Annotated in this window: 44 protein-coding genes, 2 pseudogenes and 1 other annotated feature (2 of these 47 cut by a window edge); of the genes and pseudogenes, 21 read left to right on the top strand and 25 right to left on the bottom strand. The window is 54.9% G+C overall.

The window, feature by feature from the left end:
* A protein-coding gene (locus WH277_RS26715; RefSeq protein WP_133841887.1) for a YciC family protein crosses the window boundary here: on the bottom strand, positions 1-438 show its 5' portion. Its footprint begins 300 nt before the window's first position; the window shows 438 of its 738 coding nt (coding positions 1-438); it begins with the start codon at positions 436-438; its stop codon lies beyond the left edge, outside the window.
* A 370-nt stretch (positions 439-808) separates the two neighbouring features.
* Here WH277_RS26715 and ompW point away from each other — a divergent pair, with 370 nt between their 5' ends.
* Positions 809-1,444: an outer membrane protein OmpW gene (gene ompW, locus WH277_RS26710; RefSeq protein ID WP_133841888.1), complete on the top strand. Its 636-nt coding sequence runs from the start codon at positions 809-811 to the stop codon at positions 1,442-1,444.
* 62 nt (positions 1,445-1,506) lie between these two features.
* Here ompW and WH277_RS26705 read toward each other — a convergent pair whose 3' ends face one another.
* From WH277_RS26705 to WH277_RS26680, 6 genes and pseudogenes are all read right to left on the bottom strand, one after another.
* Positions 1,507-1,821 carry a BON domain-containing protein gene (locus WH277_RS26705; protein WP_339507380.1) on the bottom strand — a complete coding sequence of 105 codons (315 nt, stop codon included), beginning with the start codon at positions 1,819-1,821 and terminating at the stop codon, positions 1,507-1,509.
* 151 nt (positions 1,822-1,972) lie between these two features.
* On the bottom strand, positions 1,973-2,779 hold the full coding sequence (gene trpA, locus WH277_RS26700) for a tryptophan synthase subunit alpha (protein WP_159336553.1): 807 nt from the start codon (positions 2,777-2,779) through the stop codon (positions 1,973-1,975).
* Positions 2,779-3,969 (bottom strand): tryptophan synthase subunit beta, encoded by a 1,191-nt coding sequence (trpB, locus tag WH277_RS26695; protein WP_133841891.1) that lies wholly within the window; start codon positions 3,967-3,969, stop codon positions 2,779-2,781. Before trpB ends, trpA begins: the two co-directional genes overlap by 1 nt.
* Before the next feature lie 14 nt (positions 3,970-3,983).
* Positions 3,984-5,345, bottom strand: coding sequence for a bifunctional indole-3-glycerol-phosphate synthase TrpC/phosphoribosylanthranilate isomerase TrpF (gene trpCF, locus WH277_RS26690; RefSeq protein WP_133841892.1), 1,362 nt, complete (start codon positions 5,343-5,345; stop codon positions 3,984-3,986).
* Between the two features lie 2 nt (positions 5,346-5,347).
* Positions 5,348-6,939: pseudogene (gene trpD, locus WH277_RS26685) on the bottom strand (bifunctional anthranilate synthase glutamate amidotransferase component TrpG/anthranilate phosphoribosyltransferase TrpD).
* Positions 6,939-8,501 (bottom strand): anthranilate synthase component 1, encoded by a 1,563-nt coding sequence (locus WH277_RS26680; RefSeq protein ID WP_133841895.1) that lies wholly within the window; start codon positions 8,499-8,501, stop codon positions 6,939-6,941. Before WH277_RS26680 ends, trpD begins: the two are co-directional and overlap by 1 nt.
* Before the next feature lie 23 nt (positions 8,502-8,524).
* Positions 8,525-8,623, bottom strand: a sequence feature (Trp leader region).
* A 156-nt stretch (positions 8,624-8,779) separates the two neighbouring features.
* On the opposite strand from WH277_RS26680, the gene rnm reads away from it, so the two are divergent.
* Together rnm and WH277_RS26670 are read left to right on the top strand one after the other, a co-directional pair.
* Positions 8,780-9,691, top strand: coding sequence for an RNase RNM (gene rnm / locus WH277_RS26675; RefSeq protein ID WP_159336555.1), 912 nt, complete (start codon positions 8,780-8,782; stop codon positions 9,689-9,691).
* A complete protein-coding gene (locus WH277_RS26670) occupies positions 9,691-10,311 on the top strand; it encodes an L-threonylcarbamoyladenylate synthase (protein ID WP_133841897.1) in 621 nt (206 codons plus the stop codon). The genes rnm and WH277_RS26670 overlap by 1 nt, the downstream gene beginning before the upstream one ends.
* Before the next feature lie 56 nt (positions 10,312-10,367).
* On the opposite strand, the gene WH277_RS26665 is transcribed toward WH277_RS26670, so the two are convergent.
* Positions 10,368-10,994 (bottom strand): trypsin-like peptidase domain-containing protein, encoded by a 627-nt coding sequence (locus WH277_RS26665; protein ID WP_133841898.1) that lies wholly within the window; start codon positions 10,992-10,994, stop codon positions 10,368-10,370.
* 922 nt (positions 10,995-11,916) lie between these two features.
* Here WH277_RS26665 and WH277_RS26660 point away from each other — a divergent pair.
* From WH277_RS26660 to rluB, 4 genes and pseudogenes are all read left to right on the top strand, one after another.
* Positions 11,917-12,234 carry a metalloregulator ArsR/SmtB family transcription factor gene (locus WH277_RS26660; RefSeq protein WP_339507443.1) on the top strand — a complete coding sequence of 106 codons (318 nt, stop codon included), beginning with the start codon at positions 11,917-11,919 and terminating at the stop codon, positions 12,232-12,234.
* Positions 12,235-12,288: 54 nt separating this feature from the next.
* On the top strand, positions 12,289-13,578 hold the full coding sequence (locus WH277_RS26655; RefSeq protein WP_339507379.1) for an arsenic transporter: 1,290 nt from the start codon (positions 12,289-12,291) through the stop codon (positions 13,576-13,578).
* Positions 13,579-13,591: 13 nt separating this feature from the next.
* A complete protein-coding gene (arsC, locus tag WH277_RS26650; protein WP_339507442.1) occupies positions 13,592-13,981 on the top strand; it encodes an arsenate reductase (glutaredoxin) in 390 nt (129 codons plus the stop codon).
* Positions 13,982-14,220: 239 nt separating this feature from the next.
* Positions 14,221-15,114: pseudogene (gene rluB, locus WH277_RS26645) on the top strand (23S rRNA pseudouridine(2605) synthase RluB).
* Positions 15,115-15,176: 62 nt separating this feature from the next.
* Here rluB and cobO read toward each other — a convergent pair.
* Both cobO and WH277_RS26635 read right to left on the bottom strand, forming a co-directional pair.
* The gene (cobO, locus tag WH277_RS26640) at positions 15,177-15,770 is read right to left on the bottom strand and encodes a cob(I)yrinic acid a,c-diamide adenosyltransferase (RefSeq protein WP_133841902.1); all 594 of its coding nucleotides are present in this window, start codon (positions 15,768-15,770) and stop codon (positions 15,177-15,179) included.
* Positions 15,770-16,531, bottom strand: a complete 762-nt coding sequence (locus WH277_RS26635) for a YciK family oxidoreductase (protein WP_339507378.1) — start codon at positions 16,529-16,531, stop codon at positions 15,770-15,772. The genes cobO and WH277_RS26635 overlap by 1 nt, the downstream gene beginning before the upstream one ends.
* Positions 16,532-16,751: 220 nt before the next feature.
* Here WH277_RS26635 and sohB point away from each other — a divergent pair, with 220 nt between their 5' ends.
* Positions 16,752-17,801: a protease SohB gene (gene sohB / locus WH277_RS26630; RefSeq protein WP_133841904.1), complete on the top strand. Its 1,050-nt coding sequence runs from the start codon at positions 16,752-16,754 to the stop codon at positions 17,799-17,801.
* Positions 17,802-17,836: 35 nt separating this feature from the next.
* On the opposite strand, the gene WH277_RS26625 is transcribed toward sohB, so the two are convergent.
* From WH277_RS26625 to WH277_RS26605, 5 genes are all read right to left on the bottom strand, one after another.
* Positions 17,837-19,855, bottom strand: coding sequence for an SWIM zinc finger family protein (locus WH277_RS26625; RefSeq protein ID WP_339507441.1), 2,019 nt, complete (start codon positions 19,853-19,855; stop codon positions 17,837-17,839).
* A 5-nt stretch (positions 19,856-19,860) separates the two neighbouring features.
* Positions 19,861-20,997, bottom strand: coding sequence for a vWA domain-containing protein (locus tag WH277_RS26620; RefSeq protein WP_339507377.1), 1,137 nt, complete (start codon positions 20,995-20,997; stop codon positions 19,861-19,863).
* A gap of 9 nt (positions 20,998-21,006) precedes the next feature.
* Positions 21,007-23,313, bottom strand: a complete 2,307-nt coding sequence (locus WH277_RS26615) for a DUF5682 family protein (RefSeq protein WP_339507440.1) — start codon at positions 23,311-23,313, stop codon at positions 21,007-21,009.
* Between the two features lie 32 nt (positions 23,314-23,345).
* Positions 23,346-24,374 (bottom strand): ATP-binding protein, encoded by a 1,029-nt coding sequence (locus WH277_RS26610; protein WP_339507438.1) that lies wholly within the window; start codon positions 24,372-24,374, stop codon positions 23,346-23,348.
* 80 nt (positions 24,375-24,454) lie between these two features.
* Positions 24,455-28,273: a WGR and DUF4132 domain-containing protein gene (locus tag WH277_RS26605; RefSeq protein WP_339507376.1), complete on the bottom strand. Its 3,819-nt coding sequence runs from the start codon at positions 28,271-28,273 to the stop codon at positions 24,455-24,457.
* Between the two features lie 612 nt (positions 28,274-28,885).
* On the opposite strand from WH277_RS26605, the gene topA reads away from it, so the two are divergent.
* The 5 genes from topA to acnA all read left to right on the top strand — a co-directional run bounded on the left by topA (position 28,886) and on the right by acnA (position 36,768).
* Positions 28,886-31,483, top strand: a complete 2,598-nt coding sequence (gene topA / locus WH277_RS26600; RefSeq protein ID WP_339507375.1) for a type I DNA topoisomerase — start codon at positions 28,886-28,888, stop codon at positions 31,481-31,483.
* A 253-nt stretch (positions 31,484-31,736) separates the two neighbouring features.
* The gene (gene cysB, locus WH277_RS26595) at positions 31,737-32,711 is read left to right on the top strand and encodes an HTH-type transcriptional regulator CysB (RefSeq protein ID WP_062743153.1); all 975 of its coding nucleotides are present in this window, start codon (positions 31,737-31,739) and stop codon (positions 32,709-32,711) included.
* Positions 32,712-33,212: 501 nt separating this feature from the next.
* Positions 33,213-33,371 (top strand): YmiA family putative membrane protein, encoded by a 159-nt coding sequence (locus WH277_RS26590; RefSeq protein WP_133841910.1) that lies wholly within the window; start codon positions 33,213-33,215, stop codon positions 33,369-33,371.
* A 2-nt stretch (positions 33,372-33,373) separates the two neighbouring features.
* A complete protein-coding gene (locus tag WH277_RS26585; RefSeq protein WP_133841911.1) occupies positions 33,374-33,541 on the top strand; it encodes an AraC family transcriptional regulator in 168 nt (55 codons plus the stop codon).
* A 545-nt stretch (positions 33,542-34,086) separates the two neighbouring features.
* Positions 34,087-36,768, top strand: coding sequence for an aconitate hydratase AcnA (gene acnA, locus WH277_RS26580; protein WP_339507374.1), 2,682 nt, complete (start codon positions 34,087-34,089; stop codon positions 36,766-36,768).
* A 63-nt stretch (positions 36,769-36,831) separates the two neighbouring features.
* Here the strand turns inward: acnA and ribA are convergent, their stop codons facing one another.
* Entirely contained in the window at positions 36,832-37,422 is a 591-nt protein-coding gene (gene ribA / locus WH277_RS26575) for a GTP cyclohydrolase II (protein ID WP_159336561.1), read from the bottom strand.
* Between the two features lie 228 nt (positions 37,423-37,650).
* Here ribA and pgpB point away from each other — a divergent pair, with 228 nt between their 5' ends.
* The 3 genes from pgpB to lapB all read left to right on the top strand — a co-directional run bounded on the left by pgpB (position 37,651) and on the right by lapB (position 40,079).
* Positions 37,651-38,418 carry a phosphatidylglycerophosphatase B gene (gene pgpB, locus WH277_RS26570; protein ID WP_133841914.1) on the top strand — a complete coding sequence of 256 codons (768 nt, stop codon included), beginning with the start codon at positions 37,651-37,653 and terminating at the stop codon, positions 38,416-38,418.
* Between the two features lie 176 nt (positions 38,419-38,594).
* Positions 38,595-38,903 carry a LapA family protein gene (locus tag WH277_RS26565; RefSeq protein WP_133841915.1) on the top strand — a complete coding sequence of 103 codons (309 nt, stop codon included), beginning with the start codon at positions 38,595-38,597 and terminating at the stop codon, positions 38,901-38,903.
* Positions 38,904-38,909: 6 nt separating this feature from the next.
* Positions 38,910-40,079, top strand: coding sequence for a lipopolysaccharide assembly protein LapB (lapB, locus tag WH277_RS26560; RefSeq protein WP_133841916.1), 1,170 nt, complete (start codon positions 38,910-38,912; stop codon positions 40,077-40,079).
* Positions 40,080-40,248: 169 nt separating this feature from the next.
* On the opposite strand, the gene WH277_RS26555 is transcribed toward lapB, so the two are convergent.
* On the bottom strand, positions 40,249-41,241 hold the full coding sequence (locus tag WH277_RS26555) for a 2-hydroxyacid dehydrogenase (protein ID WP_133841917.1): 993 nt from the start codon (positions 41,239-41,241) through the stop codon (positions 40,249-40,251).
* A gap of 190 nt (positions 41,242-41,431) precedes the next feature.
* On the opposite strand from WH277_RS26555, the gene WH277_RS26550 reads away from it, so the two are divergent.
* From WH277_RS26550 to WH277_RS26540, 3 genes are read left to right on the top strand one after another with little or no spacing between them, the layout of a single operon-like run.
* On the top strand, positions 41,432-44,062 hold the full coding sequence (locus tag WH277_RS26550) for a YdbH family protein (RefSeq protein ID WP_339507373.1): 2,631 nt from the start codon (positions 41,432-41,434) through the stop codon (positions 44,060-44,062).
* Positions 44,046-44,237, top strand: coding sequence for a YnbE family lipoprotein (locus tag WH277_RS26545; RefSeq protein ID WP_133841919.1), 192 nt, complete (start codon positions 44,046-44,048; stop codon positions 44,235-44,237). The genes WH277_RS26550 and WH277_RS26545 overlap by 17 nt, the downstream gene beginning before the upstream one ends.
* An 11-nt stretch (positions 44,238-44,248) precedes the next feature.
* Complete coding sequence (locus WH277_RS26540; protein WP_133841920.1) at positions 44,249-44,572, top strand: YdbL family protein; 324 nt, start codon at positions 44,249-44,251, stop codon at positions 44,570-44,572.
* Between the two features lie 67 nt (positions 44,573-44,639).
* Here WH277_RS26540 and WH277_RS26535 read toward each other — a convergent pair whose 3' ends face one another.
* Complete coding sequence (locus tag WH277_RS26535; RefSeq protein WP_133841921.1) at positions 44,640-45,245, bottom strand: FMN-dependent NADH-azoreductase; 606 nt, start codon at positions 45,243-45,245, stop codon at positions 44,640-44,642.
* Between the two features lie 237 nt (positions 45,246-45,482).
* On the opposite strand from WH277_RS26535, the gene hrpA reads away from it, so the two are divergent.
* On the top strand, positions 45,483-49,382 hold the full coding sequence (gene hrpA / locus WH277_RS26530; protein WP_339507372.1) for an ATP-dependent RNA helicase HrpA: 3,900 nt from the start codon (positions 45,483-45,485) through the stop codon (positions 49,380-49,382).
* A gap of 55 nt (positions 49,383-49,437) precedes the next feature.
* Here hrpA and WH277_RS26525 read toward each other — a convergent pair whose 3' ends face one another.
* From WH277_RS26525 to rstA, 6 genes are all read right to left on the bottom strand, one after another.
* Positions 49,438-50,328 (bottom strand): N-acetylmuramoyl-L-alanine amidase, encoded by an 891-nt coding sequence (locus WH277_RS26525; RefSeq protein WP_133841923.1) that lies wholly within the window; start codon positions 50,326-50,328, stop codon positions 49,438-49,440.
* A 121-nt stretch (positions 50,329-50,449) separates the two neighbouring features.
* Positions 50,450-51,256, bottom strand: coding sequence for a trypsin-like serine peptidase (locus tag WH277_RS26520; RefSeq protein ID WP_133841924.1), 807 nt, complete (start codon positions 51,254-51,256; stop codon positions 50,450-50,452).
* A 289-nt stretch (positions 51,257-51,545) separates the two neighbouring features.
* Positions 51,546-52,067: an acid resistance repetitive basic protein Asr gene (gene asr, locus WH277_RS26515; protein ID WP_133841925.1), complete on the bottom strand. Its 522-nt coding sequence runs from the start codon at positions 52,065-52,067 to the stop codon at positions 51,546-51,548.
* A 365-nt stretch (positions 52,068-52,432) separates the two neighbouring features.
* Positions 52,433-53,917: a carboxypeptidase M32 gene (locus WH277_RS26510; protein WP_167863806.1), complete on the bottom strand. Its 1,485-nt coding sequence runs from the start codon at positions 53,915-53,917 to the stop codon at positions 52,433-52,435.
* Positions 53,918-53,936: 19 nt separating this feature from the next.
* Positions 53,937-55,226, bottom strand: a complete 1,290-nt coding sequence (gene rstB / locus WH277_RS26505; protein WP_133841927.1) for a two-component system sensor histidine kinase RstB — start codon at positions 55,224-55,226, stop codon at positions 53,937-53,939.
* A complete protein-coding gene (gene rstA, locus WH277_RS26500) occupies positions 55,223-55,951 on the bottom strand; it encodes a two-component system response regulator RstA (protein WP_133841928.1) in 729 nt (242 codons plus the stop codon). The genes rstB and rstA overlap by 4 nt, the downstream gene beginning before the upstream one ends.
* 177 nt (positions 55,952-56,128) lie before the next feature.
* Here rstA and WH277_RS26495 point away from each other — a divergent pair, with 177 nt between their 5' ends.
* On the top strand, positions 56,129-56,560 hold the full coding sequence (locus WH277_RS26495; protein ID WP_133841929.1) for a hypothetical protein: 432 nt from the start codon (positions 56,129-56,131) through the stop codon (positions 56,558-56,560).
* 3 nt (positions 56,561-56,563) lie between these two features.
* On the opposite strand, the gene WH277_RS26490 is transcribed toward WH277_RS26495, so the two are convergent.
* Positions 56,564-57,671, bottom strand: the 3' portion of a protein-coding gene (locus WH277_RS26490; protein ID WP_159336569.1) for an amino acid permease. It continues 284 nt past the right edge of the window; only the last 1,108 of its 1,392 coding nucleotides appear in the window; the start codon falls outside the window, past its right edge; it ends in the stop codon at positions 56,564-56,566.

Genomic DNA, 57,671 nt, shown 5'->3' with positions numbered 1-57,671 from the left:
CAGCACCATAAAGCCAAGCTGGATCACTAACGTCATCAGGAACGTCAGCAGCAGCAGGCGCGGTAATAGCGGAGCTGAAGCACCAATGGCCCGCAGTGCACTGACACGCTGACCGGATGATACCATCGGGATCAGGCACAGCATGCCGCCCAGCAGCAGCACATTCCCTACCAGTGAAGCAAAAGTCCCCGCAGCGGAGGCTTTTAGCAGCACCTTTTGTTGTTCCGGCGACATGTTTTGAATCATTTCCATCAGGCTGCCGGCCGAACCTGCAGCACCGTCACCCAGGATCTGCATTTGATCGGCATCAGGCGTAAAAGCCTTGCCGAGCATCATGGTGATAAATGAGGTCAGTAGCGCCATCAGTGTAATGGTAACCAACTGATGACGGAAAAAATTCCCCGTGTCACGGTATAGCGAACCCGCCGTGATAGACATGTACTCTCCTTGAAAGGCCGGTGTTATAGACCCGGCGATTGTACATGCTCTCATGGGGTGCTGGCACTCAGATTGACATAACTTTCGATTTAAGAAGGTATTACCGCAGCTTTCACGCGCTGCTGCGTGACATTTCCCTGCGTCTGAGCTGACGTTGTGTCATTTCTCATTTTCCCTCTCTGGATCACTAAGATTAATCCCGGGGTTAATTGGGCAAAATTGATCTAAATCAACCCTATGTTTTTTATCAAGTTTATACGGATTGATTCACATGACCTTTTGCGTAAATAAGCGTAAATATGTTCGTGATTTCGCACTAAGGCCTCGTAGCAGGCCACATGCTGACAACAATTCGACAAAAGGAATGGTTATGAAACTGAAAGCACTGGCACTGGCTCTTGTTACCCTACTGCCTGCTGTTGCCTCCGCCCACGAAGCCGGGGACTTCTTTATGCGCGCCGGTTCAGCGACTGTGCGCCCGACCGGTGGCTCAGATAATGTGATGGGGCTGGGGGAGTTCGATATTGATAACAATACCCAGCTTGGTCTGACTTTTACCTATATGGCGACGGACAACATTGGTATTGAGTTGCTGGGTGCCACACCGTTCAAACATCACGTTGGACTCCAGGCCACCGGAACACTGGCAACGGTTCATCAACTGCCGCCAACGTTAATGGCACAGTGGTACTTCATGGGCAATACCAGCAAATGGCAGCCTTATGCCGGTATCGGTGTTAACTACACCATGTTCTATGACACGGACTTTAACGACACCGGGCGAGCGGCAGGGCTGAGTAACCTGAAAGTGAAAAACTCCTGGGGCGTGGCGGGGCAGTTAGGCCTGGATTATCAATTAACGCCTGACTGGATGCTGAATGCGTCACTGTGGTACATGGATATTAATACTAAAGTCAGTTTCGACTCTCAGACGGCAGGTCATCAGAGTATTGATACACACATTAATCCGTTCGTGTTCTTCTTCGGGGCGGGTTACCGTTTCTAAGCCTGTCTGGGCCAGAAACAAGAAAGGCGCGAAGTTCGCGCCTTTTTCTTTTATACAGTTCGTTACTTAATCTGCATATTGTTTACCACCGATTTCACACCCGCCACACCACGTGTGACCTGTACGGCGCGGTTTGCCGCCTGCGGTGAACTGACAAAACCACTTAACTGCACGCGGCCTTTAAAGGTCTCAACGTTGATTTCCGTGGACTTCAGTGATTTATCATTCAGCAACCTGGCTTTCACCTTAGTCGTTACTACCGTATCGTCAATATACCCGCCAGTACCTTCTTTGGTTGCCGTAGGCGCGCAGGCGCTGACGGACAGTGCCACAACAGCGGCAATAACCATACCCGATAAGACTTTAAACAATTTCATTGCATCTCTCCCTGTCATCATCAAAAGGCAGTCATCCGCGTGATTGCGGTTCACAATAATAGTTGTTCACAGAAGGAAAGAAAGCAAATCAGGATTGTGACAAACAGAAAGAAAATAATGCCTTATCACAGGAATAAGGCATTAACAGAGATTAGCTGCGGGTGGCGGCCTTCAGTGAGCTGGCGAAGGCAGTCAGCTCTTTCAGCATCACGTCGGGGTGGGAGGCGTTCCGCTCAATGATTTTGACAATTGCCGAGCCTGAAATCGCCCCGGCGGCACCGGACGCGATCGCTTCTTTAACCTGTGAAGGTTCAGAAATGCCAAAGCCCTGTAAGGCAGGCGCGGCGTGGTATTCGCGCAGCTTATCGACCAGATGTTTCAACGGCAGATTGGCACGGGTTTCGGAGCCGGTGACGCCAGCACGTGACAGCAGGTAGGTATAACCGCGCCCGTGTGAGGCGATTTCACGCAACAGGTCGTCGCTGGCGTTCGGCGGACAGATAAAGATCGGGGCGACGTTATGACGCATGGCCGCCTGACGGAAGGGGGCGGACTCCTCCACCGGCACATCCGCAATCAGCACCGAATCAACACCCGCCTGCTGGCAGCGTGCATAGAAATTATCGATGCCGTTTGAGAACACCAGGTTCGCGTACATCAGCAGGCCAATCGGCAGTTCCGGGTATTTCTGGCGAATGGCGGCCAGCATCTCGAAGCATTGTGATGGCGTCACGCCGGCGGCGAAGGCGCGCAGATTGGCATTCTGAATGGTCGGGCCATCCGCCAGCGGATCGGAGAAGGGGATGCCAAGTTCAAGGGCATCCGCGCCTCCGGCCACCAGCGCATCAATAATCTGCAATGACAGCTCAGGATTCGGGTCACCGAGGGTAACGAAAGGCACGAAAGCGCCTTCTTTACGTTCTGCCAGGCGTTTAAAACAGAGGTCGTAACGTTCCATCAGATTTCTCCCTTAGCGGTAAAGATGTCATGCACGGTGAAGATGTCTTTGTCACCACGGCCGGAAAGATTCACCACCAGCAGTTGCTCTTTCTCAGGGTTTTCACGCATCATTTTCAGGGCATGGGCCAGCGCGTGTGACGATTCCAGCGCAGGGATAATCCCTTCGCTGCGGCACAGTGTTTTAAAGGCATCCAGCGCTTCGTCATCCGTAATAGAAACGTAATCAGCGCGGCCAATGCTGTTGAGATAGGCGTGCTGAGGGCCGACGGACGGGAAGTCGAGACCGGCAGAAATAGAGTAAGACTCTTCAATCTGGCCATCGTGGGTTTGCATCATGGGGGCTTTCATCCCGAAATAGATGCCCACGCGGCCATGCTTCAGTGGCGCGCCGTGCTCGCCGCTTTCAATCCCGTGCCCCGCCGGTTCAACGCCAATCAGGCCAACGCTGGTGTCATCAATAAAATCAGCAAACATACCGATGGCGTTAGAGCCGCCACCCACACAGGCAATCAACGCATCCGGCAGGCGACCCTCTTTTTCCAGAATCTGCGCTTTGGTCTCTTCACCAATCATGCGCTGGAACTCACGCACGATGGTCGGGAACGGATGCGGGCCCGCTGCGGTACCCAGCATATAGTGAGCGGTTTCATAGCTGCCCGACCAGTCGCGCAGCGCTTCGTTACAGGCATCTTTCAGCGTTGAGGAACCGCTGTGAACCGGGATCACTTCCGCACCCATCAGCTTCATACGGAATACGTTAGGAGACTGGCGTTCGATATCTTTCGCGCCCATATAGATGCGGCATTTCAGGCCAAGCAGTGCGCTGGCAAGTGCAGACGCCACGCCATGCTGACCGGCACCCGTCTCAGCGATAATCTCCTTTTTCCCCATGCGTTTCGCCAGCAGTGCCTGGCCCAACACCTGGTTAGTTTTGTGCGCGCCGCCGTGCAGCAGGTCTTCACGCTTCAGATACAGGCGGGTTTTGGTGCCTGCCGTCAGGTTTTTGCACAGCGTAAGTGCGGTAGGGCGGCCAGCATAGTTTTTCAGCAGGTCAGTAAATTCCGCCTGGAACGCCGGGTCGCTCTGAGCGCTGATAAAGGCATCTTCCAGTTGGAGCAGTGCAGGCATCAGGATCTGCGGCACATACATGCCGCCAAACTCACCAAAATACGGATTTAATCGGGTCATGTCGTTTCTCTTTATCAGTAGGCTTTCAGTGTCTGAAACACGGAAGCAATTTTACCGGCATCTTTCACTCCAGGGGCACTTTCCACGCCGGAGTTAAAGTCGAGGCCCGCACAGCCAAGCTGTGCCGCCTGTACGCAATTTTCTGCACCCAGACCACCGGCCAGCAGCACATTGTCCAGCGACTGGTTGGCAAGCAGTGACCAGTCAAACGCCTGACCGCTGCCCCCGTTTCCGTGGTCGAAGACGTAGCGGTCAACGCCAGCCCAGTCACGGTCAGGCAGGCTGTCGCTGATGCTGAACGCTTTCCAGATTTTTACCGTTTCCGGTAGCTGGCTGCGTAACTGGCTGACGTAGTCGCGGTCTTCGTCGCCGTGCAACTGTACGGCGGAGAGATTCAGCTGCTGCGCACAGGTGACAACGTCACTGATGACATTATTACGGAACACGCCGACATACTTCAGTGCAGCGGCAGGGATAATCTGCTGAGCCTGTTCGATACTGAGCTGGCGAGGGGAACCCTCGGCGAAGATCAGGCCGCCATACAGTGCACCTGCCTCCAGCGCGTTGCGGGCATCTTCGGCACGCGTCAGGCCGCAGACTTTGTTATCGCCGATAATCACCCGACGCACGGCGGCAGCCAGGTCATCTTCTGACATCAGCGCCGAGCCAATCAGGAAGCCGTTAGCAAAGTGGCTCAGTTCGCGCACTTGCGCATAATTGTTGATGCCGGACTCGCTGATCACCGTGACGCCATGCGCCACTTTCGGTGCCAGGCGGCGGGTGCGGTCCAGATCGATGGAGAGATCGCGCAGGTCACGGTTATTAATGCCGACCACTTTGGCACCCAGCGCGGTGGCGCGTTCCAGCTCTTCATCGCTGATCACTTCCGTCAGGACGCCCATGTTCAGGCTGTGCGCCACGGCAGCCAGCTGGCGATACTGATCGTCGTTCAGCACGGAGAGCATCAGCAGGATGGCATCGGCCTGGTAATGGCGCGCCAGGTAGATCTGATACGGGTCAATAATAAAGTCTTTGCACAGTACCGGCTGGGTGACAATACTGCTGACGATCGGCAGAAAATCGAAGCTTCCCTGGAAGTATTTCTCATCCGTCAGCACCGAAATGGCAGAGGCATAATGCTTATACACGCCGGCAATCACCGCCGGGTCAAAGTCTTCACGGATCACGCCCTTTGAGGGCGAAGCCTTCTTACATTCCAGAATAAAGACGGTGCGCGCACCTTTCAGCGCATCGTAAAAGCTGCGCGTGGAGGGTGTGATGTCGTTCTGAAAGGTGGCCAGCGGCTGCTGCTGCTGACGTTCTGCCAGCCAGATTGCTTTATCCTGAACGATTTTAGTGAGTACGGTTTCCTGCATGATTATCCTCTTGCTGCCAGTGCGACCACGTGCTCGTAGGCTTTGCCGCTGCGAATGGTTTTCAGCGCCTGTTGGGCATTGTGTCGTAAGTCTTCATGACCAAAAATTTTCAGCAACAGGGCGACGTTTGCCGCGACGGCTTCTTCGTGCGCCAGCTCGCCATTACCCTGGAGTAAACGGGTTAAAATGTCACGGTTTTCTTCCGGTGAACCCCCGGCCAGCGCCTCTTGCGGATGGTAGCTCAGGCCAAAATCTTCAGCCGTTAACTGATAGCTGGTGATCTCGCCGTCACGCAGTTCGGCCACATGAGTGGCGCTGTGCAGAGCCACTTCATCCATCCCCCCGCCATGCACGACTGCCGCACGCTGGTAACCCAGCACTTTCAACGTCTGAGCAATCGGCAGCACCAGCTCCGGGCTGTAAACACCGATCACTGCCAGCGGCGGACGTGCCGGGTTAATCAACGGGCCGAGCACGTTAAAGATGGTACGCGTCTTCAGTTCTTTACGCACCGGCATCGCATGGCGAAAACCGCTGTGATACTGAGGGGCAAACAGGAAACACACGTTTAAATCATCCAGTGCCTGGCGTGCCTGCACTGCGGGTAAATCCAGGCTGATACCGAAAGCGGCCAGCAAATCTGACGAACCCGATTTACTGGAAACACTGCGGTTACCGTGCTTCGCCACCTTCAATCCGCACGCGGCGGCAACAAATGCGCTGGCGGTGGAAATATTAATGCTGTTACTGCCGTCACCGCCGGTCCCGACAATATCCGCAAACGGATAGTCCGGGCGCGGGAAAGGTTTAGCGTCTTCTAACAAGGCGGTGGCTGCCCCGGCAATCTCCTGAGGACGTTCACCACGGATTTTCATGGCGATCAGCGCTCCCGCCAGCTGGGTTGGCTCCAGCTGCCCGGTAATAATCGCCGAAAACAGCTGGTGGCTTTCTGCCTGCGTCAGGATCTCGGCCTGGTATAATTTTTCCAGAATAGTGTTCATTGCTGTCTCCTTGATCACGCCAGCGCCCAGGCAAGAGTTTGTTCCAGCAGGCGTGCGCCCTGGCTGGTAAGAATAGATTCCGGATGGAACTGGAAGCCACAGACACGGTTGGCGTCATCACGGACGGCCATCACCATGCCGTTATAGGTGGCGTTAACCGTTAATCCATCGGGAATATTGCTGCCGACCAGCGAGTGGTAGCGTGCTACTGGTAACGGGTTGTTCAGCCCGGCAAACATGCCCTGATCGTCATGATCAATCGCAGAGGCTTTGCCGTGCAGGATTTCGCCCGCCTGGCCCACGTGGCCGCCATAGGCTTCAACAATCGCCTGATGGCCGAGGCAGATACCGATAATCGGCAACTGGCCGCGTAAGGCCTGTAACAGCGCTGGCATACAGCCCGCTTCTGACGGTGCGCCCGGACCGGGAGAAAGCATCAGGACCGGGTTTTCCATCTGCTGCAAACGGGCAATCAGCTGGTCCGCCGGGACGTTGTTACGGTAAATCACCACGTTATGGCCAAAGGCACGTAACTGGTCGACGAGGTTGTAGGTAAATGAGTCGAAGTTATCGAGCAGCAGAATATCGGCCATCAGAACATCTCCTTGCTGTGGTGCGCTGTCGCGATGGCACGCAGAACCGCGCGCGCCTTATTACGGCTTTCATCCGCTTCCGCCTGCGGATTGGAATCCAGAACCACCCCGGCACCGGCCTGAACCGTTGCCACGCCGTCTTCGACGTAGGCAGAGCGAATCACAATGCAGGTATCCAGATCGCCGCTGGCGGTGAAGTAACCAACGGCGCCACCGTAGCTGCCGCGACGTGTGCCTTCGGCTTTGGCAATCAGCTGCATAGCGCGGACTTTCGGTGCGCCGCTCAGCGTGCCCATGTTCATGCAGGCACGGTAAGCGTGCAGCACGTCAATATCCGCACGCAGCTGGCCGACCACGCGGGAGACCAGATGCATGACAAAGGTGTAACGGTCAACTTTGGTCAGGTCTGCCACATAACGCGTTCCCGGCTCACAGATACGCGCCAGATCGTTACGGGCGAGGTCAACCAGCATCAGATGCTCGGCCATCTCTTTATGGTCAGTGCGCATTTCCAGCTCGATGCGGCTGTCGAGGTCGCGATCCAGTGAGCCATCCGCATGGCGGCCGCGTGGGCGGGTGCCGGCAATCGGGTAGATTTCAATCTGGTTGCTGGTGGCGTCATACTTGAGTGAGCTTTCCGGCGAAGCGCCAAACAGGCTGAACTCGCGATCCTGCATAAAGAACATATACGGGCTTGGGTTACTGTTCTTCAGCGTGTCATAGGCGGCCAGCGGGGACGGGCAGGGCAGTGAGAAGCGACGGGATGGCACCACCTGGAAGATTTCGCCGATGCGGATCGCATCCTGCATCTGGCGCACCACCTGGCAGTAATCCTCATCGCTCTGGCTGACGCTGAGCGTCATGCTTTCGACGGTCTTCACCGGCAGTGCGCTGGCAGGCTGCAGCATCTGACCGTGCAACTGCTCAATGCGGCTTTGCAGGCGCATAAATTCTGAAGGTGAATGGGTGAAAAGGCTGGCCTGCAGTCGCGCGCTTTGCGTCTGATGGTCAATCACCAGCAGCGTTTCTGCCAGATAGAAGCAGTAATCCGGGCAGCGCTGTTCATTCTTTAATTCCGGCAGTGACTCAAAACCTGCCACCAGATCATAAGCAAAAAGGCCGCCGAGCAACACGGCTTCACGCTCTTCTGCCGGGGCATTAACCAGCTGTGGGATCAGGCGTAATGCATCAAAGACCGACAGCGCACGAAGATTGGCGTCCTCATCGAGGAAAGCGTGATTAATCGGGAACACCAGTTCGCGGCCATCCGGGCGCACGCTGTTCTCAACCGATTCGGGCAGCGCGGCATCCAGCAGCGGCAGGAGTGCGCGACCATTCTCAGACAGTGCCTGCACCTGTACCCGGTTATCGAGGGCGCTAATGCGCAGGGCGCTATCCACAATCAGCAGGCTTTTCAGGTTGCGCTTGCTGTCAACGTCCGCAGATTCCAGCAGCAGAGTCTCGGAACGGGCGGCACACAGCTGATGAAAAACAGCGGCCGGATCTTCGCGGTAAGGTGCGTTGCCGGTAATCAACTTCACTGTAGGTTTGGCATTTTGCATGTGATGTTCTCTGTTTTTTGCTCAAAAAAAAGCCCGCATCAGGCGGGCTTGAGTATCTGCACTACGTATTGACCGTGCATGACAACCTCGCCCTTTCAGGGAGAAGTACGCCACCAACCAGTCATCAGAGAGAATGAATACGTCATGATACAGATACCTTGCTTGTGAACTTGCGTACTAGTTAACTGGTTCGCGGGAGAAAAGTCAATACTCTTTTTCCCTTAGGGCAAAATGTCGGTATCATGCTGCGATATTTTTCTGTCTTTCCCGGAGTCGTTTTGACCGCAGTTGCCGCCTCACTCAGCGCTTTCCCTATCTACGATCTTCACAGCCACACGCGGGCTTCCGACGGGTTACTGACCCCGGAGCAACTGGTTCTGCGTGCGGTGGAACAGCGCGTGGGCGTGCTGGCCATCACCGACCACGATACAACGGAGGGCATTAAACCCGCGCGTGAAGCGATTGCACGTCATGCGTTGCCGTTGCAGTTGATCAATGGCGTGGAGATCTCAACGCTGTGGGAGAACCATGAAATCCATATCGTTGGCCTGGGTATTGATATTGACCACCCACAGATGGTGGCCTTCCTGGCTGAACAGGGGCAGCGCCGTCTGGCGCGTGCAGAACTGATCGCTGAACGGCTGGAAAAAGCGCATATCCCCGGTGCATTAGCGGGTGCGCTGGCGCTGGCAGAAGGCGGTGCCGTGACGCGCGGGCATTTTGCCCGCTTTCTGATTAACGCCGGGAAAGCGGACACCATGCAGCAGGTATTCAAAAATTATCTGGCACGTGGCAAAACCGGTTATGCCCCGCCACAGTGGTGTACAATTAAACAAGCTATTGATGCCATTCATCATTCAGGTGGCCGTGCCGTGGTAGCCCATCCCGGCCGCTACGGTCTGTCGGCAAAATGGCTGAAACGTCTGCTGGCTCACTTCAGTGAGCAGGGCGGCGAGGCGATGGAAGTGGCTCAGTGTCAGCAGGCGCCCAATGAGCGTCAGCAGCTGGCACGCTATGCGCAGGACTACCAGTTAGCGGCCTCGCAGGGTTCTGACTTCCATCAGGCCTGTCCCTGGATTGAACTGGGAAAAAAATTGTGGCTGCCGGGCGGTGTCGAAGCGGTATGGCACCGTTTTCCTGAAATTGTCAATCAGGTTTGTGGCAGTGAAGCGCAAACAAGAGGTGTGTAATGAGTCAATTTTTCTATATTCATCCGGATAATCCCCAGCCGCGTCTGATCAAGCAGGCGGTTGAAATGCTCAACAAGGGCAGTGTGATTGTCTATCCGACGGATTCTGGCTATGCACTGGGCTGTAAGCTGGAAGATAAAAGTGCGATGGAGCGTATCTGTCGCATTCGTCAGCTGGATGGGAACCATAACTTTACCCTGATGTGTCGTGACCTCTCAGAGCTGTCGACCTATGCGCACGTAGACAACACCGCATTTCGCCTGATCAAGAACAACACGCCGGGGAACTACACGTTTATTCTGAAGGCAACCAAAGAGGTGCCACGCCGTCTGATGAGCGAGAAACGTAAGACGATCGGTCTGCGTGTCCCCTCAAACCCGATTGCGCTGGAACTGCTGGAAGCACTGAATGAGCCGATGATGTCGACGTCGCTGATGCTGCCGGGAAATGACTTTACCGAGTCCGATCCGGAAGCGATCCAGGATGAAATTGGCAAGCTGGTGGACTTGATTATTCATGGCGGGTATCTCGGGCAGCAGCCAACCACCGTCATTGATTTAACGGAAAATACCCCGGAAGTGATCCGCGAGGGTGTGGGCGATATTCAACCCTTTCTCTAAGCGTTAAATAACAGGCCGCTGAGAATGGGCCTGTTATTTATTATCATTCATTGTTATTACGATGTTGATTTGCTCAGCCACTCTTTAAAATCCTTATAGGGGATATACAGTGAAACATCCTTAAGCGGAACTGGAGATTTACGCGGTCTTTTTATTTCGCTAGTAAAGCCAACAATGACGCCACCAATGGTGTCATCGCTATTATAAACCGCACCACCCGACATGCCTTTTACCACGCCAGCATTGGATGCCATCGCTACGCAAGGTCGTTTATTCCATTCATTGCGGATTCCCGTCAGAGCCAGATTGACGCCTGCTGATTCAACGGGCATGGCGGAAATAAAGCTGTAACCGTACATTTTCACTGACTCGCCAATGGCACCGTCGCGAAATTTCGGCAGCGTTTTGATGTCGTTCTTGTGGTAGATGATCGCCAGGTCGCAGTAAGGGTGATAGGCCTTCACTTTCTGTACGGAAAGCTTTGCCACATGCGCTGCAGTCAGGCTGTACTCCGGGGTGATAGGGATACTGGTGCCCAGCGCGCCGATGCCGAGAATGGTCGGAATGCCGGTAAAGTTCATATCTACGCGTTTCATAGCTTCGCTGCTGTAGTCATATTTGCCTACAGAGCAGCCGGTCAGCATTAGCAATGCCAACGCCGGCAGGGTGTTTTTAATTTTCATAATAATCACATTTTGTCGGACACGTCAGTAAAATCCCTGGTGAGGAGTAATGACGTGTAATGCCGATGCCGAGTGTGACTCAGCGTATTTTTTCAGGAGCATTCACTCCCGTTTACTGCTAACAACGAAAAGAAAAACGAAGTTTTTATGTTCACGTTAAACGTGTATTTATAATATCTATTTAACTATCTATTTATATGGCGCTCTTCTGCCTGAGTGAATTCTACACAAACTTATAAGTTCAGCAAATTAATATCTGAGCCTTAATTTTAATATGCCGGATAATCCAGAATTAACCCAACCTGCTGTGTAAATTAACTGAATATTTGGTATTTATTCTCCTGTATCCTCGGCTTATAGTGATTATGGCAGCATAATATAATGTAAAATAGTTTCAGTCTGGTATTTGAAACTAAAAAAATCAAAAAAACTGGAGTGGCGGGCTGGTGTTCACGCGTAGATACGGGATTTTCGGGCTGGCGCCAGGCCTGGTGCGGGCTGAAAGGTTCAACAAATAAGGGGAGTGTAAGGCAGTAACCTGCTGTTATTTCGGTTAATTCATTTTTTAACGAATGAATGAAAAATACGCTAAATGATAAGTATTTATACTTTCATTCAGGTGGGTAACTGTTAAGTCTTTTAAATGTAATGAAAATGGCGCGGTCACGCACTGCGTCCTTTGGGTTTGATGACCAATGGCACGGGGAGCAATCAAATCTTTGCCTGATTGACGGCGTTGAACGACGGCGACCCGCCGCAAACTGCGTCACTGCCAGCATTTTTCCCTGAGAAGAACAGATCAACGTGTTCAGCATCAAGGGCTGGAAATGCTGGCATAGGAAATTTTCCAGTGATTGAAATCCACTTTTACTTTTAACATATATGAATTATCATATTTGTCTTGTTTTCACTGGAACGTTTGATTATGCATCCTGTTCAACTTTTCAAATTGCTTGCCGACGAAACGCGGACAACCATTATTTTGCTGTTACGGGAAGCGGGAGAGTTGTGTGTGTGCGACCTTTGCGCAGTGACAAACCAGTCGCAGCCGAAAATTTCCAGGCATATTGCCCTGTTACGTGATGCAGGATTAGTGCTGGATCGCCGTGAGGGCAAATGGGTTCATTATCGTCTTTCACCTCATATGCCGGCATGGGCTGCCTCGATTATTGATACCGCATGGAGCAGTCAGCGTGAGGAAGTACGTGAATCACTCAAAAACGCTAATGTGTGCAGCTGATCGCAAAAATGCATTCACAAAAACGTATGTATTTTTTCGAGGTGGGAGATTTCAATGTTACTCGCAGGCGCAATATTTATCCTGACCATCGTGTTGGTTATCTGGCAGCCTCGCGGGCTTAGCATTGGCTGGACAGCGTCAATAGGTGCAGTGCTTGCGTTGGTGACCGGAGTCATTCAGTTGAATGACATTCCGGCTGTCTGGCATATCGTCTGGAACGCAACGGCTGCATTTATCGCAGTAATCATCATCAGCTTGCTGTTGGACGAATCAGGATTTTTTGAATGGTGTGCGTTGCATGTTGCCAAATGGGGTAACGGGCGAGGGCGGTTGCTTTTTACGTATATTGTGCTGTTAGGTGCTGCGGTGGCCGCGCTATTTGCTAATGATGGTGCTGCGCTCATTCTGACACCCATTGTTATCGCTATGCTGCTGGCATTAGGTTTTAGCAAAGGAACAACACTGGCTTTCGTTATGGCCGCCGGGTTTATCGCTGACACAGCCAGTGTGCCGCTGATAGTCTCCAATCTCGTTAATATCGTTTCTGCAGATTTTTTCCAACTGGGGTTTAGTGACTATGCGTCAGTCATGGCGCCGGTTGATCTCGCCGCTATCATTGCCACGCTGATTGTCCTTCATCTTTTCTTCCGTAAAGACATTCCCGCTACCTACGATCTTTCACTGTTGAAATCTCCTGCGAATGCCATCAAAGACCCAGCGACATTCAAAATGGGCTGGCTGGTGTTGGTTCTGCTGTTGGTTGGCTTCTTCCTGCTTGAGCCGCTCGGCATTCCCGTGAGTGCTATAGCTGCGTCTGGTGCGCTCATTCTGTTTGTTGTGGCTAAACGCGGCCATGCCATTAACACCGGGAAAGTGCTACGCGGTGCACCGTGGCAGATTGTTATTTTCTCACTGGGGATGTACTTGGTTGTCTACGGTCTGAAAAATGCGGGCCTCACCCAGTATCTCACCTCACTGTTAAATACCTTCGCAAACGGGGGGTTGTGGAGTGCCACCTTTGGTACTGGGCTGGTCACGGCGATGCTTTCATCAGTGATGAACAATATGCCGACTGTTTTGATCGGTGCGCTCTCAATCGACGCAAGCGCGGCGGAAGGTGTCATCAAAGAAGCTATGATTTACGCCAACATTATTGGCTGCGATCTGGGGCCGAAAATTACACCGATTGGAAGTCTGGCGACGTTACTTTGGCTGCATGTACTCGACCAGAAAAACATCAAGATTAGCTGGGGTTACTACTTCCGGGTTGGCGTGGTGATGACACTGCCCGTGCTGCTTGTCACCCTGAGTGCGCTGGCTTTGCGCCTGGCGCTGACCCAATGAGATGAGAATGAACATGACAGATATTACCCTCTACCATAATCCGGCCTGTGGAACATCACGTAACACGCTGGCGCTGATTCGTAATAGCGGTGTTGAACCAACAATTATTCTCTATCTGGAGACACCGCCCGATCGCGATAAGCTCGTACAGTTGATCACTGCAATGCAGATTAGCCCCCGTGCATTGCTTCGTCAGAACGTGGAACCTTACGAGCAACTGGGATTAGCCGAAGAGCGCTTCAGCGATGATGAATTGATTGCATCCATGCTGACATATCCGATCCTGATTAATCGCCCGATTGTTGTCACACCGATTGGCACGCGGTTATGCAGGCCGTCAGAAATCGTTCTTGAAATATTGCCAGACCCGCAGCAGGGCGAATTCAGCAAGGAAGGGGGTTAAAAACTGATCGACAAACAAGGAAAGCGGCTGGTGTAGTCCAACAATGCTCACTCTTTCAATGGGTCGCACGGGTTATGGGGACGAGGTGTAGGGCTTTTTTTGGGCCTGCGCGGTGTAAGAAGGTTACACCGCAGTAAAAAGGCTGTATAATGACACGCGATACACACTTTAAGTTATTGAAAACAAAAGAAATTCTGTTTTCACCATGACGCCTGGGAAGGCGACACAGAGGTAGCTCCATGAGCGAGAAATTACAAAAAGTTTTAGCACGCGCCGGGCACGGTTCCCGTCGTGAAATCGAAACCCTGATCTCTGCCGGACGCGTCAGCGTTGATGGCAAGCTGGCCACACTGGGTGACCGTGTTGAGCCAAGTGCCTCAATGAAGATCCGTGTTGACGGCCATATTGTTCCTGTCAGTGAATCCATTGCCGAAGTCTGCCGGGTTCTGGCGTATTACAAGCCGGAAGGCGAGCTTTGTACCCGTAATGACCCGGAAGGCCGTCCAACGGTATTTGACCGTCTGCCGAAGCTGCGCGGTGCACGCTGGGTGGCCGTTGGCCGTCTGGATGTGAACACCTGTGGTCTGCTGTTGTTCACTACCGATGGTGAACTGGCAAACCGCCTGATGCACCCGAGCCGTGAAGTTGAGCGCGAATATGCCGTCCGCGTATTTGGTGCCGTCGATGACGAGAAGATCAAACAGCTGAGCCGTGGCGTGCAGTTAGAAGACGGCCCGGCAGCCTTTAAAACCCTGAAGTTTACGGGGGGGGAAGGGATCAACCAGTGGTATAACGTCACGCTGACCGAAGGGCGCAACCGTGAAGTCCGCCGTCTGTGGGAAGCCGTCGGTGTGCAGGTGAGCCGTCTGATCCGTATCCGCTATGGCGATATCGACCTGCCGAAAGGTCTGCCGCGTGGCGGCTGGACAGAGCTGGAACTCCAGCCGACCAACTACCTGCGTGAGCTGGTGGGTCTGGCGCCGGAAACGGTCACCAAAGTCGCCGTGTAAAAAGATCGCCGCCGTACTAAAGCGAACCAGATCCGCCGTGCGGTCAAGCGTCATACCACCACGACCACGAAAGCCAGCAAGCCGGGCAGCAATCGCCGCTCGTCTAAGCGTCAGCAAGGCTAACGTTGCGTGATGCAGTGTGTGATGTCAAAAGGGACCTTCGGGTCCCTTTTGCGTTATAGCGCTTACCAGTCTATGCCCTGCTGTGCCTGGATCCCGGCATCAAAGGCATGCTTAACCGGGCGCATTTCACTGACGGTATCCGCCTGCTCCAGAATCTCCCGATGACAGCCGCGGCCAGTGATAATCACACTCTGATGAACAGGGCGTTGTTGCAATGCCTCAAGCACCTCTTCCAGCGGCAGATAGTCAAAACTCACCATATAGGTCAGTTCATCCAGCACCACCAGGTCCAGCGTGGGATCCTGCAACATGCGTTTGCCATGCTGCCACACGCTCAGGCAGGCGGCGGTGTCCGTTTCACGGTTTTGCGTGTCCCAGGTAAATCCGGTGGACATCACCTGAAACTCTACGCCATGAGGCTCCAGCAGGTTACGCTCACCGTTGGGCCATTCGCCTTTGATAAACTGGATGACGCCGACACGCTTCTGATGCCCGACGGCACGCGTGGCGGTGCCAAACGCCGCCGTGGTTTTTCCTTTACCGTTACCAGTAAATACCATCAGAATACCGCGAACATCGGTCGCCGCCGCAATGCGCGCGTCCACCTGCTCTTTCAGTCGCTGCTGGCGCTGTTGATGACGATCTTCTGCGGCCATTATTCTGCTGCTCCTGGTTTACGTCCAGGCTGCGCATCAAAGCTGATCCCGGTTTTACGTTTACTGTCATCACCCATCAGCCAGAGATAAAGCGGCATAATGTCGGCAGGGGTTTTCAGCTTATTGGCATCTTCCTGTGGGAAGGCACTGGCGCGCATTTTGGTGCGGGTGCCTCCGGGATTTATGCAGTTCACCCGTAGCTGGCGTGCATCGTACTCTTCGGCAAGCACCTGCATCATGCCTTCGGTGGCAAACTTCGACACCGAATAGGCACCCCAGCCTGCACGCCCCTGGCGGCCAACGCTGGAAGAGGTGAACACCAGCGAAGCAGCATCGGACTTCAGCAGCAGCGGCAGCAGGGCCTGGGTCAGGAAAAACGTGCCGTCGATATTGACGCGCATTACCTGCTGCCAGGTCGCCGGGTCCTGCTGATCCATCGGTACGACGTCACCTAACAACCCGGCGTTATGCAGCACGCCGTCCAGGCGCGGCACCTCTGCTGCTACCGACTGTGCCAGCTGATGGCAGCTTTCCGGCGTCGCAGTTTCCAGATCGAGAGTAAACCACAACGCCGGGGCTTTGCTGTGCTGATTCACTTCATCACAGACCCGTTGCAGTTTTTCGGCATTGCGGCCCAGTAGCACCAACTGCGCGCCGTAGCGGGCATAGGAGAGGGCGGCCTCGCGCCCGATGCCATCGCTGGCGCCGGTCACAAGAATAATTCGGTGATTAAGCAGATCGCTTTTCGGTTGATAATGCACGTAAAGATCCTCTGGCGATGGGGATGATATCCGCGGGCTGATGGTCCTGGCTGACGTAAGCCTTTGCACGGATTGAATAAAGTGATTTATGCCTGAAAACGGTGATGAGTTCAATCGCGCTGCCCGGATTTACGGTGAAGTCACGTCAGCAGGCGACTCCTGAGCGCGACTCCGCTACAATAAGTCAATCTCTAACATAATGTAAATCAAGGCGGTTTGAGTGGACTTACTCTCTTATTATGGACTTTTTCTGGCAAAAACCGTCACCGTTGTGGTGGCGATTGTGGCCATCGCCGTGGTGATCGCTAATCTTGCCATGCGGAAACGCGCCCAGAGCGGCCAGCTAAAACTGACCCACCTGGATGAACGCTACACGGAAATGCAGGATACGATGCGGCTGGCGAAGATGAAGCCGTTACAGCAAAAACTGTGGCACAAAGAGCAGAAGAAAAAAGAGAAGCTGGAGGCAAAAACCGCCAAACAGCAGGCGAAGCTGGGGCGTCCACCGGCAGCGACGAAACCCACGCTGTATGTGATCGATTTCAAAGGCAGCATGGATGCCGGTGAAGTCTCCTCGCTGCGTGAGGAGGTGTCGGCGGTCATGGCAGTGGCGACGGCCGGGGATGAAGTCCTGCTGCGTCTGGAAAGTCCTGGCGGCGTGGTGCATGGTTACGGCCTGGCAGCCTCTCAGCTTCAGCGCCTGCGTGAGAAGAAAATCCCGCTGACGGTGGCCGTTGATAAAGTGGCGGCGAGCGGCGGTTATATGATGGCCTGTGTGGCGGATCGTATCGTTGCCGCTCCGTTCTCGATCATCGGATCCATTGGCGTGGTGGCGCAAATCCCTAACTTTAACCGTCTGCTGAAGCGCAATGAGATTGACGTTGAGCTGCACACGGCCGGGGAATACAAACGTACGCTGACGCTGTTTGGTGAGAATACCGAGCAGGGACGCGAGAAATTCCGTGAGGACCTGAATGAAACGCACCTGCTGTTTAAGCAGTTTGTACACCAGATGCGTCCTTCGCTGGATATTGACAGTGTCGCGACCGGGGAGCACTGGTACGGGACGCAGGCGCTGGATAAAGGCCTGGTTGATGCCATCAGCACCAGTGATGATCTGATTATCGCTCAGATGGAGAAACACCAGGTGATTGGGGTGCGTTATGCGCGCCGCAAAGGGGTGATGAGCCGCTTTACCGATAGCGCGACGGGTAGTGTTGAACGTCTGCTGCTGCGTCTCTGGCAGCGTGGTGATAAACCGCTGCTGTAATCCTCATCACGCCCGCGTCTGCGGGCGTGATACTTTTAACGGGCGTTCGCGTCCTGCAGCGTCAGTAGACACTGTTGTTCCAGTTCATCCCGCAGCAACACAATCGCGTTCAGCGTATTCACCAGCCGCTCATGATCCGTACCCGCCAGTAATGCAGGCAGATGACGCAGCAGACGTGCCAGCCGTTCAAAGCCGCATCCATCCAGCGCCTGCGCCAGCGTTTCCGCTTCACGACAGGCACGCTGTTCCTGGTGGCACAACCCGTTGTGTAGCCACTGGATCAGCATCTGCTGGCACTGCTGTAGCAGGGCCAGAGGCAGCGGTAATGCCGGAGGGGATGCGCTGACAGGCAGCGCCTGAGATGGCGGGTTCCCGGCATTCAGCACCCAGGCACGCTGGCGCGTCATGATCACCAGCGGTTCCAGCACCAGAACACCGTCCACCACCGATACCCGACCGGAGACCTTGCAGGGCGGATCATCCTGCTGTTGCAGCAGGGCCGTCAGACAGTCAATGGCGCGTGGGGCCGAAGGCGATGCACTCAGTGATAACCGCAGAACATTTTCTTCACCTGCACCGCTGATAACATCAGCTTCCAGCGTTTGTCGCCCGGCATCCCAGCGGATATCCAGACATTCACCCAGCGGCAGGATAAACAGGCTATCACTGTGGCTAAGTGGTCGGGTGAAAGCGGGCGGGCGTTGTTGCAGATGGTGCCGCAGGGCTTCGACACCCGGCTGGCAAAGGGGAAACTCGGGCATCTCCCATGCCGAGGGCGTCAGGGGCGCGACGCTAGTCAGACGATCGCGCGCCGCCAGGTGTAATTCCCCGCGCGCATCGCGCTGTGCCGCCTGCGAGATGATTTGCCCACCTGCCAGGATTGAAGCCTGGAAACCCGCAATACGGCGCTGCCAGCCGGGTGCATTTTGCTGTTCAGCCAGCGGCCACTGGCGGGACAGATGCAGAACGCTGCCCGTATCCGGATCGGTAAACCAGATGCGTACCGCGTAATGCTGGTCGTCCTGCCAGCATTCCATGCCGAGTGATACCAGCCGCAGATGGTCGAGTCTGACCCGATCCTGAATCCCGAGGCCGACAATGTTGCGCCAGGGTTGTGCGGGCGTTTTGCCCTCCGAGGCCACGCGTACCATCTCGCGGGCAGCCAGCACACGAGCTGTTAACCCGGCGAACTGGCTGAGAAACAGCCCGGCGCGATAATGGGATGCGCGCTGATGAAAGTGGTCGATGCCCTCTGCAATCTGCTGGAGTGACAGTGTCACCCAGCGCCAGTTTGCCTGCTGAGCGCTGCGTTGTGCCTGAGTCAGTAGCGGAGCAAAGGTGACAGAAGGCTGGCTGAGCCCACGGCTCCATAGCTGGTGGCTCAGGTGACAAAGCTCTGCCAGATTGCCTTCACTCTCCGCCAGGTCAGTCACATCATCCTGCCGTTCGCCCTGTAATTGCCAGACGAGGTGTTCAAAACCCGGATGCTGTGCTTCGGCCGCGGCAAAGGCCTGCACCGCGAGAATGATATGTTCGCACAGCGTGCCTTCAACGCAGTCGCAACGGGCAAACTGCATGCTGCTGCGTGAAAAAAAACGCACATCGCTCATCGGCAGTTTCGCTGCGGGCACCTTTCCGGGTTCGCACTGGAGTTCTATCACCAGCCCTTTATCAGCCAGTTGCTGTGCGCGTTTTAGCGTTGCTGCAGGCAGTGAGCGTAGTTCCGCCAGCCACTCGCCGGGCTGCCAGCGGACAGAGGCGGCGGGGACTGGCGCTTCAGTGGCACACCGTTGTTGATAGCCGAGCACCAGCATAACCCGATGGCGGCACATGTTGCTGGCCCCACAGCTACACTGTGCTTCTTTCAATGCCTGACCCTGGCTCAACCGGGTCTGGATGCCATCGCTAAACTGCGCTGTCAGCACGCCGTCCTTATCGCTGAACGAGGGCAGATTTCCGGCGGCGATCTCTTTCTGGCTGCGTTTAACGAAACCCGCATTGCTGAGGGCGATTAACGCCTGCGGGGTCAGTTCGAGCAGCTCGCTGCGTAGCATCTCACTCATGATTGCAGATTCTCCGCCAGCCAGGCCGCCAGTTCACCCGGCGTCATGGCTGCAATCTGTGCCCCGGCATTGACCAGCCGTTGGGCCATATCACGGTCATAGCTGGGGGCGGCTTTACTGTCGAGTGCGGCCAGTCCCAGCACTTTGCTGCCGCTCTGCACACACTGCCTGACCTGGTTGACCAACAGTGAGGGCGATCCGCCCTCGAAGAAATCGCTGACCAGTACAATCGCGCTTTTTTGCGGCTGTTCGATCAGCTGCCGCGCATACTGCACGGCTTTACCAATATCGGTGCCGCCACCCAACTGAACTTTCATCAGCAGGTCAACCGGGTCCTGCACGTCAGCCGTCAGATCCACTACGCTGGTGTCGAATGCCACCAGATGGGTACGGATCCCCGGTAGCTGCCAGAGACAGGCGGCCATCACGGCGGAGTGGATCACCGAATCCACCATCGATCCGCTCTGATCGACCAGCAAAATGAGCTGCCATTTCTCGCTGTGGCGTTTTACCCGACTCATAAAGACCGGGGATTCAATAAACAGGCGTCCGCGCTGTGGGTCCCAGCGGTGCAGGTTATCACGCAGTGTGCCTTTAAAATCGAAGTTACGGGCAATGGCCACCGGCGATCGGCGTCGGCGGTCGCGGGTGCCGGAAAACGCCTGCCGGACCTCAGTCGCCAGCCGCGCCATAATCTGTTCCACCACCTGACGCACCAGACGTCGGGCGGCCTGTAACACCTGTGGATTCATCAGGTGTTTGGTGTGCAACACCGCGCGCAGCAGGCCTTCAGAGGGGGCGATGCGTTCCAGCACCTCAATGTTGGTGACCACATCATCGATGCCGAAGCGCAATACGGCGTCACTTTCCAGCCGTTCAATCACCTCTGCAGGGAACAGTTGATGGATGGCGTTGATCCATTGCGGGGTGGTGAGCTGCGATCCCTCGCTGCCGCCGTGGCGCTCACCGCGTTGCAGGCGCTGCGGATCGCGACCGTACAGCCACTCCAGGGCGTTATCCACCGCGCGGGCATGTTCATCAAGCCCGCCAAGACTGCTTTCCGCAGCCTCACCGAGCATCAGCCGCCAGCGTTGTAGCTCAGTGCTGGTGAACATATCGGAGAGTTCAGGCATCCGGGGTCCTCACAGTATGCCCCAGGCGCGGAGCGCATCGACGGCGCGCTGCTCCTGTTGCTGGTGACGAAGAAAATCGGCAGGAGCACAGGCATCCGGCAGCGGCGTTTGTAACAGATGTTCTGGCAAGTGGGAGAGCTGGTAATGCGCCAGCACCTGACGTGCAAGCGCTGCCCGTTCGCGCGGCGGTAGCCACGCCAGTGCGGCACGCAGATCGGGCAGGGCGGCGATAAACTGATCGTCCGCCAGCTGCATCAGTTGCTGATTAAACCCGGCCACAAAGGCCGGATGTGATGCCAACTGGTGGCGTGCCAGCGCGATGAGTCCGTGCAGTGCCTCGCCCAGCCGTGCCGCAGGCAGTGCAGCCAGCAGCGCCAGTGCCGCCTCTGCATCGGCGCTGGGGTGCTCCAGACGGATCAACGCCCCCCGCGCCGCGCCGCGACTGAGCGCACTCGCCTCCGCTGCACGGCAGCGGCGTTCCAGCACGGCAAGCGCACGCGGCAACAGCACCAGAGCGCGATCGGGCTGCGGGTGACTCTGCTCATCGCGCAAAATATGGCACAGTGCCTGCCAGCTGTGCAGATGGGCATTGATCTGCGTGGCATCAATCAGCCCGGTCGACTCCGCCAGCCACAATGTGCGGTCTATCGCTGCCCGTAGAGTGGTGTGCAGGATGGCGGCGTCGCGCATTCCGTTGAAGGTGTCGTGGCGCCACAGCGCGTAGAGGATCTCCATCGCGGGGCCCATCTGCTCAAACTGACTCTCCAGCGCGATCTGCTGCTCCAGCCGGGAGAGCAGTTGCAGGCTGAATGTGGACAGCCCGGCGAGGGCGGCGCGTTGCAGCCAGGCGGCCAGTGACGCAATGTCATCGGCCCCGGCCATCGCGGATTCCAGACGGTTGCGCGCGGCCTCGATCAGCGTGGCGCCATAGCGTGCGGCTTCGATCAGGGCGGCATGTTGCTGCAACGGCCGGGTCAGCGTCCACTGCTCTTCACCGTCACCGGAAAGCGCCAGCGTGTGGCCCTGCTGGCAGAGAATGCCGGGGATATCCAGCACCGCAAGGCGATGCAGCACCTGACTTTGCCCTAATCCTTCCGCATCAAAGCGGTTAAGGGTCAGGGTGGACGGGAGCGTAATGCTGGCGTGCGCAAGCTCGCGTATCACATCCTGGGGTAAGGGGGGTTGTGGTGTGTCGGCGGCCAGTTCGCCAAAGCGATGTCCTGCCAGCACGTCTACCAGGGTGATCAGAATCGGATCCGTGCCCGCCTGTAACTGACCGCGATAGCTCCACGGTAATGGTGTATGCAGGGCTTCTTTGATCAGACTGCCCGCCAGCGCATCCAGCCAGTCGTTGCGCAGCGGTAGCCGGTGCCCGCGCAGTGCCGCCAGCCCCCGCGCCATGGAGACGACATTGGTCATATCCGCGGTTGAGGCGGGCAGATGCTGGCGGCGCAGATGGGTCAGAACGGTTTCCAGCAGACGCTGCCCGGCCTGTTGCAGCCCGTATTGCCAACACCAGTGCTGCCACACCGGCGCGGGCATCCCGGAGAGATAGCCTGCCAGCACATCCAGCCGCGTTTCACTGTAGGGGGTCAGATAGCTGCCGGTGACGGCACCGGTAAGGGGTGGGTCAGGCAGCCCGGGTTCCCTGGTATCTGAAACGCTGCGCCACAGACGGGCAAGGACTGGAGCATGCCAGCCTCCGCAGACCACCAGCACCGGGCCGTTATCCTGTGCCATCGCCCAGGCGATCCAGCGAGCCATATAAGCTTCGCGCTGCCGATCCTGCGGGCTGCCAGGGCAACCGTCACGCAGTTGCTGAAACCACCGATCCAGCGTGCGGGGGAGTTCGTTATGCTGATCGTCATCTTCGAACAGATGGTCCCATAACGCATCGCTGCTCTCCATCCCGCAGGCCGCCATCATCGCCTGCTGGCGCTGATGATAGTGCTGGCTGTCGCTGTCGTCTTCGTCATCGTCGGTTGTCTGCGCCCAGATCGGCACATCGATAAAACGCGTTTCGGCCTTCAGCCGTTGTGCGGCCAGCAGTGCCTGCCATTCAGGTGACCATTCGGCAAACGGTGTCCAGGCACCGATACCGGGCGTATCGTGATCCTGAAACTGGCAGTAACCGTAAATGGCGATCGGCAACTGATGCGCCAGCCGCAGTTCATCAAGTCGGGGGTTAAAATCCGCCGGGCCTTCAATCAATACCCAGGCCGGGCGTAGCTGTTCGATGCTGTGCTTAACCCACCTGGCGCAGGCCGGGCTGTGGTGGCGGATGCCGAGGATGAGCGGTTCACCGGCCGGGGGCATCGTGACTGGAGGACGATCTGTTGCCGGGAGGGTCATGGCAGCCGGTGACGCGCCTGGTAATACGCCTGCCAGTGCGCTTCTTTACGGTTACCGACGCGCTGCTCAAAGTAGCGTTGCAGGCGTGCGCGATCGTCTTCATTATCTTTGACGATGGTGCCACCAATGCAGTCAACCAGGTCAGCCGGTTCACCGGCGCGCTGTTGCAGGAACCAGGCGCGCACGCCCACCGCATGTGCCACATTGACCGCTTCAGCCGTCGACATAATGGCGTTCAGGCTGTCCATCGCGCTTTTTTTCTCTCCACCGCTGCGCAGATCGCGGAAGGTTTGCACCAGCAGTTCCAGCACGTCATCCGGCACTTTATGCGGGATGCCGCTGTGCGTCAGCAGACGTGCAGACGCAGAAGAGACCAGCGCCAGCTCCTGCTCGAAATTCATAATCGGGAACACGGTTTCGAAGTCAAAGCGGCGTTTCAGCGCGGCACTCATCTCGTTAACGCCACGATCGCGGGTGTTGGCGGTGGCGATAATATTGAAGCCTTCACGGGCATACAGCTGGCTGTCATCACCGCTCAGTTCCGGCACGGTCATCACGCGGTCAGACAGCATCCCCAGCAGGCAGTCCTGCACTTCGAGCGGTGCGCGGGTGATCTCTTCGAAACGTACGATTTTACCCTCACGCATGCCCTGATAAAGCGGGGCCGGGACCAGGGCATCAGTTGATGGCCCCTGGTTAATCAGTAAGGCATAGTTCCAGGCGTATTTAATCTGATCTTCTGTCACCGATGCGCCGCCCTGAATGGTCAGCCCTGCATCACCGCTGATGGCGGTTGCCAGCAGCTCTGACAGCAGCGATTTTGCGGTGCCGGGTTCACCGACCAGCATCAGACCGCGCCCGGTGGCCAGCGTCACCAGCATGCGCTCAACGCTGGCGATCGACGTGACGACTTTTGCACTGATATCCCGGGCATCATCGCCCAGGATAAATGCCCGTGCTGCCGGCAGACTGAGTTGCCAGCCGGGGGGCAGGGGGCCACTGTCATCCTGTTTCAGCCGCGCCAGTTCCGCAGCTTAAAGTACCGCGGCCGGGGGCCGCTGCAATACATCAGACATGGTCTTTCCTTAACAAACGGGTTCAGGCATTAATCAAACAGCGCATCAATATCACTCAGCATTTCGCTGGCGGTAATCGGATGCAGTTGTGAGAACGGATGCTTTTGCGGGTGCTGCTGGCCCCAGCCATATTGGTGGGCATCGCCGTGCCACAGCCAGATGCTTGCCAGCGACTGCTCCTTGTTAAATTCATCCGGTGCCATGCCAACGCCCAGGCCTTCACCCATTTCCAGCACCAGCGTCAGGTCCCCCAGGGGTTTTAACATCCAGCAGATCCATCCCGCATCCTGTGGCACGCCACGCAGCCAGCCTTTGCTGGTCAGTCCGGCCAGACGTCCACTTGGGCAGAGCCTGCCCTGCCAGCGTTGTAAATCGGTGGCTTCACGCTCTTCAGCGGTCAGCAGATAGCGGTTACGATCCAACTGGCGGAAGGGCGGTAGCAGTTCATAATCGGCAAACAGCTGACCAAAGGCGGCGGCATCTTCGGGCGGCATTTCCAGAATATGCGGAATACCGATTTCAACAGCGTTATGCGGCAGTGTGAACAGGTCATCGTCTGCGGTGCTGTAACTGTTGTCTTCCGCGACGCGGAAGCAGCTCAGCAACTGGTTATCGGCATCATAGGCACCCCACACCAGGCGGCGGGTCAGGTGACCGACCAGCGGATGACCCACCAGGAACTGGATGAACTGGGCTTCTGTCCAGCGGCGGCGCAGGCACATTGCGCTTTCCAGACGGGCGATCTGCTGGCTGGCGATGGTGCGCGCATCTTTTTTCAGTAATTTGAAGCGATTGACCGCATCTGTCGCCAGCGCAGCATCGTCATTCTTGTTCGGCTTTGGCAGGTCTTTCAGGCGGCTGCCGCTGCTGTCGCGTACGAAAGGTTTGAGTGATTCATCAAAACTGACGCTGAACTGGCGCGGACCGAAATCAAGCAGCAATGAGCCATTGTCATCCAGCCCCAGATCTGGTGCCAGGCGGTCTTCCAGCTCTGCGACACTCAGTTCGCGTTTTTCGGCAATCTGGCTGATTTTTTCACGCGCCCGCTCCTGCAGCGCTTTGAACTTCAGCTTCTGCGCAATACCGTTCAGCTGCATCAGCGCGATATCCGAGCCAATATCCGCCAGAATATCCAGACCCGCAACGGCACGTTTATGCTGGGATTCACCCGGCCAGCTGCGGATCAGCGGGGTTAACTGACGGGCGATATCATCGTTGCCGAACAGCCCGAGCGTGCTGAACGCCCAGCCCTCTTTTGATGGCGCTGAAGCGGCCATCCACGCGGTGTACAGATCCCAGGCAAACGCCGCCAGTGAGTCCGGCGTACAGGCTTCTTTGACCTGGACCAGCCCCGGATACAGGCCATTTTCCGTCGGGAATCGTAGCATGGTGCCGAGGTGCATCAGGGCATCCTCCGGCAGGGCTTTACCGTTATGGAGCAGAGGACGTGTCCACAGCACGGGTTGCCAGAAGTCCGGCAATGCAGGGCGCTTCGCCGGGAAATCGTCCAGTGGGTCAAGCTGCACCAGGGCATTGACCGCTGCCAGCACCTCGGGTTGCGCATAGCGTCCAGCCACCGCTTCCAGCAGTTCCTGATAGCCGTTATCCAGCAGCAGACGCAGCGCCAGACGCGCGTGATCCTGCGCTTCTCCGGCTTTGCCGAAAGCCACCGGCAGCAGGCCAGCTACCGCATGTTCCGGATACTTCAGCAGCCAGTTACGCGCCTCTGCACGCAGGGTTTTCAGTTTGGAAAACGCCCGTGAAACCAGCGGTGCGAGGTCGGTGCTACCCACGCAGAGTGCGACGGGTAGCGCTTCCTGCGGCTGGCGGCCAACACTGTTGATAAAGCCGGGCAGCCCGTCCAGGCCGAAATGTGCCATGACCAGCGCAATACCGGTGTGATGCTCCGTACTGAGCGCATTCCACAGGTTGAGGCCTTTTTCACGCGGCAACCCGGGTAAAATAGTGAGATTCCAGTCACTGGCGTAATGCGAGTGGTTGGTCGCCCAGTCGGCAATAAGCTGACTGTAATTATCCTCGTCATAGGCCTGCACCGCTGTGTCTGGCAATGACTGGTTCCATGAATTGAAGCCAAAACGCGCGAGGATCTCTTCTGTCTTCAGACCCTCCACCTTGAGCTTACGATGATTCGACCACATCGACAGCTGGTCTTCTGGCACGCCGTCGAACTGTGGCGCGACAGGCTGCACCGATAACGTCAACTGCGGAATGGTGCCGACCTGTTTTTTGACGGTCCACGGCGGTGACACGAGGATCGCCGGTAACATCTCCGCGCTGGCGCAGTCGGTTTTAACGTTCAGCTGCGCAAGACTGCTCTCCACCAAAGCGCGTTCCTCTGCGGAGAGCCAGGGGGCAACCTCAGCAGCCAGCTGCGGTTGAGTGTGCAGCAGGGCATGAAGCTGACTACGCCACAGCGCATCCTCTTTACCGTTCAGCAGACGAACCAGGGCCGCGAACGCGGCGTGAGGGAAGCGTTTACTGGCTTTTGCTGCGCGCTCATAGCTGCGTTTTCCCTTACCGGCAGCGTCAATTAACATCATGAGTGCCTGCGGATGGTTGACGTGCATCAGCACTTCGCCACAGCGATCGCCGTGAGCATAGGGCGCCAGGCGCGGTAGCGCGCGCACACCCTGCTCCAGCAGCACAGTGCTGGTCAGTATTTCGCCGTAATACCAGCTATCAAACAGTTCTAACGCCTGGTAATACTCCAGTACATGCAGGGTATCCTCATCCGTCGCGGTCATTTTCAGCCACTCCAGCGCCGTCAGATCCCGGTTGCGTCCTGCACGCAGGGTGATTTCATCGGCCAGTTCGGGCCGCTCAGGCAGCAGCAATGACACCAGCGGCTGACGCCAGAGTGGGATCAGCGGCAGGGCGGCGACCAGGCGGTCTGCGCAGCGTTGCCACAGGTCTGGCTGTGCCGCAGAGAGGTGCCAGCGCAGACGCATTTCATAATCAACGATATTCTGCTGGTAACCCGCAGGTGGGTTATCCGCCGGATAAAACGAGATGTTGCGCGAGCGGTAATCCCGGTCGAGACCAATCTGCAGGCTGGCGATGATCATCTCGACGGCATACTCCAGGCCATAGCTGGCCACGATGGCATCGATCAGCAGCGAAGTGTCGCGCCCCGCATAGGTCTGATTGATTTTCATCAGGGCCGCAGCGGCCATCGGGGAGTCCTGCGGCAGCGGTTTTGCCTCGGCGAGGCAGGCCTGCGCGATGGCGAACGCCTGCTGCCAGCTGCTATCGCAGCGACTGCCGTCCAGGACCATGCCGCCGTTCTTTTTGGTTTCCTGGCTCAAGACCTTCAGACGACGTAACTGTTCTGCGGGTTCTTCGACTTTACCGATGGCCGGGAGTGGCCTGTCACGGTGGCTGAGTGCCAGTACGGACAGCTTCTGCGGCAGCGTAATGGCATCATCTTCTGTCAGCCACAGCGGTGCCGCAGGGTTGACGACGGCGCTGAGGGGAGCGGCTACGGGGGAAGCGGTGAGAGGCTCGTCAGCCGTTGGCGCGGCGGACGGTGTTTTTTTCGGACTGGCTGGCGCCACGGCTGCGGGTGGCACGGCCTGGACTGAGGCTGCACTGCCAGCAGAAGCGATGCTCTGTTGTTTATCTTCACCTGCTGCCAGATAGCCTTTGCGGCTCTTCTCTTTAATGAGCTTCTCGCACGCTTTTCTGGCCTGTTCATCATCATCAAAGCTTTTTATCTGGCTTTGCCCCTGAGTTCCCACACGTCCCCAACTGAGATGGAGTTCCTGTTGTTTTTGTACAATGGTCCAGAATTTGTGGGATTTTTCATCCTGATAAATCAAGGTGGTCATGTGGTTTCCATTTGTGTTGAACAGGACATCGATAGCGCAGCGATATCCGTAAAAGAGAAGCGATTCTCTGCCTCCGGTCACTTTTTTTTGCAGCAGCGGCGGTAGACCGGTGGGTCAATGTAATCAACGCCAGAAAGGGGTTCAAGCGGAAAAATCTCGCTTTTATCAATCGGTTGATTATCCAAATATCATATCCGCAGGCAAATCGTTTTTTTCTTCCTTTATAAGGCAGTCGTCTCAGTGAACAAATGCTGTGCTTCGTGGTGCCCGGGCGTTGCGGCGAATAGCACAAATTTATCTCTTTTTGCTGCCTTTCCTGGCGTAAATGGGGGCTTGATGCTAATTAAGTTGCGTAACAGATTTTATCAGGTAGAGTGTGGGCGTTTCGGGTTCCGGGCGTAAAACAGACTTTACGCTCTGTTAGAGATTCGCTTAACAGGTTGTAAAAAGTACCGTTAATCAACTGGTTGCAACGTGCGTTATTATGTTGGAATGGATAAAAAGTTAACCGGGTTGAATCTGTTATCCCGATAACCCTATCGTTAGTGCGCGATGTGACGAGTGCAAAACGGCACACTTACTCTCGGATGTTTTAATCAGGTAAAGGTAACTATGGGAAAAGCTCTCGTAATAGTTGAGTCCCCGGCAAAAGCCAAAACGATCAATAAATATCTCGGTAATGACTTCGTGGTGAAATCCAGCGTAGGCCATATCCGTGATTTGCCGACCAGTGGATCAACAGTTAAAAAGAGCGCTGACTCTACAACCAGTAAAACAACCAAAAAGGTCAAAAAAGACGAAAAGACGGCGTTAGTTAACCGTATGGGCGTCGACCCTTATCACGGCTGGGATGCGAATTATCAGATCCTGCCGGGCAAGGAAAAAGTTGTCGCTGAACTCAAGGCGCTGGCTGAGAAAGCTGACCATATCTATCTCGCAACGGACCTTGACCGCGAAGGGGAAGCCATTGCCTGGCACCTGCGGGAAGTGATCGGTGGCGATGAATCGCGCTACAGCCGCGTGGTGTTTAACGAAATCACCAAGAATGCGATTCGCCAGGCATTTGAAAAGCCGGGTGAACTGAATATTGACCGTGTTAATGCCCAGCAGGCGCGCCGCTTTATGGACCGCGTTGTGGGTTACATGGTGTCTCCACTGCTGTGGAAAAAAGTGGCACGTGGTCTTTCCGCTGGCCGTGTTCAGTCGGTCGCCGTTCGACTGGTGGTTGAGCGTGAGCGCGAAATCAAAGCGTTTGTTCCGGAAGAATACTGGGATCTGAATGCGGACCTGACCACGCCGAAAGGGGTGGATTTGCCGATGCAGGTGACGCATCAGGGCGATAAACCGTTCCGTCCGGTAAACCGCGAGCAGACCTACGCCGCTGTCAGCCTGCTGGAGAAAGCCCGCTATGTGGTTGCCGATCGTGAAGATAAGCCCACCAGCAGCAAGCCCGGCGCACCGTTTATTACCTCTACGCTGCAGCAGGCGGCCAGTACCCGTCTTGGCTTTGGCGTGAAGAAAACCATGATGATGGCCCAGCGTCTGTATGAAGCCGGTCATATCACCTATATGCGTACTGACTCAACCAACCTGAGCCAGGATGCTGTCGGCATGGTGCGCGGCTACATCGAAGATGAGTTCGGCGCGAAATACCTGCCGAAAGCCGCCAACGTCTACAGCAGCAAAGAGAATTCCCAGGAAGCGCATGAAGCCATCCGTCCATCGGATGTGAAAGTGCAGTCTGAGCAGCTAAAAGATATGGAAACCGACGCGCAGAAGCTGTATCAGCTGATCTGGCGTCAATTTGTTGCCTGCCAGATGATGCCGGCGCAATACGATTCCACCACGCTGACGGTGGAAGCGGGCGATTTCAAACTGAAGGCGAAAGGGCGCACGTTGCGCTTTGACGGCTGGACGCGTGTGATGGCTGCGCTGCGTAAAGGTGATGAAGATCGCGTGCTGCCTGCTGTGGAAGTGGGGAGTGAGCTCAGTCTCCAGCAACTGGTGCCAAGCCAGCACTTCACCAAACCACCGGCCCGCTTCAGCGAAGCCTCGCTGGTTCGTGAGCTGGAAAAACGCGGTATCGGCCGTCCTTCTACCTATGCCTCTATTATCTCGACCATTCAGGATCGTGGATATGTGAAGGTAGAAAGCCGTCGATTCTATGCGGAAAAAATGGGTGAGATCGTTACCGACCGTCTGGAAGAGAACTTCCGTGAGCTGATGAACTATGACTTCACCGCGCACATGGAAGACAACCTCGACAAAGTCGCGAAGAATGAGGCCCAGTGGAAAGCCGTGCTGGATAAGTTCTTCAGTGAGTTCAGTGAGCAGCTGGCGCAGGCAGAGAAAGATCCTGAAGAAGGCGGTATGCAGCCTAATCAGATGGTCCTGACTTCAATTGACTGCCCAACCTGTAGCCGCCAGATGGGGATCCGTACTGCCAGCACCGGGGTATTCCTCGGGTGCTCTGGCTACGCGTTGCCACCGAAAGAGCGTTGTAAGCAGACCATTAACCTGATCCCTGAGAATGAAGTACTGAATATTCTCGAAGGTGATGACGCGGAAACGAACGCACTGCGCGCCCGTCGCCGCTGCCAGAAATGTGGCACTGCGATGGACAGCTATCTGATCGACCCTCAGCGTAAGCTGCACGTCTGTGGTAACAACCCAGAATGTGATGGTTATGAGATCGAGCAGGGCGAGTTCCGCATCAAGGGTTATGACGGTCCGATCGTTGAGTGTGAGAAATGTGGTTCCGAAATGCACCTGAAAATGGGTCGCTTTGGTAAGTACATGTCCTGCACCAATGACGATTGCAAAAATACGCGTAAAATTCTGCGCAGCGGCGAAGTCGCGCCACCGAAAGAAGATCCGGTGCCGTTACCTGAGTTGCCGTGTGAGAAGTCAGACGCTTATTTCGTTCTACGTGATGGTGCTGCTGGTGTATTCCTCGCGGCCAATACGTTCCCTAAATCGCGTGAGACCCGCGCGCCGCAGGTGGAAGAGCTGCAACGCTTCCGCGACCGTTTGCCGGAAAAACTGCGTTACCTGGCCGATGCGCCAGCGACCGATGAAGAAGGTAACAAAGCCGTCGTGCGTTTCAGTCGCAAAACAAAACAGCAGTACGTCAGCACAGAAAAAGACGGAAAAGCCACTGGCTGGTCTGCTTTCTTTGTTGATGGTAAATGGGAAGTCACCAAGAAGTAACGTTGCGTGAATTATCCCCGTCGGGGGCGGCCTGTCATCGCTGCCCTCGCACCTTCTTTTCTTCTGTTCCCGCTGATGAATTCCCCTGGCTGTGCTATACATATCCCACATTTTTGATATAGTTGTTATAGATAACCCCTTTCTTATTATCTAATTGCATTAGAGCGATTGCCTGATTAGAGCGCCAGCCACAGAGTTGAACACTGTTGCTCGGTTTTCGGCGCATTGTTTCAAACCCTGGATGGAACGAAAAATGAAATTGCAGCAGCTGCGCTACATCGTTGAAGTGGTGAATCACAATCTCAACGTCTCTTCAACGGCCGAAGGGCTGTATACCTCGCAACCGGGCATCAGTAAGCAAGTACGTATGCTGGAGGATGAACTTGGCATTCAGATTTTTGCCCGTAGTGGCAAACATCTGACTCAGGTGACGCCTGCCGGGCAGGAGATCATCCGCATTGCACGAGAAGTGTTATCGAAAGTGGATGCGATTAAATCTGTCGCCGGAGAGCACACCTGGCCAGATAAGGGTTCTCTGTACGTTGCCACTACGCATACGCAGGCACGTTACGCTTTGCCCAATGTGATTAAAGGGTTTATTGAGCGCTATCCGCGCGTCTCCCTGCATATGCATCAGGGATCGCCTACGCAGATCGCAGAGGCGGTTTCAAAAGGCAATGCCGACTTCGCGATTGCCACCGAAGCGCTGCACCTTTACGACGATTTGATCATGTTACCGTGTTACCACTGGAACCGTGCCATCGTCGTCACGCCCGATCATCCCCTCGCAGCGAAGAGCAAAGTCTCCATTGAGGAACTTGCAGAATACCCATTAGTGACCTACACCTTCGGCTTTACGGGCCGCTCAGAACTGGATACCGCATTCAACCGTGCCGGGCTGACCCCGCGTATTGTCTTTACTGCGACCGATGCAGACGTGATTAAAACCTACGTCCGGCTGGGACTGGGTGTTGGGGTAATTGCCAGCATGGCGGTCGATCCGGTGTCCGATCCGGACCTGGTGCGTATCGAAGCAACCGATGTATTCAGCTTCAGTACGACCAAAATCGGTTTCCGTCGCAGCACATTCCTGCGCAGCTATATGTATGACTTTATTCAACGTTTTGCCCCACATCTGACTCGCGATGTTGTTGATACTGCTGTAGGTTTGCGTTCAAATGAAGATATTGAAGCGATGTTTAAAGATATAAAATTGCCCGCAAAATAATCACTCAGGTGATGAAAAAACCTGTCCGGAGCCGCTTTGCGGCTCTTTTTTTTTCCATTGATGCCAGCTGGCACCCCATTCGTTAATGTCCTTTGATTATTTTTTCGTAAATGAAAGATGTATCACATGTTCTCCTATTGTTATTTCTTAAATGAGAAACAGTACACAGTTTTCATTGTCCCCCTTTGCGCTCAGTTAGGATGATTCTCATACTCTAGTTAAAAGCAGGTGAGAACAGCTGCAACGAAAGGAGAAGTAAAGAAAACTCTAATTTAGAATGGACCTGTAATGGAACTCGGTGTTCTTAATTTGTGTTAAGTGATAATTAATGAGACTGAGTTGAGTGAGCATTTTTAATTAATCTTCTTCATGGATGATTAATCCTGTTAATCGTTTTGTTCAATAAAAATTACTGGATTTTGCAACAGAGAATGTTTAGGATTCATCCTAATTTCTGATTGGTTCAAACAATCGTTTTAATGAGAGTGATTATCAAAAACTATGGCTACTAGATTATCTGTACAACCCGGCTTCGGGGACAAAACCATCAAGGTTGAGCGTAACAGCAATCTGAAACGCAAAGCCTGGATGACGGTATTCGCTGCTTCAGCCCTGTTTTGGGGAGTGGTTGGCTTATTCGTATGGCGTATATGGGGATAACAATGTACCTGAGACAGCCAGAGCAAAAAGCACAGCAAGTCCGCAAAACGAACGATCGTTTCTGTAAGGGCAAGAACAAGGCTCAGGACGCCATTCCGGCATCATGGGATTTGAATGACCTGCAGCGCAATTTTATTGAGTCAATGTTCGAAGAGAAGAAAGTTAAATAAAGCAGTTATTAAAATTCACTCGGCGTTTTGCTGAGAATCAAAATTAAAACAGCGTTAATTATCATTCAGGCCGACTCACTGGCCAGGGCATCTTGACGCCCATTTTTGATGCTAAACCCATCATTTAACGGTAAAACCCTCGCTTTAAATGCAGAGTGTTTAATGTGGTACGTTTTGGTCAGAGATGGCCTGCAGGAGTATAAACATGAACTTAACCCAAATTACCTGGTTCAGCACCTGGACATTCTCAGCATTGTTCTGGACCAGCGCGGTATGGATTGGAATGATGGTGCGTTAATCGCACTATTTAATCATCACCCGCGTAATAACAAATAACGCCTCGCTGGCCAGTACAGCGGGGCGTTTTTGTATTTTAATTTCAGTTTGTTTCAGCTGTTGTCAATTAGTGTTGTTATCAAATCGTTGCGATTCGCTTGTGCTATGTTTAAACAAACCTTGTGCTTACTAAGGTTTTACCTTTTATCCCCGCAGCACGGCTCCGGTGACTTAAGGTAAATGTTAAAATAATACGCAATGGAGGAGCAATGTCGACGACCCTACGCCAACTCAGTCAGGATGTACTGTCTGTCCACGAGCAACGTTACCAGTATTACAGTCTTCACCTGGCTGAGGCTGAACTGGGCGATATTTCACGCCTGCCGAAATCAATGAAAGTGTTGCTGGAAAACCTACTGCGCTGGCAGGACGGTGACTCTGTAACCGATGAGGACATCCATGCACTGGCCGGCTGGCTGAAAAATGCGCATGCTGACCGCGAAATTGCCTATCGCCCGGCACGTGTCCTGATGCAGGACTTTACCGGCGTGCCTGCTGTGGTTGATCTTGCCGCCATGCGTGAGGCGGTGAAACGGCTGGGTGGCGATGTCGCCCGGGTGAACCCGCTGTCGCCGGTTGATCTGGTCATTGACCACTCGGTAACGGTTGACCACTTTGGTGATGACGATGCGTTTGAAGAAAACGTGCGTCTGGAAATGGAGCGTAACCATGAACGTTACGTCTTCCTGCGCTGGGGGCAGAAGGCCTTTAATCGTTTTAGCGTGGTGCCACCGGGGACGGGTATTTGTCACCAGGTTAATCTGGAGTACCTGGGTCAGGCCGTCTGGCATGAAGAACAAGATGGAAAAGAGGTGGCTTACCCCGATACGCTGGTGGGGACCGATTCACACACCACAATGATTAATGCGCTGGGCGTGCTGGGTTGGGGCGTTGGCGGGATTGAAGCGGAAGCCGCGATGCTGGGACAGCCGGTGTCAATGCTGATCCCGGATGTGGTCGGGTTCAAACTGACCGGTAAGCTGAAAGCGGGTATCACCGCCACTGACCTGGTGCTGACCGTAACGCAGATGCTGCGTAAGCACGGCGTAGTGGGTAAATTTGTTGAATTCTACGGCGACGGGCTGGATGATCTGCCGCTGGCCGACCGTGCCACCATTGCCAATATGGCCCCGGAGTACGGTGCGACCTGCGGGTTCTTCCCGGTGGATGCCGTAACGCTGGGCTATATGAAACTGACCGGGCGCAGCACGCAGCAGGTAGCGCTTGTTGAGGCTTACAGTAAAGCGCAGGGATTATGGCGCAATACCGGTGATGAACCGGTCTTTACCAGCACGCTGGCGTTGGATATGGGGGAAGTCGAATCCAGCCTGGCCGGGCCGAAGCGCCCGCAGGACCGTGTCGCACTGGGCGACGTCCCGGCGGCCTTCCGCGCCAGTAATGAACTGGAAGTGAATCACGCGCAGAAAGCCCACAAAACCGTCAGCTACCTGGACAGTAAAACCCATAAACAGTATCAGCTGGATGACGGCGCGGTGGTGATTGCCGCGATCACCTCCTGTACCAATACCTCCAACCCCAGTGTATTAATGGCGGCGGGTCTGCTGGCGAAAAAAGCGGTGGATCTGGGGCTTGCTCCTAAGCCCTGGGTAAAGGCGTCTCTTGCGCCAGGTTCCAAAGTGGTGTCTGACTATCTTGCCGCTGCGCGCCTGACGCCTTATCTCGATAAACTCGGTTTTAACCTGGTCGGTTATGGTTGCACGACGTGTATCGGTAACTCCGGCCCGCTGCCGGATGAGATCGAATCCGCGATCAAACAGGGCGATCTGACCGTCGGCGCGGTGCTGTCGGGAAACCGAAACTTCGAAGGACGCATCCATCCCTATGTGAAGACCAACTGGCTGGCGTCACCGCCGCTGGTCGTGGCCTATGCGCTGGCAGGTAATATGACCCTGAATCTGCAAACGGAGCCACTTGGCGAAGATGCAGCAGGTCATCCAGTGTATCTCAAGGATATCTGGCCTTCGCCGGAAGAGATCGCCGAAGCCGTGCAGATGGTTTCTACCGATATGTTCCATAAAGAGTATGCCGAAGTCTTCGAGGGCACCCCGGAATGGCAGCAGATCAAGGTCAGTGAAGCCGCGACCTATGACTGGGATGGCAGTTCGACCTACATCCGGCTGTCGCCTTTCTTCGATGATATGGAAAGAGAACCGAAGCCAGTTCAGGACATTCAGGGTGCACGCATTCTGGCGATGCTCGGTGATTCGGTGACCACAGACCATATCTCACCGGCAGGGAGCATTAAAGCCGACAGTCCGGCCGGACGTTACCTGCTGGAGCACGGCGTCGAGCGAACGGATTTCAACTCTTATGGCTCACGCCGTGGTAACCATGAAGTGATGATGCGCGGCACCTTTGCCAATATCCGTATTCGTAACGAAATGGTACCGGGCGTGGAAGGGGGAATGACGCGTTACATTCCTGGCGATGAGCAGATGGCGATCTATGATGCCGCCATGCGTTATCAGCAGGCTGGCATTCCGCTGGCGGTGATCGCCGGGAAAGAGTACGGCTCGGGCTCCAGCCGCGACTGGGCCGCGAAAGGTCCACGTCTGCAAGGGGTTAGGGTGGTGATTGCCGAATCCTTTGAACGTATTCACCGCTCGAATCTTATTGGTATGGGGATCTTGCCGCTGGAGTTTCCATCAGGCGTCACGCGTAAAACGCTGGGGCTGACCGGGGATGAGCAGATTGATGTGCAGGATCTGAAGCAGTTAACACCGGGATGCGTGGTGAAGGTGAAGTTGACGCGCATTGATGGGCGTCAGGAAGTGCTGGAAGCGCGTTGCCGTATCGATACCGGTAATGAGCTGACGTACTACCAGAATGACGGCATCTTGCATTATGTGATCCGCAATATGTTGCAATAACCCACGCTGTGTTTCCCTGGCGACCTGCATGATGCCGGTCGCCAGAGTGTCAACCCGGAAGGGCTATTTGGATAACAGATGGCCCATTTTAGCGGCTTTCGTATCCAGGTAATGCGCATTGCTAGGGTTTCTTCCCACAATCAGTGGTACGCGCTCAACAATATTGATACCCGCCTCAGTGAGGATCTCAACCTTGCGCGGGTTATTGGTCAGCAGGCGGACTTCGTGGATGCCCAGCAATTTGAACATATCGGCGCAGAGGGTGAAGTCGCGCTCATCAGCCGCAAAACCTAACTGGTTGTTGGCTTCAACCGTATCAAAGCCTTTATCCTGCAGCGCATAAGCGCGGATCTTGTTCAGCAGACCGATATTACGGCCTTCCTGACGGTGATACAGCAGAATACCGCGCCCCTGCTCAGCAATCTGCGCCAGGGCGGCTTCAAGTTGGAACCCGCAATCGCAACGCAGGCTGAACAATGCATCGCCCGTCAAACACTCAGAATGGACGCGTGACAGCACAGGTTTGCTGTCGGAAATATCGCCAAACACCAGGGCGACATGATCGTGCCCGGTGGCGAGTTCTTCAAAACCAACCATGAGGAAATCCCCCCAAGGCGTGGGCAGATTGGCTTCTGCTACCCGTTTAAGCTGCATGTGACTCTCCAGAAACTTCAGGTGTTGCGCTATCATCAGATATCGCTGTGTCAGTTGCCTGACGCAAACAATTGTGCCTATTTTGCCACAACATATCGCGTGGCAGTTAACACGTTAGAGCGATTGTTTTAATAACGCAGAATTATCACTATAACAATCCTTATGTTATTATTTTTTAAGATAATCTTATAACAAACTCGTGAACATAACGGTTCGAAAGGAAGATAAATGGCAGAGATCCTCAAACGTACCACCCTGGGCATGCTGGTATTGTTGATGATGCCACTGGGGGTGATGCTGTCAGGCTGGCACTGGCAGCCTGTGTCAATGGGATGGGGGCACAAGCTGCTCTTCTGGTTTACCGAAACAGTCACCAGCCCCTGGGGGACGCTGACCAGTGCTATTCTTTGCGGCTGGTTCCTCTGGTGCCTGCGCTTTCGCTGGAAACCCGCGGTATTTCTTCTGGGGATCATTATTGCCACACTGCTCTCCGGGCAGTACACCAAAAGCCTGATTAAAGAACATGTACAGGAGCCGCGCCCCTATGTTCTGTGGCTGGAGAAAACGTACGGTATTAATGAGCAGCAATTCTATGACCAGAAACGCAAACAGCGCAGTGAGATGGTCAGCGCCGCCGTTGCGGAGAATAGCCAGTTACCTGACTGGCTAAAAAAACACTGGGCATTTGAAACCGGTTTTGCTTTCCCCTCGGGGCATACCATGTTTGCCGCCAGTTGGGCGTTGCTCGGCGTGGGGCTGCTGTGGCCACGCAGGCGCTACGTCACTATCGTGTTGCTGATGAGCTGGGCGATAGCGGTAATGGGTAGCCGCCTGGTGCTGGGGATGCACTGGCCGCGTGATTTGGTTTTCGCTACGCTTATCAGCTGGTTATTCATTACCCTCGCAACCTGGCTGGCTCAGCGGTTCTGTGGGCCTCTAACGGTGCCTCCGCAGGAGCAGCAGGAGATAGCGCAGCGGGAAAATGAGGCCTCCTGATTGTAAAGACGGTATCCTGTCCCCATATCTTTTGTTCGGCTCTTTTATGGCTGCCTGATGGCAGGAAGTGCAGGGAAAAGTGATGGGGCGAGGAATAACACGTGACATCAATGCAAGCATCAGACCGATTTTTTTGGCATAATTCATCTGGTTAACACCAGGGTATGGGATGAACTGTGAAATATTTGCTGATTTTTTTAGTGGTCCTGGCGATTTTCGTCATTTCAGTCACGCTGGGCGCGCACAACGACCAGGTAGTGAAGTTTAACTATCTGCTGGCGCAGGGTGAGTTCCGTGTTTCAACGTTGCTGGCTTCACTGTTTGCCGCTGGATTTTTACTGGGCTGGGCGATTTGTGGATTGTTCTGGCTGCGTGTGCGGGTATCACTGGCACATACGCAACGTAAACTTAAACGTCTTCAGCAGCAACTGGGGCAGACAGAGCCATCCGTGACAGCGTCACAGGCACCTGCCGTCAAGGAATAATCATTTATGTTAGAACTGCTGTTTCTGTTACTTCCCATTGCTGCCGCCTATGGCTGGTATATGGGGCGCAGAAGTGCGCAACAGGATAAGCAACAGGAAGCCAGCCGCCTGTCGCGTGACTATGTGACCGGGGTGAACTTCCTGCTCTCTAACCAGCAGGACAAAGCCGTCGACCTGTTTCTCGATATGTTAAAAGAGGACAGTGGCACGGTGGAAGCGCACCTGACACTGGGCAATCTGTTCCGCTCCCGAGGTGAAGTCGATCGCGCTATACGCATTCACCAGGCACTGATGGAAAGCGCCTCCCTCACTTACGACCAGCGCCTGCTGGCGATCCAACAGCTGGGCCGCGATTATATGGCTGCGGGGTTCTACGATCGCGCTGAACAGATGTTCGGTCAGCTGGTGGACGAAACGGATTTCCGCATCAGCGCCTTGCAGCAACTGCTGATTATCCACCAGGCCACCAGTGACTGGCCGAATGCCATTGAAGTGGCTGAACGACTGGTGAAACAGGGCAAAGATCGCCTGAAGATGGAAATCGCGCATTTCTACTGTGAGCTGGCCTTGCAGGCTATCAGCAGTGATGATCTCGATCGTGCCATGAATCTGCTGAAGAAAGGGGAGTCAGCCGACCGCAACAGTGCCCGCGTCTCCATTATGATGGGCCGCATCCATATGGCGAAGAATGAGTTTGCCAAAGCCGTGGTGCATTTGCAGCGGGTAATCGAACAGGATAAAGAGTTGGTCAGTGAAACGCTTGAGATGCTGGAAGGCTGTTATGAACATCTTAATCAGCCTCAGGCCTGGTCCGAATACCTTAAACGCTGCGTGGAAGAAAATACCGGTGCTGCAGCCGAACTCTACCTGGCGGGGATCCTTGACCGTGAAGAGGGCGCCGAGGTTGCACAAACTTATATTACCCGCCAGCTTCAGCGCCATCCAACGATGCGTGTTTTCCATCGGCTGATGGATTTCAACTTGCAGGAAGCCGAGGATGGCCGTGCGAAAGATAGCCTGATGGTGCTGCGCGATATGGTCGGCGAGCAGATCCGAACCAAACCTCGTTATCGGTGCCACAAGTGCGGCTTTACGGCTCATGCGCTTTACTGGCATTGCCCGTCGTGCCGTGCCTGGTCCTCCGTTAAACCTATTCGTGGTCTTGACGGCCAGTAATACGTGGGCGTTACGGCTTACTTCACCCCGCATTAGTTACAACATACTAATGGCGCGAAAAAAAACGATGCCAGCACCACCGAGCTCTTTTTTTTCTACAGGATAAAAGGCGAAAAGGCATAGCCGGGGAGGTTGGCTATGCCGGGGTTGTGCAGGGTACGCGTGTGGATTACACGGTCAGCACATTGTCACAAGGTTCACCTTTCTCAAGGCGGCGCAGATTTTCCAGCGTGGTCTCAGAAATACTGGTCAGGGCCTCCGCAGTCAGGAAAGCCTGGTGGCCGGTAAACAGGACGTTATGGCAGGCTGATAAACGACGGAACACATCATCCTGGATCACGTCGTTAGATTTATCCTCAAAGAACAAATCACGTTCGTTTTCGTAAACATCCATGCCCAGTGCGCCGATTTTTTGCTGCTTCAGCGCCTCAATGGCTGCCTGGGAATCAATCAGAGCACCCCGGCTGGTGTTGATCACCATGACGCCATCTTTCATCTGTGCAAACGCACTGCTGTTCAGCAGGTGATGATTATCCGCCGTCAGTGGACAGTGCAGGGTGATGACATCGGACTGGCTAAACAGCGTTTTAATGTCGACATATTCCGCACCCAGCTCCAGTGCCTGCGGGCTTGGATAAGGGTCGAACGCCAGCAGACGCATACCGAAGCCTTTCAGAATACGCATCGCAGCGATACCAATTTTCCCGGTGCCGATCACCCCGGCGGTACGTCCGTGCATGTTGAAACCAATCAGCCCTTCGAGGGAGAAGTTCGCATCACGCGTACGCTGGTAGGCGCGATGAATACGGCGGTTCAGGGTCATCATCATGCCGACCGCATGTTCAGCCACCGCTTCCGGTGAGTAGGCAGGAACACGTACCACCTGAATACCCAGTTCACGCGCCGCGTCGAGATCGACGTTATTGAAACCCGCGCAGCGCAGCGCAACAAACTTCACGCCCAGTTCGGCCAGCTCCTCTAACACCTTGCGGCTGCCGTCATCGTTGACGAAAATGCAAACGCCATCGCAGCCCACGGCGTTTTTCGCCGTACGTTCACTCAACAAAAAGTCGAAAAACTCCAGTTCAAAACCAAAGTCCTCATTGACCTGTGTGAGGTATTTCCGGTCATACTGCTTGGTGCTATATACCGCAAGTTTCATCGCCTTTTCCTTTCGCCGTGCGTCAGTGATAAAGCAGTGTAACAATAATTTATCCCTACGCGGGAGAGGACCGCTGTTTAGCTGGTGTTAAAAGCAGCGAATCGATTGATTACAGGCGAAAAACTTCACCCTTCAGGGATTCCATGCCATCATTCAGGGATAATCACGGAATGAACAGGATGTCACCGCCATGAACCGGGGCTGGAAAATAGCGCTTGCTGTGCTGATGGCAGTTATCCTGCTGCTGACCGGCATACTTCTTACTGTTACCCAGTGGCTGCCGCGACTGGCCGGCCTCTGGCTGCCCGCAAAAACTTCCGTCGTCCTTGACGGTAACCCCGGCTGGCATCAGGGCGCGTTACGCCTGCCGGGTGTGCATTATCGGGCGGGAGACTGCGAGCTGGCGAGTGTGAAAGGCGTGGCGCTCAGTTACCACCAGAGCCGCTGGCAACTGATTGTCGATGACGCCACCGTGGATACTTCATGCGCAGCTAACCTTACCAGTGCCGACAATCACGATGCACCACGTACGTTGGCAGAATGGCAGCAGATGCTTCCCGCCGCCAACGTCACTCTCCGGCAACTCACGATTACGCCCTGGCAGAACTGGGCCGGGCAGCTTCAGCTTAATCTCGACCCTCAACGTCAGCACCTGCACTATCAGGGAAAAAACCTGTCACTGGATGCCGAACTCAACGGACAGCAGCTGACGCTCACATCATTGAACATTCAGGCACCTGGCGTGCCGAAGCCCGTGAGCCTGAGCGGCACGCTGACGTTACCGCGCATCCCTGACTCCTTACCTGAAGGTGGTGCATTACAGGGCGATTTGGCGCTGGATAGTGTCCCTGAACCGCTGCATCTGCGCCTTGACTGGCAGCAGCAGGTCGGCACGTTGGTCGTGACCGCGAAGGATCAAAAACAACCGCTGTTAACGCTGCCCTGGAACATCACTCGTGAGAACATCGTGGTGCAACAGGGGCAGTGGAACTGGCCCTGGGCGGTGCAACCGCTTTCTGGTGGTTTCGCGCTGACGGCAAAAGGCTGGCAGCAGGGGTTACCCGCCACGGAACTAAACGGCCGCTTTAATATGCTGACCGAGGGACGTGGCGGGAAAGGTAATGTGGTATTAACGCTGGGACCGGGAAATCTGGACTGGCAGAACAGTCAGCTGCCGTTCCGGCTGACAGGAGAGACCAAACTCGACAGCCTGCAATTCTTTGCCGGCTTGCCGGGAGAGTTACGTGGGCCGATGCTTGACCCACAGATAGTGATGCGGCCGGGTGCATTACTGCGTATGAAAGGGCGGTTGCTCTCCACCCTGGAAGTGGATGAAGCACGCTGGCCGCTGGCGGGCGTCTCGCTTTCTTCTGCCGGTATTGATGGGCGCCTACAGGCGATCCTCAGTGCTCATGATCGCGAAATGGGGCGGTTTCGCCTGCATCTGGACGGACGGGCCAGTGACTTCTGGCCGGACAAAGGCACGTGGTTATGGCGTTACTGGGGGGATGGTTATCTGGCCCCGCTGAACGCAAAATGGGATGTCAAAGGTCAGGGACGCTGGCAGGATCGGTTGATTGAATTAACCTCGCTGTCGACCGGGTTTGATCATCTTGCCTATGGCAGCGTCACGATGGATGCCCCACGATTAACGCTGGACCAGCCTGTTCGCTGGCAACGTGACCCTGAGTCACCCTCATTCAACGGGCAATTAAGCCTGAACGCCAGGGAGACGCACTTCAGTAGCGGCGGCTATTTGCCCCCATCGACCCTGACACTGACTGTCAAAGGGCGCGACCCGGAGGCGTTTCTGTACAAGGGGAGTTTGCAGGCGAAGAAAATTGGCCCGGTTCAGGTACGGGGCCGCTGGGATGGAGAACGTCTGCGTGGTCAAATGTGGTGGCCGGAACAGCCATTAAACGTGTTTCAGCCGCTGATCAGTCCGGAGCTGAAACTGGCGATTCAGGGGGGCATGTTAAAAGCTCAGGTGGCTTTCTCTGCGGCCAGCGATCAGGGGCTGAAAGCCGGTGGTCACTGGCTGGTGAGCAATGGCAGCGTGCTACTGCCGGATAATGAATTTGAGGGTATCGACTTCTCGCTACCTTTCCGCCTGGAATCTCATCGCTGGTATTTCGGCGCTCACGGGCCCGTATCATTACGGATAAAAAAGATTAACAACCAGTTTGCGATGCACAATGTCACGGCCGATCTTCAGGGCTGGTATCCCTGGAGTGACAGGCAGCCGCTCACACTGAGTAACGTGAACCTTGAGCTGCTCGGCGGGCAGTTGAGTATGGCCAGCTTGCAGATGCCACAAACGGAGGCAGCCACGATCCATGTCACGCATCTGAGCTTGTCCGAACTGGTCACCACCATGAAGCTTAAACAGCTGGCGATGTCGGGCTACATCAACGGTGCGTTGCCGCTGTGGCTGAATAATTCACACTGGCTGGTGAAAGAGGGCTGGGTTGCTAACAGCGGGCCACTCACCGTGCGTATGGATAAAGACATGGCCGATGCCATCAGTCGTAATAATTTTGCCGCCGGGGCTGCCATCGACTGGCTGCGTTATATGGAAATTTCCCGAAGCTGGGCAACAATCGATCTCGATAATTTAGGCGTGATGAACATGACCGCTAAAGTCGATGGCACCAGCCGTTTCAGCAACAGAAATCAACGCGTATCGCTGAACTACAGCCAGCAGGAAAATTTGTTCCAACTGTGGCGCAGTCTGCGCTTTGGCGATAACCTGCAATCTTGGGTGGAACAGAATGCCACCTTGCCGTCGCAAAAGGAAAACAGTGATGAAACCCCTCAGTAGCCTTTGGATAACGGGTGGAACGATGCTGCTTTGCGGGTGTATCCCGCGCATTGAAGTGGCCGCCCCAAAAGAGCCGATCACCATTAATATGAATGTAAAAATCGAGCATGAAATTCATATCAAAGTGGATAAGGACGTTGAAGCGTTATTAAAAACCCAGAGTGGTCTGTTCTGAGGACGGGGCATATGAAACGACTTAACTGCGGTATATTGCTGGGTTGTTTGCTGCTGTCACCTGCTGTGATGGCGCTGACGCTGGATGAAGCCCGCCAACAGGGACGTGTGGGTGAAACGCTGAATGGCTACATTGCGGCGGTTCAGCAGGATGCGGAAACCCTCACGCTGGTTAAACAGATTAATGAGGGGCGTACACGTCAATATCAGCTGCTGGCGCAGCAAAATAATATGACCACGCGCGACGTTGCCAGTATTGCGGGTTCCAAACTGGTTGAGAGAGCGAAATCAGGGGAATATGTACGAGGAATAAACGGTCAGTGGTTGAAGAAGTAGCGGCGGCACCGACACAGTGCCACCGCGCAGGTTGAGGAGGGTTAGCTCAACCTGTTTTTTCGGGTAATCAGGCAGTCACGATCTGAGAAATCACCGCTTTCGCATCGCTGGCGGCTTTCGCTGCCACTTCAGGACCGTAACCGATACCTTCCGCAAACACGAACTGCACGTCAGTCAGACCCAGGAAGCCAAGGAACAGGGTCAGGTAAGGGGTCAGCAGGTCGCTTGGGGTGTCTTTATGGATACCACCACGGCTTGACAGAACCACGACTTTTTTGCCTTTGATCAGGCCTTCAGGACCCTGTTCGGTGTAACGGAACGTCACGCCAGCACGGGCCACCAAGTCGAAGTAGTTCTTCAGCTGAGTGGGGATATTGAAGTTGTACATTGGCGCCGTGATCACGATGGTGTCATGGGCCTGCAGTTCAGCAATCAGTTCGTTGGACAGATCCAGCGCTTCCTGCTGACGAGGGGTCAGTGCGGCATCGGATGGACGCAGTGCGCCAACCAGCTCACCGTCCAGTACCGGGATTGGGTTAGCGGCCAGATCGCGCTCGGTCACTTCATCGCCAGGGTGGGCCGCTTTCCATTCGGAAACCAGGTGGTCTGCCAGCTGGCCAGACTGTGAATAACCAGCAAGAATACTTGATTTCAGTACTAATACTTTGCTCATGGTTCTTTTTTCCTGTTTTGTCACGCGGATCACATACCGCTCAATAAGGAACACTTTACGGATAAATTGCCGACAGTGTAAGTGCGAGTTTTCGATATCAATGTTCGAAAATATTGAATAAGACGCGCCGGGCAATTAAAACCCTAAGTGCTTGTCTGTGTTACACTACGCAAAATTCTTATCCCCTGTTTAATCCATGTCGCCCAATGTCACGGCGACAAAGCGAGCTTTACTACCATGTCTGATACGCCACAATCTGCCCTGACGCCTCTTTATTCGCGGCTGGATTCGCTGATGCTGCGCGACCGCCAGCGTCTGCAGCGCCGCCTTCAGGGGGCAAAAAAAATTAAAAATCCAACGGCGCTGAATGCGCTGATTGAGGAACTGAGTGGTGATATTGCGGCCTCAGAATTGCGGGTCAGTGCACGTCTTGCCGCCAGGCCAACTATCCGCTACCCGGAAAATTTACCCGTTAGCCAGAAGAAACAGGATATTGCTGACGCGATCCGCGATCACCAGGTGGTGATTGTGGCGGGGGAAACCGGTTCAGGTAAAACCACGCAGTTGCCGAAGATTTGCATGGAGCTGGGACGCGGTATTCGCGGGCTGATTGGTCACACCCAGCCGCGCCGCCTGGCAGCGCGTACCGTGGCCGATCGTATCGCCGCCGAACTGGAAACCTCGCTGGGTGGCTGTGTGGGTTACAAGGTGCGATTCAACGATCAGGTTGGCGACACCACGCAGGTCAAACTGATGACCGACGGCATACTGCTGGCTGAAATTCAGCAGGATCGCCTGCTGATGCAGTACGACACCATAATCATCGATGAAGCGCACGAGCGCAGCCTGAATATCGATTTTCTGTTGGGCTATCTGCGCGAGCTGCTGCCAAAACGCCCTGATCTGAAAGTGATCATCACGTCAGCGACCATCGACCCGCAGCGTTTTTCCCGACATTTCCACAACGCACCCGTGATTGAAGTTTCTGGCCGCACTTACCCGGTGGAAGTACGCTACCGCCCGGTGGTGGAAGATGCTGACGATACTGACCGCGATCAGCTTCAGGCTATTTTTGATGCGGTGGATGAACTGGGCAGAGAGAGTCGTGGGGGTATACTGATTTTAATTAGCGGCGAACGCGAAATTAGCGACACCGCTGATGCCCTGATGAAACGCGACCTGCCGCACACTGAGGTATTACCGCTCTACGCGCGTCTGTCGAATGCAGAACAGAACCGTGTGTTCCAGTCCCACGTTGGACGGCGCATTGTGCTGGCCACTAACGTAGCCGAAACGTCACTGACGGTGCCGGGCATTAAATATGTGATTGACCCGGGTACGGCGCGTATTAGCCGCTATAGCTTCCGTACTAAAGTGCAGCGCTTGCCGATTGAGCCGATATCACAGGCGTCAGCCAATCAGCGTAAAGGGCGTTGCGGGCGCGTATCCGAAGGGATCTGTATTCGTCTGTATGATGAAAATGATTTCCTCAGCCGTCCGGCCTTCACCGATCCGGAAATTCTGCGTACCAACCTGGCCTCCGTCATCCTGCAAATGACTGCGCTGGGGCTGGGTGATATTGCCGCCTTCCCGTTTGTGGAAGCCCCTGACCAACGCAATATTCAGGACGGTGTGCGCCTGCTGGAAGAGCTGGGTGCGATCACTCTGAATGAGAGCCAGCACTATCAGCTGACGACGTCGGGTCGTGCGCTGGCCCAACTCCCGGTTGACCCGCGTCTGGCAAAAATGGTGCTGGAAGCCCAGAAATATGGCTGCGTGCGTGAAGTGATGATCATTACCGCCGCGCTGTCGATTCAGGACCCGCGTGAACGTCCGGCCGAGAAAAAGCAGGCATCAGACGAAAAGCACCAGCGATTTGCCGATAAAGACTCTGATTTCATCGCCTTTGTTAACCTGTGGAACTACGTGCAGGAGCAGCAGAAAGCGCTGTCTTCCAGCCATTTCCGTCGTCAGTGTAAAACGGACTACCTGAACTACCTGCGGGTGCGCGAATGGCAGGACATCTACACGCAACTGCGTCAGGTGGTGCGTGAACTGGGGCTGCCAGTGAACAGTGCTCCCGCTGAAATTCGCGAGATCCATACTGCGCTACTCACCGGCTTACTGTCTCATATTGGCCAGAAAGACGCTGATAAACAGGAGTTTACCGGTGCGCGTAATGCGCGTTTCGCCATTTTCCCTGGCTCTGGCCTGTTTAAGAAGCCGCCCAAGTGGACGATGGTGGCCGAACTGGTAGAAACCAGCCGCCTGTGGGGGCGCATTGCTGCCCGTATTGAGCCGGAGTGGATAGAGCCGGTGGCACAGCATCTGCTCAAACGCAGCTACAGTGAACCGCACTGGGAAAAAGGCCAGGGCGCGGTGATGGCCAATGAAAAAGTGACGCTTTACGGGCTGCCGATTGTCGCGGCGCGCAAGGTGAATTACGGCCAGATTGATCCGGTGCTGTCGCGTGAGCTGTTTATCCGTCATGCGCTGGTCGAAGGCGACTGGCAAACGCGCCATGCGTTCTTCAAGGCCAACCTCAAGCTGCGCACGGAAGTGGAAGAGCTGGAGCACAAATCCCGCCGCCGCGACATTCTGGTTGACGACGAAACGCTGTTTGATTTTTACGACCAGCGCATCAGCCACGAGGTGGTCTCTGCCCGGCATTTTGACAGCTGGTGGCGAACCGTCAGTCGCGAAGAGCCGGACCGCCTTAATTTTGCCCGCGAGATGTTGATCAAGCAGGGCGCGGAGAACGTCAGTAAGCTCGACTATCCGAACTTCTGGCATCAGGGCAACCTGAAGCTGCGTCTGAGCTATCAGTTTGAACCGGGTGCGGATGCGGATGGGGTCACGGTTTATGTTCCGCTGCCGCTGCTCAATCAGGTTGAAGAGAAGGGCTTTGAGTGGCAGATCCCGGGCGTGCGTCGGGAACTGGTGATTGCGCTGATCAAATCACTGCCTAAGCCGCTGCGTCGTAACTTTGTCCCGGCGCCCAATTACGCTGAAGCGTTTCTCGGACGTGCCACACCGCTGGAGCTGCCGCTGCTGGAGTCGATGGAACGTGAGTTCCGCCGCATGTCGGGCGTCACGCTGGATCGCGAAGCCTGGCAATGGGAACAGGTGCCCGATCATCTTAAAATTACCTTCCGCATTATTGACGAAAATAACCACAAGCTGGCCGAAGGCAAAGATCTCTCTGCGCTGAAACTCCAGCTCAAAGGTAAGGTTCAGGAAACGCTGTCTAAAGTGGCCGATGACGGACTGGAACAGAGTGGGCTGCATATCTGGAGCTTTGGCGATCTGCCGGACCATTTCGAGCAGAAGCGCGGCAATTACAGTGTGAAAGCCTGGCCTGCGCTGGTGGATGAGAAAGACAGCGTGGCGATCCGCCTGTTTGACTCTCAGCATGAACAGCAAAAAGCGATGTGGCGCGGGCAGCGGCGTTTACTGCTGCTGAATATTACCTCACCGATTAAGTATCTGCACGAAAAATTACCGAATAAAGCCAAGCTGGGGCTGTATTTTAACCCTTACGGTAAGGTGCTGGATTTAATTGATGACTGTATTGCCTGTGGGGTCGATAAACTGATCGCTGAGTCGGGTGGCCCAAGCTGGCAGGAACAGGGATACGCGAAGCTGCATGATAAAGTGCGTGCTGAACTGAACGACACAGTAGTAGCCATCGCCAAAAAGGTCGAGCAGATCCTGACCTCGGTATTCAATATCAATAAACGTCTGAAAGGGCGCGTCGATATCACGATGGCGCTGGCGCTGTCGGATATCAAAGCGCAAATGAGTGGCCTGGTGTATCGCGGCTTCGTGACGGGCAACGGCTGGAAGCGCCTGGCAGATACCTTACGTTATTTACAGGCGATTGAACGCCGTATGGAAAAGCTGGCGGTTGATCCGCACAGCGATCGTGCGCGTATGCTTAAAGTCGAATCCGTTCAGCAGGCGTGGACACAGTGGTTCAACAAGTTGCCGCCGGAACGTAAAGATGATGAGGATGTGCAGGATATCCGCTGGATGATTGAAGAGCTGCGTGTCAGCTTCTTTGCTCAACAGTTAGGGACGCCTTTCCCTATCTCGGAAAAACGTATCCTACAGGCGATGGAGCAAGTGACGTTGTAACGAGGTGTTGAGTAATCATTACCCTGCCAGCCGGTTCATGCTGGCAGGGACAACGTTATAAATCGGTATTACTCTCCTGCTGGGAAGCGATACGTTGCGTATCGCCGCGATATTTTTCCACCAGCGCAGCGGCAATGGCCTCGGTTTCTGCATCGGCGATGCCGCTGTAATCAGACGGACGAAAGTGCATCTGAAACACCGCAATGACCTGTCGGGTAGTGGCATCCATGACGCCCGTTTGTGGGATTGAATAACCATAACGGGCCAGATAAGCCTGAATTTTAACGGGTGAACCGGTATCACTGGGTGCACGGCCCGCCAGAAACTGCTGTACGGTGCTGCTGTCCGGCCAGGCACCGATACCTTCATCGGCTAACTGTTTCCACGGAAAGAGTGGGCCAGGATCAACTTTTCGTGTGGGGGCCACATCGCTGTGACCGAGCACGTTATCCGGCGTAATATCATAGCGTTTGATGATATCGCTGGCGAGGCGGGCAAGCAGTTTGATTTGCCTGGCATCCCACGCATACCATTCCCGCTCCATTAAATTCTGTTCATAGCCCAGATTCACATTTTCGACGCCAATAGAGCTGTCATTCAGGTTCGTGCGACCATTCCAGGCGCTGACACCGGCATGCCATGCGCGCTTATCTTCGGCAACCAATTGATAAACCGTATTTTTGCTCAGTAACGGGTTGTTGGAAGAGGGCACGAGATAATGTGCACTGACATTACCCCGGGTGAGCAGACGCATTGAGTCAGTATCATTGGCGGCGGTGTAATGCAGGATCAGAAATCGCACACGCTCATTCTGGCTTTGGGAAGGGTGTTGTATGTTAACCAGATAACCCGTCCGTTGGAGCGGATTACCTGATTGCGGAAGACTTTGGTTTTTGGTGCAGCCTGCGATGAAGAAAATCAGGCTCATCAACGCTATTTTTTTCATACCTCATCCTTGAACACTGAAAAGTCAGTGACATTATCGACGAGGGACTTAAATATAAATATCCACTAAATAGCGATAAAAACGGCGATGCTATGCCAGCGCATTTTTTACCGTGTCATCCTTATTGTGCCAGTGCTTCCAGGCTGTCACGAAATGCGGTCACAGCAATGGCCCGGTTATCCGCCAGATAACGATCTTTGGGCGCCGGGGCCGAACTCTGCACCGCGATCAGCTGCCAGTTGCCATCAACCTTTAACAATAACGGTGAACCGCTGTCACCCGGTAACGTATCACACTGATGTGAAAGCACATTTCTTTGCGCCCAACCGGTGATCAGACAGTCGTTGTGAGAGTAGAGCGTATCGAGATGGTCTTCCGGATAACCCGCCTGTGTGACGCGGCGACCTGTCATTTTTAACGCGGCAGTGAGATCTTTGCGCGACCCGGAAAACAATGGAATAGGGACAATCCCGGAAGGGGGATTACGCAGAATAATCAAGCCAAAATCATAAGGCGCAGCGGAAGCCGGGACAATCCAGCCATCACCATCAGCCTTCAGTTTTTTCCCCAGGGCCGGATCAACACGCGCTTCAATATCGTGGATCTCATAACGCCAGCTGCCGTTATCACTGGAGATAAAACGCAGGGCAACGGCTTTGTCGGGTTTTCCCGGTGGGGCAAGCAGGCAGTGTCCGGCGGTCAACGCCAGATGAGGAGCAATCAGCGTGGCGCTGCACAGGTTGCCGCTTTCAGTTTCCAGCTGGCCAATGGCTTCCCAGGGTACAGAAGCTGTCTCGCTGACGGGCTGGCGGTCATCTTTACCAAAAAACAGTGTTTGCGTGTCAGCGTCGCTCCGCTCGGGATCTTCGGCATGGGTGTAACAGGACACGGTAAGGAAACCTATCAATAACACAGCGGTCAGACGCATATTTTTCTCAGGCTGGAAAAACGTTGATATCAGTGATTATGCTAGTGCAGTAACTATAGACGGATAGTGCTGGAAAAGGGAGATTAATTTGGAATATCAGCACGCTACAGCAACCCTGATTACAGGTAAAAGCTGGCGGCTACCAGGCCACATAAGATCATCACAGCCAGAATGATTTCGAATAAATAGCGACGAACCATCATCCGAAACTCCTTAAAGAAACACCCGGCAGAACCGGGTGTTTGAGTGAACTAATGTACGTGAGGTATAACACCCCGGCCGTCAGTCATTACGCTTTAGGAGCGGCTTTCTTCACTGCTTTGTGGTGTTTTTTAGCAGCCTGGGCTTTCTGAGCAGCAGGTTTGGTTGCTGCTTTATGGTGCTTTTTAGCAGCCTGAGCTTTCTGAGCTACAGGTTTGGTTGCTGCTTTGTGGTGTTTTTTAGCAGCCTGGGCTTTCTGAGCTACAGGTTTGGTTGCTGCTTTGTGGTGTTTTTTAGCAGCCTGAGCTTTCTGAGCTACAGGTTTTTTAGCCGCTTTGTGGTGCTTTTTAGCCGCCTGAGCTTTCTGTGCAGCTGCTTTTTTCGCTTTGTGGTGCTTTTTAGCGGCCTGGGCTTTCTGCACAGCCGCTTTCTTGTGTTTTTTCACATGCTTAACAGACGCTTTCACTGGTGCTGGAGCAGCGGTGGTGTTGGTAGCAGCAGCCACAGTCGGTGCAGCGGTGGTAGCTGGAGCAGCCGTTGTTTCAGCCGCGAAAGCAACAGAAGACAGACCCATTGTAGCAGCGACAACCAGAGCAAATAATTTTTTCATTGCAAAACCCTCAAGGTGTTTTTAGTTCAGGTGTCAGCCCACTCTGGGGCCGGTGAAAAGACTATAAGGGAATCAGTGAGGGCTTTCCGTGAGTGATTGGTATCGGCGTGTAACCGATTGTACAAGAGGGGCGATACGCATAAAAAGGTCGAGGCATGCCTCGACCAGGGGTAGAAACGCGCAGGGGTCAGGCATGCCTCGACCAGGGGCAGAAACGCGCAGGGGTCAGGCATGCCTCGACCAGGGGCAGAAACGTGTAGGGGTCAGGCACGCCTCGACCAGGGGTAGAAACGTGTAGGGGTCAGGCATGCCTCGGCCAGGGGCAGGAACGTGTAGGGGTCAGGCACGCCTGACCCACAGGCAGGTTACTTCAAATAACGGCTTTCCAGGTGCTGGCGGAAATAGTGCGGATTCAGATCTTCCCCAGTGGCATTTTCAATCAACTGGCGGGTGCTGAAACGGCTGCCATGCTGCCAGATATTCTGCTGTAACCAGTCAAACACCGGCTGGAGGTCACCCTGACGGATCTGTTCATCAACCTGCGGGATCGCCCGCTTCACGGCCTGGAACAACTGTGCAGCATACATCGCGCCCAGTGTATACGTTGGGAAGTAACCGAATGCACCGTCTGTCCAGTGAATATCCTGCATACAACCGTCACGGTAATTGCCACGCGTATCCAGGCCCAGCCAGGCCAGCATTTTCTCGTCCCACAGCGCCGGGATATCCTCGACTTCAATCTCGCCGCTAATGAGGGCACGTTCAATTTCATAGCGCAGAATAATGTGTGCCGGATAGCTGACCTCATCGGCATCCACGCGGATCAACCCAGGCTTCACACGCTGGTTCAGAGCAATAAAGTTCGCTTCATTGAGTTCCGGGCGGTCGCCCAGCAGCAACTGTACCTGCGGGCGGATCAGGCTGAGGAATTCAGGGCTGCGGCCGAGCTGCTTTTCAAAGAACAGGCTTTGCGATTCGTGAATGGCGGTTGAACGCGCCAGCGCCACGGGTTGATTGGCCCACTGCTTAGGCAGATTTTGCTCGTAGCGCGCGTGCCCGGTTTCATGGATAACTCCCATCATGGCGCTGATAAACTCGGCTTCGTTATAGCGCGTGGTGATACGGACATCCTCGGGTACGCCACCACAGAAGGGATGCGCACTGATATCAAGGCGCCCGGCGTTAAAATCAAAACCCAACTGTTGCATAATCGCCAGACCCAGCTGTTGCTGTGATGCCTGGGGGAAAGGCCCTTCAGGGCGATCGACAATTTCGCCAGCCTGCTGTTCAACGATCTGCTGTAACAGATTCGGCAGCCACTGCTTCAGGTCACCAAAGGTTTTATCCAGTTTGGCGCTGGTCATACCGGGTTCGAACACATCCAGCAGGGCATCGTAACGCGATTTTCCACTGGCCTGAGCGCGGATTTCAGCCTCCTCACGGCTCAGCTTTACCACTTCTTTCAGATTGGCGGAAAACCCGGTCCAGTCATTTGCCGGACGCTGCTGGCGCCAGGCATGTTCACAGCGCGATCCCACAATAGACTTGGCTTCTACCAATGAAGCCGGCAGCAACGAGGCCTGCTGCCAGGCGCGCTGCATTTCAGCCAGGTTGGCCTGTGCCACATCATCCAGATCTTCCTGCTGTGCCTGTTGCAGCCAGACACCCACCTCTTTCGCGGTGAGGATTTCATGGCGCAGGACGCTCAGCTCCGCCAGCGCTTCACCGCGCGCGCGGCTGCCGCCCGCGGGCATCATGGTCATCATATCCCAGCCTGCAATGGCCGACAGATGGCCGAAGCGGGAAAGGCGCTGGAAGGTACGTGTCAGGTGTGCATAGGAAGAAGACATAGATTTCCTTATTGAGAGTTTAAGAGTGCAGAGTGGGGGTCACTGGCCAGCAAAAACGCACGCTGGCGCCCCCAAGCGGACTGCTGTCGATGATGACATAGCCGCCAAAAGCCTGGGCGATCGAGTGGACAATGGCCAGACCAAGTCCACAGCCTCCGGTCGCGCGGTCGCGGCTGGGATCAAGGCGTACAAAGGGTTCAAAGACCCGCTGACGTTCGTCCAGTGGGATCCCCGGACCGTCATCCTCAACCTGCAAGAACGCCATATCGCCATCAAACCACAGGCCGACCCGCAGACGTTGATCGGCATAACGCAGGGCATTATTCACCAGATTATCGAGCACGCGCTCCATCAGACGGGTATCGGCAACGCCAATATTCTCGCGCTGCGGCGTATCCAGCGCAATATCAAACGCCGGCTTCACCGAACGGATATCGTCCAGTCGTTCATGCAGCCACTGGGCCAGATCGAGCGTTTGCAAATTCAGGTTAACCTGCGGACGGTCCAGACGGGCATACGTCAACAGCTCCTCGATCAGTGACTCCAGCTGGCCGATATCGCGATTAAGCGCCGCAGACTCGGCTTCCGTCAGGTTATCACTCATTTCCAGGCGGTAACGCAGGCGAACCAGCGGGGTGCGTAATTCATGCGCGATGCCGTCAATCAGCTGTTTCTTACTGGTGACCAGCGTGTTGATATTATCGGCCATCTGGTTAAATGCCACGCCAAGTCGCAGCAGGCTGGAGGTGCTGTCGAAATGAATACGTTCCTCAAGGTGCCCCTGACCAAAGCGTTGCGCGGCATTCTCCAGCTTTAACATGTCCTGCCAGTGCGGTCGCATCCAGATAAACACGGGCAACGCCAGTGAAATACCGATAAATGCCAGCAGCGCGATATCCAGAATGCGCATCTCATGCAGGTAAAACAGATAGGGGATCGGGCCGACGGCCAGCACATAGTGGCTGCGCGGAATATGCTGTAAGAAGGTGTATTCATCGTCCAGCGCCACGATCTCACCCGAACGCAGGCGGCGCAGCGTCCCGGGGTCGAGCTGGTATTTGCTCATTGGCTCAATATGCAGCTTAAATGACAAATTGAGGTCGAGGTTGTCGATGGTTTTATTCCAGTCGCGCGGGGGGATCTCCCTCAGCTCACTGCGCATCAGGTACAGCGAACTTTTCATCAGATCGTCCATCGACTGACGCCCGGCGCGCTCGGCGGTAAATTTGTACACCAGCCCAACCAGCATTGCCATCACCAGGAAACAGACAAACAGCAGCAGGTAAAACTGAATAAACAGTTTTTTCATTGTGCATCCCAGGCGTGCGGCGCAAACAGATAGCCTTTATTACGGATGGTTTTAATCCGGTAAGGCTCGGTGGCGCTGTCCAGCAGCTTCTTACGCAGGCGAGAAATCGCTACATCAATGCTGCGGTCCATACCGTCATAACTGACGCCGCGCAGCGTTTTTAGCAGCGCATCACGATTAAGAATGGTGCCTGCATGGGTTGCCAGCTCCCAGAGCAGATCGAAATCGGCGGTGGAGAGGGCGACAATCTCATCGGAAAGCGTGACCTGACGGTTAATCGGATCGATGCTTAAGGTGCCAAACCGCAGGGCTTTCTGACCCGCAATCCCAGGGGCTATCTCTTCATGCTGGCTATTGATCCCTGCCTGGCGCAGATGCAGCCGCAGACGTGCAAGGAGCACCGCAGGCGGCGTGGTCTTGAGAATATAGTCGTTTGCCCCCATCTCCAGCGACAGAATATGATTCATATCGCTGTCCAGCGACGTCAGCAGCACGATAGGGCCTGACCAGCTGTGACGCGTACGCAAATCGCGGCACAGCGTCATGCCATCTTTGCCTGGCAGCATAATGTCCAGCATCACCAGGTCAGGATTCGCGGCAGCAATAGTCTCTTCCGCGCGATCGCCACGGCTTTCTACAATAACGTCAATGTCATGCCGGCCCAGATAGGCAGCAATCAGTTCACCAACATCTTTATCATCTTCGACAAATACAATTTTGTTCATAGGGCCGGGTATCAGGCTATTGGAAACCGTAGCTTATCCTTTCCTGGTCGCAACGACCATTAATCAGCGCTAAATGTTAGGGGGAATGTAGTACAAACTCAGTCGAATATGTCATTATATCCCGCGCCTGAAAGGGTGTGCGGTGTCGAGCCCGGTCAGGGCTGTTCTTGCGTCGAAATGGATAAGGAGATAAGAGTGTCAGAAGAGAAGCTGGCTGCAGCAGAGTACAGTGATCGTATCTGCCTCAACTATATCGATTTCCTCTCCGCATCCTGTAAAAAACGCTGGAGCTTTGTTGACGCCATCTATGGTGTGATCCCGTTTTTTGGCATGATTACCCGCAAGTCAGCCACCAGCCCGCCTTCATCATCCGAACCGCTGAAAGACCTCGCGCTGCAAATCATCTCGACCCAGGTCAGCGATGAAATCAATATCGCCCGTCTGATCACCCTGGCGCAACAGCAGCACATTGGGCAGTTTGATATCCTGATGCCTTACCCCTTGTCCGAATCACAGCTGGTTGCTATTCGCCAGGAGTACGCCAGGCCGCTCAAGCTTGAGCAGCTCGACGATCGCCTTAGCGTGATACTCCCGCAGCTGACACACTGACCCTTAACGGGTCAGCATCCAGACGGCAGGCAGGGCGGTGATCACCAGCAGCACCATGATCGATTTTTCAACGCGGTGCAATGACGTCCCGGCGCGGCCGCCACGGCGGGCAAACAGAAACAACACCATCCCCGGCGCGTAAAGCACTACCGACAGCAGCAGATGCATCGGGCCCGACGCGTACAGCAGCCACACACCATAGACGCTGGCACCCAGCGCCACCATCATCGCCCCGGGTTTATTTAATTCACGCGCGACCTTAAACAGATAAGCACCGACCAGCAGATAGGGCACCAGAATCATCTCAGAAGCAATGGTCAGCAATGTGTTGTAATCGGAGCCGGTCAGCCAGATCAGGATCAGACACACCTGCACACAGCCATTGGTCAGCCACAGCGATGCAGAAGGAGCGCCCCGTACATTCTGCCGACTCAGACCGCGTGGGAACGCGCCATGCTGTGCCGCCACCAGCGGCACTTCCGCTGCCATGATGGTCCAGCTCAGATAAGCTCCGCAGACAGAAACAATCAGGCCGCTGACAATCACCAGGTTGCCCCAGGGGCCGATCAGGGCGGTCATCAATCCGGCCATTGAGGGATTGCGCATTTCAGCCAGTTCGGCACGCGGGACGATCCCGAGTGACAGCAGCGTCACCAGCAGGTAGATCGCCAGCGCCGCCGTGACCGCCAGCAGCGTGGCACGTCCCACGTCACGACGGTTTCGCGCACGCGATGAAACGACCACCGCACCTTCAATACCGATAAATACCCACAGCGTAATCAGCATAGTGTCTTTCACCTGCTGCCAGACCGGTTTCCCCAGTGCGACGCCGCTGAAATCGAAGCGAAAACGATCGTAATGGAACGCGGCAATGGCCAGCAGGACAAATAAGCCCAACGGCAGCAGTTTGCCCAACGTTGCGATCAGATTAATGCTGGCCGCCGTCTGCACACCGCGCAGCACCAGCGCATGCACCAGCCACAGCAGGATTGAGGCTGCAAGCATGGCCTGCCAGGTGTTGCCATCGCCAAAAATGATATGGCCGGGAGAGTCAGTAAAGAAGCTCATGGCGGAGAAAACGATCACCAGGTAGGACACATTGGCAATCACG

The organism is Erwinia sp. MYb416 (genome assembly GCF_037479575.1).
Classification (GTDB): domain Bacteria; phylum Pseudomonadota; class Gammaproteobacteria; order Enterobacterales; family Enterobacteriaceae; genus Erwinia; species Erwinia rhapontici.
The sequence above is the reverse complement of the archived record's forward strand: the minus strand, read 5'-3'. Positions and strand labels throughout refer to the sequence as shown.

Bases quoted from the DNA above. Each gene is read 5' to 3' on its own strand.
- ompW (WP_133841888.1), top strand. From the start codon at position 809: ATGAAACTGAAAGCACTGGCACTGGCTCTTGTTACCCTACTGCCTGCT.
- WH277_RS26705 (WP_339507380.1), bottom strand. From the start codon at position 1,821: ATGAAATTGTTTAAAGTCTTATCGGGTATGGTTATTGCCGCTGTTGTG.
- trpA (WP_159336553.1), bottom strand. From the start codon at position 2,779: ATGGAACGTTACGACCTCTGTTTTAAACGCCTGGCAGAACGTAAAGAA.
- trpB (WP_133841891.1), bottom strand. From the start codon at position 3,969: ATGACCCGATTAAATCCGTATTTTGGTGAGTTTGGCGGCATGTATGTG.
- trpCF (WP_133841892.1), bottom strand. From the start codon at position 5,345: ATGCAGGAAACCGTACTCACTAAAATCGTTCAGGATAAAGCAATCTGG.
- WH277_RS26680 (WP_133841895.1), bottom strand. From the start codon at position 8,501: ATGCAAAATGCCAAACCTACAGTGAAGTTGATTACCGGCAACGCACCT.
- WH277_RS26670 (WP_133841897.1), top strand. From the start codon at position 9,691: ATGAGTCAATTTTTCTATATTCATCCGGATAATCCCCAGCCGCGTCTG.
- WH277_RS26665 (WP_133841898.1), bottom strand. From the start codon at position 10,994: ATGAAAATTAAAAACACCCTGCCGGCGTTGGCATTGCTAATGCTGACC.
- WH277_RS26655 (WP_339507379.1), top strand. From the start codon at position 12,289: ATGTTACTCGCAGGCGCAATATTTATCCTGACCATCGTGTTGGTTATC.
- arsC (WP_339507442.1), top strand. From the start codon at position 13,592: ATGACAGATATTACCCTCTACCATAATCCGGCCTGTGGAACATCACGT.
- cobO (WP_133841902.1), bottom strand. From the start codon at position 15,770: ATGGCCGCAGAAGATCGTCATCAACAGCGCCAGCAGCGACTGAAAGAG.
- WH277_RS26625 (WP_339507441.1), bottom strand. From the start codon at position 19,855: ATGCTACGCAGCGAGCTGCTCGAACTGACCCCGCAGGCGTTAATCGCC.
- WH277_RS26620 (WP_339507377.1), bottom strand. From the start codon at position 20,997: ATGCCTGAACTCTCCGATATGTTCACCAGCACTGAGCTACAACGCTGG.
- WH277_RS26615 (WP_339507440.1), bottom strand. From the start codon at position 23,313: ATGCCCCCGGCCGGTGAACCGCTCATCCTCGGCATCCGCCACCACAGC.
- WH277_RS26605 (WP_339507376.1), bottom strand. From the start codon at position 28,273: ATGACCACCTTGATTTATCAGGATGAAAAATCCCACAAATTCTGGACC.
- topA (WP_339507375.1), top strand. From the start codon at position 28,886: ATGGGAAAAGCTCTCGTAATAGTTGAGTCCCCGGCAAAAGCCAAAACG.
- cysB (WP_062743153.1), top strand. From the start codon at position 31,737: ATGAAATTGCAGCAGCTGCGCTACATCGTTGAAGTGGTGAATCACAAT.
- WH277_RS26590 (WP_133841910.1), top strand. From the start codon at position 33,213: ATGGCTACTAGATTATCTGTACAACCCGGCTTCGGGGACAAAACCATC.
- WH277_RS26585 (WP_133841911.1), top strand. From the start codon at position 33,374: ATGTACCTGAGACAGCCAGAGCAAAAAGCACAGCAAGTCCGCAAAACG.
- acnA (WP_339507374.1), top strand. From the start codon at position 34,087: ATGTCGACGACCCTACGCCAACTCAGTCAGGATGTACTGTCTGTCCAC.
- ribA (WP_159336561.1), bottom strand. From the start codon at position 37,422: ATGCAGCTTAAACGGGTAGCAGAAGCCAATCTGCCCACGCCTTGGGGG.
- pgpB (WP_133841914.1), top strand. From the start codon at position 37,651: ATGGCAGAGATCCTCAAACGTACCACCCTGGGCATGCTGGTATTGTTG.
- lapB (WP_133841916.1), top strand. From the start codon at position 38,910: ATGTTAGAACTGCTGTTTCTGTTACTTCCCATTGCTGCCGCCTATGGC.
- WH277_RS26555 (WP_133841917.1), bottom strand. From the start codon at position 41,241: ATGAAACTTGCGGTATATAGCACCAAGCAGTATGACCGGAAATACCTC.
- WH277_RS26550 (WP_339507373.1), top strand. From the start codon at position 41,432: ATGAACCGGGGCTGGAAAATAGCGCTTGCTGTGCTGATGGCAGTTATC.
- WH277_RS26545 (WP_133841919.1), top strand. From the start codon at position 44,046: ATGAAACCCCTCAGTAGCCTTTGGATAACGGGTGGAACGATGCTGCTT.
- WH277_RS26540 (WP_133841920.1), top strand. From the start codon at position 44,249: ATGAAACGACTTAACTGCGGTATATTGCTGGGTTGTTTGCTGCTGTCA.
- WH277_RS26535 (WP_133841921.1), bottom strand. From the start codon at position 45,245: ATGAGCAAAGTATTAGTACTGAAATCAAGTATTCTTGCTGGTTATTCA.
- hrpA (WP_339507372.1), top strand. From the start codon at position 45,483: ATGTCTGATACGCCACAATCTGCCCTGACGCCTCTTTATTCGCGGCTG.
- WH277_RS26525 (WP_133841923.1), bottom strand. From the start codon at position 50,328: ATGAAAAAAATAGCGTTGATGAGCCTGATTTTCTTCATCGCAGGCTGC.
- WH277_RS26520 (WP_133841924.1), bottom strand. From the start codon at position 51,256: ATGCGTCTGACCGCTGTGTTATTGATAGGTTTCCTTACCGTGTCCTGT.
- asr (WP_133841925.1), bottom strand. From the start codon at position 52,067: ATGAAAAAATTATTTGCTCTGGTTGTCGCTGCTACAATGGGTCTGTCT.
- WH277_RS26510 (WP_167863806.1), bottom strand. From the start codon at position 53,917: ATGTCTTCTTCCTATGCACACCTGACACGTACCTTCCAGCGCCTTTCC.
- rstB (WP_133841927.1), bottom strand. From the start codon at position 55,226: ATGAAAAAACTGTTTATTCAGTTTTACCTGCTGCTGTTTGTCTGTTTC.
- rstA (WP_133841928.1), bottom strand. From the start codon at position 55,951: ATGAACAAAATTGTATTTGTCGAAGATGATAAAGATGTTGGTGAACTG.
- WH277_RS26495 (WP_133841929.1), top strand. From the start codon at position 56,129: ATGGATAAGGAGATAAGAGTGTCAGAAGAGAAGCTGGCTGCAGCAGAG.